This is a genomic window from Shewanella sp. SW32, assembly GCF_025653365.1.
In the GTDB taxonomy this organism is placed as follows: domain Bacteria; phylum Pseudomonadota; class Gammaproteobacteria; order Enterobacterales; family Shewanellaceae; genus Shewanella; species Shewanella oncorhynchi.
This window is the reverse complement of the sequence record NZ_JAKKSJ010000032.1, coordinates 1-57671: the sequence shown is the minus strand read 5'-3', so window position 1 is coordinate 57671 and position 57671 is coordinate 1. Positions and strand designations below refer to the sequence as shown.

General features: G+C 45.0%; 52 protein-coding genes, 1 other RNA gene, 1 pseudogene and 1 riboswitch. Of the genes and pseudogenes, 32 read left to right on the top strand and 22 right to left on the bottom strand.

What is annotated here, in order from left to right:
• Positions 1–85: 85 nt before the first annotated feature.
• A complete protein-coding gene (locus L5M28_RS18000; protein ID WP_263197642.1) occupies positions 86–1078 on the bottom strand; it encodes a class 1 fructose-bisphosphatase in 993 nt (330 codons plus the stop codon).
• A 266-nt stretch (positions 1079–1344) separates the two neighbouring features.
• Between L5M28_RS18000 and L5M28_RS17995 the strand changes: the two genes are divergently transcribed.
• Positions 1345–3657 (top strand): S9 family peptidase, encoded by a 2313-nt coding sequence (locus L5M28_RS17995; protein WP_263204110.1) that lies wholly within the window; start codon positions 1345–1347, stop codon positions 3655–3657.
• Positions 3658–3746: 89 nt separating this feature from the next.
• Here L5M28_RS17995 and arcA read toward each other — a convergent pair whose 3' ends face one another.
• Positions 3747–4463 (bottom strand): two-component system response regulator ArcA, encoded by a 717-nt coding sequence (arcA, locus tag L5M28_RS17990; protein ID WP_006080127.1) that lies wholly within the window; start codon positions 4461–4463, stop codon positions 3747–3749.
• 588 nt (positions 4464–5051) lie between these two features.
• Here arcA and L5M28_RS17985 point away from each other — a divergent pair.
• The 3 genes from L5M28_RS17985 to L5M28_RS17975 all read left to right on the top strand — a co-directional run bounded on the left by L5M28_RS17985 (position 5052) and on the right by L5M28_RS17975 (position 8390).
• A complete protein-coding gene (locus L5M28_RS17985; RefSeq protein ID WP_173247481.1) occupies positions 5052–5486 on the top strand; it encodes a DUF3293 domain-containing protein in 435 nt (144 codons plus the stop codon).
• A 100-nt stretch (positions 5487–5586) separates the two neighbouring features.
• A riboswitch (Lysine riboswitch) is annotated at positions 5587–5761 on the top strand.
• Positions 5762–5911: 150 nt separating this feature from the next.
• Positions 5912–7267: a lysine-sensitive aspartokinase 3 gene (lysC, locus tag L5M28_RS17980; protein ID WP_263204109.1), complete on the top strand. Its 1356-nt coding sequence runs from the start codon at positions 5912–5914 to the stop codon at positions 7265–7267.
• Position 7268: 1 nt separating this feature from the next.
• Complete coding sequence (locus L5M28_RS17975) at positions 7269–8390, top strand: succinylglutamate desuccinylase/aspartoacylase family protein (protein ID WP_263163588.1); 1122 nt, start codon at positions 7269–7271, stop codon at positions 8388–8390.
• Positions 8391–8492: 102 nt separating this feature from the next.
• Here L5M28_RS17975 and L5M28_RS17970 read toward each other — a convergent pair whose 3' ends face one another.
• The gene (locus tag L5M28_RS17970) at positions 8493–9458 is read right to left on the bottom strand and encodes a zinc transporter ZntB (protein WP_131525184.1); all 966 of its coding nucleotides are present in this window, start codon (positions 9456–9458) and stop codon (positions 8493–8495) included.
• 196 nt (positions 9459–9654) lie between these two features.
• Between L5M28_RS17970 and L5M28_RS17965 the strand changes: the two genes are divergently transcribed.
• The gene (locus tag L5M28_RS17965; protein WP_105250233.1) at positions 9655–10029 is read left to right on the top strand and encodes a YacL family protein; all 375 of its coding nucleotides are present in this window, start codon (positions 9655–9657) and stop codon (positions 10027–10029) included.
• A 91-nt stretch (positions 10030–10120) separates the two neighbouring features.
• Here the strand turns inward: L5M28_RS17965 and L5M28_RS17960 are convergent, their stop codons facing one another.
• Entirely contained in the window at positions 10121–10750 is a 630-nt protein-coding gene (locus L5M28_RS17960; protein ID WP_105250232.1) for a response regulator, read from the bottom strand.
• Entirely contained in the window at positions 10743–12578 is a 1836-nt protein-coding gene (gene narQ, locus L5M28_RS17955) for a nitrate/nitrite two-component system sensor histidine kinase NarQ (RefSeq protein ID WP_263204108.1), read from the bottom strand. Before narQ ends, L5M28_RS17960 begins: the two co-directional genes overlap by 8 nt.
• Positions 12579–12803: 225 nt before the next feature.
• On the opposite strand from narQ, the gene nrfA reads away from it, so the two are divergent.
• A complete protein-coding gene (gene nrfA, locus L5M28_RS17950) occupies positions 12804–14207 on the top strand; it encodes an ammonia-forming nitrite reductase cytochrome c552 subunit (protein WP_113939112.1) in 1404 nt (467 codons plus the stop codon).
• 155 nt (positions 14208–14362) lie between these two features.
• On the opposite strand, the gene L5M28_RS17945 is transcribed toward nrfA, so the two are convergent.
• A complete protein-coding gene (locus L5M28_RS17945) occupies positions 14363–14905 on the bottom strand; it encodes a hydrolase (RefSeq protein WP_168824640.1) in 543 nt (180 codons plus the stop codon).
• A 344-nt stretch (positions 14906–15249) separates the two neighbouring features.
• On the opposite strand from L5M28_RS17945, the gene L5M28_RS17940 reads away from it, so the two are divergent.
• The 5 genes from L5M28_RS17940 to aroG all read left to right on the top strand — a co-directional run bounded on the left by L5M28_RS17940 (position 15250) and on the right by aroG (position 20094).
• A complete protein-coding gene (locus tag L5M28_RS17940; protein WP_028761800.1) occupies positions 15250–15588 on the top strand; it encodes a P-II family nitrogen regulator in 339 nt (112 codons plus the stop codon).
• A 10-nt stretch (positions 15589–15598) separates the two neighbouring features.
• A complete protein-coding gene (locus L5M28_RS17935; RefSeq protein ID WP_263204107.1) occupies positions 15599–16849 on the top strand; it encodes an ammonium transporter in 1251 nt (416 codons plus the stop codon).
• A gap of 178 nt (positions 16850–17027) precedes the next feature.
• Positions 17028–17366: a hypothetical protein gene (locus L5M28_RS17930; protein ID WP_028761802.1), complete on the top strand. Its 339-nt coding sequence runs from the start codon at positions 17028–17030 to the stop codon at positions 17364–17366.
• Between the two features lie 127 nt (positions 17367–17493).
• Complete coding sequence (locus L5M28_RS17925) at positions 17494–18687, top strand: tetratricopeptide repeat protein (protein WP_263204106.1); 1194 nt, start codon at positions 17494–17496, stop codon at positions 18685–18687.
• 351 nt (positions 18688–19038) lie between these two features.
• Complete coding sequence (gene aroG / locus L5M28_RS17920; RefSeq protein ID WP_131525191.1) at positions 19039–20094, top strand: 3-deoxy-7-phosphoheptulonate synthase AroG; 1056 nt, start codon at positions 19039–19041, stop codon at positions 20092–20094.
• A 103-nt stretch (positions 20095–20197) separates the two neighbouring features.
• Here aroG and L5M28_RS17915 read toward each other — a convergent pair whose 3' ends face one another.
• Positions 20198–20374, bottom strand: a complete 177-nt coding sequence (locus tag L5M28_RS17915; protein WP_105250227.1) for a hypothetical protein — start codon at positions 20372–20374, stop codon at positions 20198–20200.
• Positions 20375–20846: 472 nt separating this feature from the next.
• Between L5M28_RS17915 and L5M28_RS17910 the strand changes: the two genes are divergently transcribed.
• Positions 20847–22643, top strand: a complete 1797-nt coding sequence (locus tag L5M28_RS17910) for an ABCB family ABC transporter ATP-binding protein/permease (protein ID WP_263184471.1) — start codon at positions 20847–20849, stop codon at positions 22641–22643.
• Between the two features lie 79 nt (positions 22644–22722).
• Entirely contained in the window at positions 22723–22980 is a 258-nt protein-coding gene (locus L5M28_RS17905; protein WP_105250225.1) for a hypothetical protein, read from the top strand.
• Positions 22981–23088: 108 nt separating this feature from the next.
• Here L5M28_RS17905 and L5M28_RS17900 read toward each other — a convergent pair whose 3' ends face one another.
• From L5M28_RS17900 to L5M28_RS17890, 3 genes are all read right to left on the bottom strand, one after another.
• Positions 23089–23298, bottom strand: a complete 210-nt coding sequence (locus L5M28_RS17900) for a hypothetical protein (protein ID WP_105250224.1) — start codon at positions 23296–23298, stop codon at positions 23089–23091.
• Positions 23299–23449: 151 nt separating this feature from the next.
• Positions 23450–24940: an FMN-binding glutamate synthase family protein gene (locus L5M28_RS17895; RefSeq protein WP_105250223.1), complete on the bottom strand. Its 1491-nt coding sequence runs from the start codon at positions 24938–24940 to the stop codon at positions 23450–23452.
• An 11-nt stretch (positions 24941–24951) separates the two neighbouring features.
• The gene (locus L5M28_RS17890) at positions 24952–25569 is read right to left on the bottom strand and encodes a SixA phosphatase family protein (protein ID WP_263167803.1); all 618 of its coding nucleotides are present in this window, start codon (positions 25567–25569) and stop codon (positions 24952–24954) included.
• Positions 25570–25795: 226 nt separating this feature from the next.
• On the opposite strand from L5M28_RS17890, the gene L5M28_RS17885 reads away from it, so the two are divergent.
• The 3 genes from L5M28_RS17885 (at position 25796) to L5M28_RS17875 (ending at position 27976) form a co-directional block, all read left to right on the top strand.
• Positions 25796–26413 (top strand): DUF5610 domain-containing protein, encoded by a 618-nt coding sequence (locus L5M28_RS17885; RefSeq protein ID WP_263204105.1) that lies wholly within the window; start codon positions 25796–25798, stop codon positions 26411–26413.
• Between the two features lie 124 nt (positions 26414–26537).
• Positions 26538–27287: a ferredoxin--NADP reductase gene (locus L5M28_RS17880; protein ID WP_105250220.1), complete on the top strand. Its 750-nt coding sequence runs from the start codon at positions 26538–26540 to the stop codon at positions 27285–27287.
• 92 nt (positions 27288–27379) lie between these two features.
• The gene (locus L5M28_RS17875) at positions 27380–27976 is read left to right on the top strand and encodes a glutathione S-transferase N-terminal domain-containing protein (protein WP_131525196.1); all 597 of its coding nucleotides are present in this window, start codon (positions 27380–27382) and stop codon (positions 27974–27976) included.
• A gap of 14 nt (positions 27977–27990) precedes the next feature.
• On the opposite strand, the gene L5M28_RS17870 is transcribed toward L5M28_RS17875, so the two are convergent.
• A complete protein-coding gene (locus L5M28_RS17870) occupies positions 27991–28392 on the bottom strand; it encodes a hypothetical protein (RefSeq protein WP_219253284.1) in 402 nt (133 codons plus the stop codon).
• Positions 28393–28612: 220 nt separating this feature from the next.
• Between L5M28_RS17870 and L5M28_RS17865 the strand changes: the two genes are divergently transcribed.
• From L5M28_RS17865 to L5M28_RS17845, 5 genes are all read left to right on the top strand, one after another.
• Positions 28613–29620, top strand: a complete 1008-nt coding sequence (locus tag L5M28_RS17865; protein ID WP_263204104.1) for a Fe(3+) ABC transporter substrate-binding protein — start codon at positions 28613–28615, stop codon at positions 29618–29620.
• A gap of 76 nt (positions 29621–29696) precedes the next feature.
• Entirely contained in the window at positions 29697–31328 is a 1632-nt protein-coding gene (locus L5M28_RS17860; protein ID WP_263204103.1) for an ABC transporter permease, read from the top strand.
• Positions 31328–32407, top strand: coding sequence for an ABC transporter ATP-binding protein (locus L5M28_RS17855; RefSeq protein WP_028759403.1), 1080 nt, complete (start codon positions 31328–31330; stop codon positions 32405–32407). The genes L5M28_RS17860 and L5M28_RS17855 overlap by 1 nt, the downstream gene beginning before the upstream one ends.
• 145 nt (positions 32408–32552) lie before the next feature.
• The gene (gene ggt / locus L5M28_RS17850) at positions 32553–34265 is read left to right on the top strand and encodes a gamma-glutamyltransferase (RefSeq protein ID WP_263145619.1); all 1713 of its coding nucleotides are present in this window, start codon (positions 32553–32555) and stop codon (positions 34263–34265) included.
• A 248-nt stretch (positions 34266–34513) separates the two neighbouring features.
• Positions 34514–35449 carry a Dyp-type peroxidase gene (locus tag L5M28_RS17845; protein ID WP_173496718.1) on the top strand — a complete coding sequence of 312 codons (936 nt, stop codon included), beginning with the start codon at positions 34514–34516 and terminating at the stop codon, positions 35447–35449.
• A gap of 72 nt (positions 35450–35521) precedes the next feature.
• Here L5M28_RS17845 and L5M28_RS17840 read toward each other — a convergent pair whose 3' ends face one another.
• A complete protein-coding gene (locus tag L5M28_RS17840) occupies positions 35522–36424 on the bottom strand; it encodes a LysR family transcriptional regulator (protein WP_113939097.1) in 903 nt (300 codons plus the stop codon).
• A 106-nt stretch (positions 36425–36530) separates the two neighbouring features.
• On the opposite strand from L5M28_RS17840, the gene L5M28_RS17835 reads away from it, so the two are divergent.
• The gene (locus tag L5M28_RS17835) at positions 36531–37163 is read left to right on the top strand and encodes an NAD(P)-dependent oxidoreductase (RefSeq protein WP_263204102.1); all 633 of its coding nucleotides are present in this window, start codon (positions 36531–36533) and stop codon (positions 37161–37163) included.
• Positions 37164–37305: 142 nt separating this feature from the next.
• Here the strand turns inward: L5M28_RS17835 and argR are convergent, their stop codons facing one another.
• The gene (argR, locus tag L5M28_RS17830; RefSeq protein ID WP_006080175.1) at positions 37306–37776 is read right to left on the bottom strand and encodes a transcriptional regulator ArgR; all 471 of its coding nucleotides are present in this window, start codon (positions 37774–37776) and stop codon (positions 37306–37308) included.
• A 294-nt stretch (positions 37777–38070) separates the two neighbouring features.
• Between argR and mdh the strand changes: the two genes are divergently transcribed.
• Positions 38071–39006 carry a malate dehydrogenase gene (gene mdh, locus L5M28_RS17825; RefSeq protein WP_105250210.1) on the top strand — a complete coding sequence of 312 codons (936 nt, stop codon included), beginning with the start codon at positions 38071–38073 and terminating at the stop codon, positions 39004–39006.
• 95 nt (positions 39007–39101) lie between these two features.
• Here the strand turns inward: mdh and L5M28_RS17820 are convergent, their stop codons facing one another.
• Positions 39102–39500, bottom strand: coding sequence for a thiol-disulfide oxidoreductase DCC family protein (locus L5M28_RS17820; RefSeq protein ID WP_212599683.1), 399 nt, complete (start codon positions 39498–39500; stop codon positions 39102–39104).
• Between the two features lie 265 nt (positions 39501–39765).
• Between L5M28_RS17820 and folM the strand changes: the two genes are divergently transcribed.
• A complete protein-coding gene (gene folM / locus L5M28_RS17815) occupies positions 39766–40512 on the top strand; it encodes a dihydromonapterin reductase (protein WP_263204101.1) in 747 nt (248 codons plus the stop codon).
• A gap of 201 nt (positions 40513–40713) precedes the next feature.
• Here folM and L5M28_RS17810 read toward each other — a convergent pair whose 3' ends face one another.
• The 3 genes from L5M28_RS17810 to L5M28_RS17800 all read right to left on the bottom strand — a co-directional run bounded on the left by L5M28_RS17810 (position 40714) and on the right by L5M28_RS17800 (position 42022).
• A complete protein-coding gene (locus tag L5M28_RS17810; protein WP_263204100.1) occupies positions 40714–41412 on the bottom strand; it encodes a 5-formyltetrahydrofolate cyclo-ligase in 699 nt (232 codons plus the stop codon).
• A 9-nt stretch (positions 41413–41421) separates the two neighbouring features.
• Positions 41422–41602: non-coding RNA, 6S RNA (ssrS, locus tag L5M28_RS17805), on the bottom strand.
• Between the two features lie 117 nt (positions 41603–41719).
• Positions 41720–42022: a cell division protein ZapA gene (locus tag L5M28_RS17800; RefSeq protein ID WP_105250206.1), complete on the bottom strand. Its 303-nt coding sequence runs from the start codon at positions 42020–42022 to the stop codon at positions 41720–41722.
• 235 nt (positions 42023–42257) lie between these two features.
• On the opposite strand from L5M28_RS17800, the gene L5M28_RS17795 reads away from it, so the two are divergent.
• The 6 genes from L5M28_RS17795 to gcvP all read left to right on the top strand — a co-directional run bounded on the left by L5M28_RS17795 (position 42258) and on the right by gcvP (position 50295).
• Positions 42258–42833 carry a UPF0149 family protein gene (locus L5M28_RS17795; RefSeq protein ID WP_105252998.1) on the top strand — a complete coding sequence of 192 codons (576 nt, stop codon included), beginning with the start codon at positions 42258–42260 and terminating at the stop codon, positions 42831–42833.
• A 180-nt stretch (positions 42834–43013) separates the two neighbouring features.
• Positions 43014–44255, top strand: a complete 1242-nt coding sequence (gene ubiH, locus L5M28_RS17790; protein ID WP_263204099.1) for a 2-octaprenyl-6-methoxyphenyl hydroxylase — start codon at positions 43014–43016, stop codon at positions 44253–44255.
• Between the two features lie 42 nt (positions 44256–44297).
• On the top strand, positions 44298–45521 hold the full coding sequence (locus L5M28_RS17785; RefSeq protein ID WP_263204098.1) for an FAD-dependent oxidoreductase: 1224 nt from the start codon (positions 44298–44300) through the stop codon (positions 45519–45521).
• Positions 45522–45774: 253 nt separating this feature from the next.
• Positions 45775–46869, top strand: coding sequence for a glycine cleavage system aminomethyltransferase GcvT (gcvT, locus tag L5M28_RS17780; RefSeq protein ID WP_263163559.1), 1095 nt, complete (start codon positions 45775–45777; stop codon positions 46867–46869).
• Positions 46870–46894: 25 nt separating this feature from the next.
• Positions 46895–47284 (top strand): glycine cleavage system protein GcvH, encoded by a 390-nt coding sequence (gene gcvH, locus L5M28_RS17775; RefSeq protein ID WP_011845766.1) that lies wholly within the window; start codon positions 46895–46897, stop codon positions 47282–47284.
• A 122-nt stretch (positions 47285–47406) separates the two neighbouring features.
• Entirely contained in the window at positions 47407–50295 is a 2889-nt protein-coding gene (gcvP, locus tag L5M28_RS17770) for an aminomethyl-transferring glycine dehydrogenase (protein ID WP_173496726.1), read from the top strand.
• Positions 50296–50695: 400 nt separating this feature from the next.
• On the opposite strand, the gene L5M28_RS17765 is transcribed toward gcvP, so the two are convergent.
• Positions 50696–51118, bottom strand: a complete 423-nt coding sequence (locus L5M28_RS17765) for an immunity 26/phosphotriesterase HocA family protein (protein ID WP_263204112.1) — start codon at positions 51116–51118, stop codon at positions 50696–50698.
• A 142-nt stretch (positions 51119–51260) separates the two neighbouring features.
• Between L5M28_RS17765 and L5M28_RS17760 the strand changes: the two are divergent.
• Positions 51261–51374: pseudogene (locus L5M28_RS17760) on the top strand (transposase); the annotation flags it as partial.
• A gap of 570 nt (positions 51375–51944) precedes the next feature.
• On the opposite strand, the gene L5M28_RS17755 reads toward L5M28_RS17760, so the two are convergent.
• From L5M28_RS17755 to L5M28_RS17745, 3 genes are all read right to left on the bottom strand, one after another.
• Complete coding sequence (locus L5M28_RS17755) at positions 51945–52943, bottom strand: hypothetical protein (protein WP_263204097.1); 999 nt, start codon at positions 52941–52943, stop codon at positions 51945–51947.
• A 16-nt stretch (positions 52944–52959) separates the two neighbouring features.
• A complete protein-coding gene (locus L5M28_RS17750) occupies positions 52960–54630 on the bottom strand; it encodes an AAA family ATPase (protein ID WP_263204096.1) in 1671 nt (556 codons plus the stop codon).
• A 300-nt stretch (positions 54631–54930) separates the two neighbouring features.
• Positions 54931–55845 carry a nuclease-related domain-containing protein gene (locus L5M28_RS17745; RefSeq protein WP_263204095.1) on the bottom strand — a complete coding sequence of 305 codons (915 nt, stop codon included), beginning with the start codon at positions 55843–55845 and terminating at the stop codon, positions 54931–54933.
• 628 nt (positions 55846–56473) lie between these two features.
• Between L5M28_RS17745 and L5M28_RS17740 the strand changes: the two genes are divergently transcribed.
• Positions 56474–57451 carry an SGNH/GDSL hydrolase family protein gene (locus L5M28_RS17740; protein ID WP_317630023.1) on the top strand — a complete coding sequence of 326 codons (978 nt, stop codon included), beginning with the start codon at positions 56474–56476 and terminating at the stop codon, positions 57449–57451.
• Here L5M28_RS17740 and L5M28_RS17735 read toward each other — a convergent pair.
• Positions 57444–57671 (bottom strand): transposase (locus L5M28_RS17735; protein WP_411569183.1); only part of this gene is annotated, 228 nt, incomplete at its 5' end. The two genes, L5M28_RS17740 and L5M28_RS17735, sit on opposite strands and share 8 nt — an antisense overlap.

Sequence of the window (57671 nt, the reverse complement as noted above, 5' to 3'; positions counted from 1 at the left end):
ACTCAATTGTCGCATTCCGCGACAACAAAAAAGCCACTGTGGTCAGTGGCTTTCATCTGAAAAATCAAAATCTAAGCGATTCGGCTTAGTCCAGATTGGGTTCTTCACTGTAATCGATACCATGGTAGCTTAGGCAAGCGTCCACTTCATTGGCGCTACCTAAAATCACTGCTACACGTTGGTGAATTTGTGTTGGTTGAATATCCAAAATGGTTTCATAACCGGTAGACGCCTTACCGCCAGCTTGCTCGACTAAGAGGGCCATTGGGTTGGCTTCGTACATTAAACGCAGCTTGTATGGCTTTTTCGGATCTTTATTGTCGGTTGGGTAAGTAAAAATACCACCGCGAGAAAGTACGCGGTGCACGTCACCCACCATGGCGGCAATCCAGCGCATGTTAAAGGATTTTTCGCGAGGGCCAATTTTACCGAGCAGTAAATCGGCAATATAGGTCTGCATTGGCGCTTCCCAAAAACGTTGGTTCGACATGTTAATGGCAAACTCTTGGGTATCTGGGCTAATGCTCATGGCGGCGTTAGTCAGTAAAAACTCATTGGTTTCTGGGTGCAAAGTAAAGAGTTGCACGCCTTGGCCTGTGGTTAATGCCAGCATGGTCGATGGACCATAAAGGACATAACCTGCGGCTAATTGCGCACGGCCAGATTGTAAAAAGCTAGTTTCAGTCAGCTCGCCAGCAGGCGCGGGCAGGACGGAGAAAATGGTGCCGACTAACGAGTTGATATCGATATTAGATGAGCCATCTAGCGGATCGAAACACACCAGGTATTGACCATTTTGGCTGACTTCAACCACATGATCTTCTTCTTCCGACGCCAAACCGCGCACTGTACCGTCAGCTTTTAATGCATCTTTGAGCATGTCGTTGGTGATGATATCCAGTTTTTTCTGGGTTTCACCTTGGACGTTTTCTTGCTCAGTCGCGCCTAACACGCCCGCAAGTGCACCGTGGCGAACGGCATGGCTAATGGCTTTTGAGGTGTCGGCTAAGGTTAAAATTAGGTGGGAGAGGGAGTCGTTCACTGCCTGTGAGGTCAGGTGCTGGGCCAGAGTCTGCATGTTATGTCCTTTAGAGGTTCAACAATGAGGTCAATTTCGTTATTTGCCGCGAATGATAACTCAGTTAGTCGACAATTTCAGCGATGTTGCTGATGCTTTTAGCGAATATTGGGGCTTTTTGGGATTATTTGGATTGAGCTTGGCGCAAGGGCCTAATTTGTATCGGCATATTGCATGCTCTTTCTATTTATAGGCGGCCTCTGGCACAATGTCGGCTTGTTTTTAATCGCTGACATCTTAGGCGATTATGCTCCCAAGGAATAATAATGATTAAAAATAGGTTAACTTGGTTCCCTGCGTGCTCACTTAAGGTGCGCGCCGTTCCCCTACTGATAGCGAGCCAAATGGCCATGATTTCGACAGCTATGTTTTCAATTACCCCAGCTTATGCAATGGAAGGCGGCAAACTGCCACTGACGATTGAGCGAATGAACGCCTCGCCCGCCTTAGCGGGCACCAGTCCTCGAGGTTTGAAATTGTCACCCGATGGTCAGCGTGTCACTTATCTTGCGGGCCGTAAAGACAATCAAAACTTTTATGATCTCTGGCAGATGGATGTAAAGACGGGTAAATCTAGCCTATTGCTCAATGCCGATAAGTTGGCAAGCAATGAATTATCCGATGAAGAAAAAGCCCGCCGCGAGCGCCAACGTATTTATGGCGAAGGCATTATGGAGTACTTCTGGGCCGATGATAGCCAAGCGCTATTAATTCCGGCTGCTGGTAATCTGTATTATTTTTCATTAGTGGATAACAGTGTCAGCCAACTTCCCATTGGCGAAGGGTTTGCCACAGATGCGCGCCTATCGCCCAAGGGACATTTTGTGTCTTTCGTGCGGGATCAAAATCTGTATGTGTTAGAGCTGGCGACCAAAAAATTCCAAGCTATGACGAGCGATGGCGGCGGGGCGATTAAAAATGCCATGGCCGAGTTTGTCGCTCAGGAGGAAATGGATCGCATGACAGGTTATTGGTGGGCGCCCGATGAATCGGCCATCGCCTTTACCCGTATTGATGAGTCCGGTGTCGAGCAAGTAACCCGTAACGAAATCTATGCTGATGGTATTAAACTTACTGAGCAGCGCTATCCCTATGCCGGCAAAAACAACGTCGATATCGCCCTCGGTGTGGTCACGTTAAAAGATAAGGCTATCAATTGGGTGACCCTGCGCGAAGAGAGCAACGAAGACAAGAGCAAAGATATTTACCTGCCGCGGGTCGATTGGTTGCCCGATAGCAAACATTTGTCGTTCCAGTGGCAGAGCCGCGATCAACATAAGCTAGATTTGCAACTGGTGGCGTTAGACTCGCTGACTAAGCCAAAAACCTTAGTGAAAGAACGCAGTAACGCTTGGGTGAACCTTAATAACGATCTGCACTTTTTAAAACAGCAATCGGCTTTTATTTGGGCATCTGAGCGTGACGGCTTTAATCATCTGTATCTTTTTGACTTAAAAGGCAAACTTAAAACCCAATTGACTCAGGGCGAGTGGGCTGTCGATGCGTTGGAATACATAGATGAAACCGCTGGTTGGGTATATTTCACTGGCCGCAAAGATACGCCAATCGAGAAACAACTTTATCGCGTGCCTTTAGCGGGTGGCAAGGTTGAGCGGGTAAGCAAGCAAGCGGGCATGCACGATCCTGTGTTTGCCGACAATCAAAGTGTGTATCTGGATTATTTCAATAGCTTATCTCAGCCACCGCAGATCAGTTTACACGGTGAGAAGGGCCAACAACTGGCTTGGGTTGAGCAAAATGAAGTCAAGCAAGGCCATCCTTTATATGACTATGCGGGTCTGTGGCAACTCCCTGAATTTGGTGAACTGAAAGCCGAAGATGGCCAAGTGTTGCAAACCCGTTTATTCAAACCTGTGCCGTTTGATGCGAGCAAGAAATACCCTGTCGTTGTAAGGGTTTACGGTGGGCCGCACGCACAGTTAGTGACCAACAGTTGGAGCGAGCAGGACTACTTTACCCAGTATCTTGTTCAACAAGGCTATGTGGTGTTCCAGTTGGATAACCGCGGCAGCGCCCACAGGGGCACAAAGTTTGAGCAAGTGATTTACCGTCACTTGGGTGAAGCTGAAGTCAAGGATCAAAAAGTGGGAGTGGACTATTTACGGAGTCTGCCATTTGTCGATGCCGATAATGTAGCAATTTACGGCCACAGCTACGGTGGTTACATGGCCTTGATGAGTCTATTTAAGGCGCCAGATTACTTTAAAGCCGCGATTTCGGGCGCGCCTGTAACCGACTGGCGCTTATATGACACCCATTATACTGAGCGTTACTTAGCCCATCCTGAGGGGAATGAAAAGGGTTATGAAGCCAGCAGCGTGTTTCCCTATGTGAAAAACTATCAATCGGGTCTGTTGATGTATCACGGTATGGCCGATGATAACGTCTTGTTTGAAAACAGCACTCGGGTTTATAAGGCGCTGCAGGATGAAGGGAAATTATTCCAGATGATCGATTATCCTGGATCTAAACATTCGATGCGTGGCGAGAAAGTGCGTAATCACTTATATCGCTCACTGGCCGATTTCCTAGATAGGCAGTTGAAAAACGCCAAATAGTAGGCATAAAAAAACCAGATCCTAGGATCTGGTTTTTTGTGAATCGATTCTTATCAAACCAATTAATGCGGATGTCGCTTAGCGGGTGATTAGCCTTCTAAGTTACCGCAAAAACGATAGCCTTCACCGTGAATAGTCGCGATGATTTCTGGCGTATCTGGCAAGCTTTCGAAATGCTTACGGATACGACGGATAGTCACGTCTACAGTACGATCGTGTGGCTTAAGTTCACGGCCGGTCATTTTCATCAGTAGATCGGCACGAGTCAAAATTTTGCCTGGGTTTTCAACAAAGTGCAGCATAGCGCGGAACTCGCTACGTGGCAGTTTGTAAGATTCACCCTGTGGGCTCACTAATGAACGGCTGTTGATCTCTAAGCTCCAATCATTGAAGCGGTAGTATTCTACTGAGCTCTTTTCTTCGACTTCAGCGCCAGCGCTGTTGACACGAGTCAGAAGGTTACGAGCACGAATCGTTAATTCACGTGGGTTGAACGGCTTGGTAATATAATCGTCCGCGCCAATTTCAAGTCCAAGAATTTTGTCGACTTCGTTGTCACGACCTGTCAGGAAGATAAGACCGATGTTGTTGATTTCACGTAGTTCACGTGCCAACAATAGACCATTCTTACCTGGCAAGTTAATGTCCATAACGACCAAGTTAATTTTGTTTTCCTGCATAGCCTTATGCATTTCTGCGCCATCATTGGCCTCAGTTACCACATACCCTTCTGCCTCGAAAATACTTCTCAGCGTGTTACGGGTAACGGCTTCATCTTCAACGATCAGAATGTGCGGATTTTGCATATTATTTACCTAAATTTTAATCAGTTTATACTAACCAATAAGAGCAACTTACTTCGGGCTCTTATATTCATAAAAGCGTTGATACTTCCTTGAACTGCTTTGTGCTCAAAAGGAAAATCTTTACGGTGACATCTATATCTGGATGTAGATTAAGTGCACGTTTAAGTGTAATACGAGAAAACGTAATCAGTACCAACTTCGATAAGCAATAGTTAGAATAAGTTCCTTAACTATTGTTTTTTTTAAATGTTTAAAAGACAAATCAAATGTAGAACAGATTTTAAACAGATGCCCGGTCAGTTCACGTTACTTTAAGCGATATATGTAACAAACTGTATTGAACGATAAGCATCTTGCTCAATCTGTTTCAACTCACCAGTACGTACATTGTACTCGTTTTAGTCATTTGTTAACAAATGAAATGTTAACAAATTTTAGGTGAGCAGGGGTTTTTACCATGATATTTACTTTAGCTATTGATTAGTATAACTAATGTATTTCTTATTCCTGTGAGCCAGTTCACGCCTCTTTGGATTTTACAATCACTCTGCTACACTAGCTTGGGTTCATTTTTCGACTAGACTACCAATGGACAATACGACTCAAAATTTGTGGCAATGTTACCAAGCGCCGTTGTTTTTGCTGACTCAAGCATTATCCTGTGATTTTTCCTTTGCTGTTATTACCGCTCATAATCCCGCTTCAAAGCTTCTCTCTCCTAGCCAAAACCGTTTACTCGATCGCCAACTTCTTCGTGAAATTGAATTACTCGGTAGCCCTTATCGTGCTTTAGTGGGCGCCGCACCGGATTTATCCCACATGGAAAAAAGTTGGGCCGTGTTTATCGATAGAACGATGGCATTGCAATTGGGTAAGAAATTTAATCAATATGCGATTTATGTTGTCGAACAAGGGGATGTGAGCTTAGTGCCTTGCACCTTGGATGGACATGATGAAGTGTGTTTAGGCAAATTTAGAGATTATGTGCAGCTGGTATACGAGCTACCCGATTTGAACATTTAGTTGTTTTCAAAAGATTTTATTTAAATTGTTCATTTGTTATGAAATTAGCATTGACTTCATTAGGGGTTTATTGCTACTTTTTTCGTCCCTTTCCTCGGAAAGGAACAGAAGAGGAGCGTTAACTAGGTAGTCGGTCAGAGGAGCACAAACTCCAGCGATGACTGATGAGGGAGATTAACGCCGAGGCATAGATATGGTTGCTGCATGTTTATGTCGGTCGCTCAGGCTGAATCCTGACGATTGTCACCTGTAATTGGTGGAGAGCTTCTGGTGACGATTGCTGTTTCCCTTCTTTTGGGGTGCGTTATCATTGAGCACCAGGCTCTTCGAACGAAGTCAGTTCGGAGTGTGATCATGTTAGTTAATCAATATCTTATTCAATTTGTGTTTATTTGTTGCCCTACGTGTTTCACGGAGGTGCGCTAATGACCCTCGTTGTTGCAAAATTTGGTGGCACCTCAGTCGCCGACTATAACGCTATGAATCGCTGTGCCGACATAGTGTTAGCTAATCCTCATTGTCGTTTAGTTGTGGTCAGCGCTTCGAGCGGCGTGACTAATCTGTTAGTGGAATTGACCCAAGAATCGATCAACGACGATGGCCGATTACAGCGATTAAAACAAATTGCCCAAATTCAATATGCGATTTTAGATAAGCTCGGTCGTCCTAACGATGTGGCCGCCGCATTAGATAAATTATTGAGTCGCATGTCGGTATTGAGTGAAGCGCTCGCATCACAACGCAGCAAAGCGACTATGGATGAGTTGTTGTCCCTCGGTGAGCAATGTTCTTCGGCGTTGTTTTCGGCGGTGATCCGCGAGAAAGGTGTCAACTCAAGTGCCTTCGATGTGCGCCGAGTATTACGTACTGACAGCCACTTTGGCCGCGCTGAACCTCAGGTTGAAAAGATTGCGACTTTAGCTCGTGATTATCTACAGCCACTGTTAGCGGAGCAAGTGATTGTGACACAAGGCTTTATCGGTGCCGATGAATCGGGTCAAACGACCACGTTAGGTCGCGGCGGTAGTGATTATTCTGCTGCACTGTTAGCTGAAGCGTTACGCGCCTCAGCGGTAGAGATTTGGACCGATGTCGCGGGGATTTATACAACGGATCCTCGTTTGGCGCCCAATGCCTTTCCGATTGCCGAGATCAGTTTCAATGAGGCTGCCGAGATGGCGACCTTTGGTGCCAAGGTATTGCATCCAGCGACTATTCTTCCTGCCGTTCGTCAGCAAATTCAAGTGTTTGTGGGTTCAAGTAAAGAGCCTGAAAAGGGCGGAACTTGGATCCGTCATCAAGTGGAAGATGCGCCCGTATTCCGCGCTGTGGCTTTGCGCCGCGATCAAACCCTATTAAATCTTCACAGCTTGCAAATGTTGCATGCGCAGGGCTTTTTAGCGGAAACCTTTGCGACATTAGCGCGACATAAGATCAGTGTGGATTTGATTACCACATCAGAAGTGAATGTGTCTCTAACCCTCGATAAAACCGGTTCAGATTCAAGTGGACAAGGTCTGTTGAGTGAGGCATTGCTGCAAGAATTATCACAGCATTGTCGTGTGCGAGTTGAAGATGGATTGGCCTTAGTGGCGATTATCGGTAATCGTATTGCGACGACACCGGGTATCTGTCGCCGTGTATTTGAAGTGTTAGAGCCACACAATGTGCGGATGATTTGCCAAGGTGCCAGCCCACATAATCTGTGTGTGTTAGTGGCCGAAGCGGAAGCGGCACAAGTGGTTAAATCGCTGCATCAAAATCTGTTCGAAGGCGTTTAGTATGTTGCCGACAACATCGTCTCTGCAAATCGGGGAGCTTGCCGCAGGGCAAGCACTCACTTTGCCTATCTACCATTTCAAGCCGAGTGACGATAAGGCGACTGGCCCCAAAGTGTATATTCAAGCCAATGTCCACGGTGCTGAAGTACAAGGGAATGCGGTGATTTATCAGTTGATGAAGCAGCTTGAACACTGTGACATCCGCGGCGAAATCACCTTAGTGCCATTGGCCAATCCACTCGGGATCAACCAAAAAAGTGGTGAGTTTACCCTTGGCCGATTTGATCCTATTACGGGCGCGAATTGGAATCGTGAGTATTTGAATCATGCTATCGATTTACCGACTTGGTATGGTGAACATACCAAGCTGAGTGATAGCGAGCTGCTCCAAGCCTATCGCAGTACTTTGGTTGAAGCCTGTCAGCAAAAATTGCGGCATGAATGGGGCATCACAACGGGTCATAGACTTGCGGTTAACCTGCAGATTATGGCCCATGGCGCGGATATAGTGCTCGATCTGCACACCGGTCCTAAGTCTTGTAAGCACTTGTATTGCCCTGAATATGACTTAGCTGCTGCGCAGTTTTTGTCGATCCCTTATACGCTCATTATCCCCAATGCCTTTGGTGGCGCCATGGATGAGGCTGCGTTTTGTCCTTGGTGGCAATTGAGTGATTTTGCAAAATCTCAAGGGCGCGATTTAGGGGTTGCAGTGTCAGCGTTAACCTTGGAATTGGCGAGCCAAGAGCGCGTCTGCCTTGAGGATGCACGGGTTGATGCACAAGGGATTTTGGCATATTTAAGCCACCGAGGCGTGATCGCTGAAACCGTTGCACCCGCTAAAATGACGCGTTTTGGTTGTTATCTAAAAGACTATAAAAAATATCACGCGCCAAGTGCTGGGTTAGTGGAATACCTCGCACCTGTGGGTGAGCCATTAGCTGCGGGGCAGCCCTTAGTGAATTTGCTGCGAATGGATTTATACGGTACGGCGGATGAGCTAAAAACGGTTAGTTTGCCGCAGGACTGCGTGCCGATTTTGCACTTTGCTTCGGCGTCAGTGCACCAAGGAACTGAGCTTTATAAAGTCATGACTCATGTGTTTGAGTTACCAACGACATAATCGCCCGCTTAGAGCATAAGCATTAGCCCATAACAATTAGTTTATGGGACTGAGAGAAAACAACGCCAATCCTAATCGATTGGCTTTGTTGTTTTAAGGTGGCTATAACCACTTAAATCGATAAAACAGCGCCATTTGCAGGGCGACGAGTGAGATTAATATGCCGCAGAAGGTGGCGAAGGCCCAAGTGTTGTCCGCGCCCGGTATCCCGCCAATATTGACCCCAAGTAAGCCTGTTAAAAAGCCCAACGGTAAGAAGATTGCTGACACTAAGGATAAGAAGTATAAGCGTTTGTTGAGTTGCTCCGACTGCTGACTGAGTAATTCTTCTTGAGTCACATTAGCCCTATCGCGCAGGGCATCGAGATCTTCAATGGTGCGGATAAGTTTATCGTTTGTTTCCCTCAGCTTGAGTCGCTCAGTATCTTTAAATAGGCTGAATTGCTCGGAAATCATTTTCGAGAATGCTTCGCGCTGTGGGGCTAAATAGCGGCGAATGGCCACAGTTTGACGGCGCAGTTCGGCGATATCGGTACGTAAGTCTTTCACATTGCCTGAGACGACTAGCTCTTCTAAATCAGAGAGCTGTTCTTCCAATTTATCAATAAACTCGACTTTACGATTGGTCAGTCGCTCGCAGATTGCGACGATAAAGTCCCCCGTAGTTGTAGGCCCATTTCCCTCAAGGATCAGCTCGGCGACATCTTTGACCGACTGTAACTCGCGATCGCAGGTGGAAATGATCCGCTGTTTATCGGCATAGATACGCACTGCCACCATGTCTTCTGGAGCAGAATTGGGGTTGAGGTTAACGCCGCGTAATGCGAGTAATATGCCTTCACCTGTTATCACTGCACGGGGACGAGTGTCTTGGGCGAGTAGGGCATCACTTTCGACCTTAGGCAGACCGCTATTGAGTATCCAGTGGCGTGCCTTTTTATTACGATAGCGAAGATGTAACCAGAGTAGGCCATCCTGAGGATCCCATTTTTCGATCTGTTCTAGGCTCAAGGTGGAACCCGCTTGGGCGCCGCTGAGCACTAAACTGTAGATAAACCCTTCGTGCATATCGCATTCCATTTAACTTTCAAAATCATCCAAACAAACTAACTGATTTTGTCATGAAAATGAAGTCAGTACTTATGCTTAACGACATGAGGTAAACGTTAATTGACATAAATTTGATGTGCTGAGTGATGCAAGCAACTTAGCCAAGGATAGGTTAAAATTAGCATTAGTAGGCTTAGATCAAAGAGACAATAAAATGGAATACGAATTTCGGCGTAACAGTTTAACTGGCACTTTTTTGGCTAGCTTTAGCATGGATCATGAAGTGCTTGGGCAATGGTTTACGGAAGAATTAGGGACTGAGTTAGCTAAAATTCAGCAAGTGTTGGGTGTGATAAAAGAAATTCAAGCTGATAAACGAGGTTCATGGCGTCTTGTTGGTAATGATTTTACCTTAGAGTTAGAGCGTGAACAGGCGCGAGTGTTTGCCAATACCTTAGGCTTTGAGCAAGAATATGAATTGGAAGAGGCTATGTCACTCTATGATGCTGAGTCAGAAGCTTATTGTGGCCTAGAGGATTTTGAGCAGGCGCTATTGAGTTGGCAGCAATTTATTGAGAAAGGTTTGTAATCATTTATTTAATCTCTATTTGATAAAAACATAAAGGCAATCATGGGATTGCCTTTATTGTTTGCGTGATACCAAGCTTATTTTCGTATCTTTAATTATTTAGGTAGCGCACCGCCATTTCGGTTCTCGATTTAGCATTGGCTTTACGCAGTAGGTTTTTCACGTGCACTTTAACTGTGCCTTCACTAATGTGTAAATGCTCTGAAATCATGCGATTACTTAAGCCTTCCGCCAGTTGCTGTAGAATTTGCAGCTCCCTTGGGGTCAGGCTTGAAATCCATTCTTGTTCATCGGTCGCATCTTTAAGTTCGTAAAGGTATTCCTCGACTTCATCGCTGATCACCCTGTGGCCAAGCATGGCATTCTTGAGCTTTTCGAGCAGCAAATCTGGCTCAGTATCTTTAAGCAAATAGCCGTCAGCTCCAGCGCGAAGTAAACGGATAACATCCTGTTTTGCATCGGAAACGGTGAGAATTACTATGCGTGAGGTAACACCTTCTTGGCGCATGGCGTTGAGGGTATCTAAGCCTGTCATGCCTTTCATATTCAGATCGAGCAATATGATGTCGGGTTCATCGGTGACCACTGCGGTTAATGCGTCTAAACCACTACCGGCTTCGCCAAATAGGCTGAAGTCAGGATCTGAAGCGATGAGCTGGCAGATGCCTTTGCGCAAGAGGGGATGGTCATCGACCACCAGTACGGAATAAGGTTTACCCATTTGAAGGCTCCTGTTGAGATGGGAAAATAAGCGTCACTCTAGTGCCACTTGACCCCTTGCTGTGCTGCATAAGGTTTAATGGGTTGTTAGGGTTGAGTGCGTCGTCTTGTGCATTGCATCCTTGCTCAGTCGTGGTTGCCATAGCAGGTTTAAATCTCTTTAAATCATTGTCGCTGAACACGACTTTACCTGAAAGCTTACTGGCTCGTTCATGCATTATACCTATGCCAAAATGTTGATCTCGTTCTTTTAAATGTCCAATACCTATGCCGTTATCACAAACATCAATATTGACCATACCCTCGTCATCCTTATAGCAATAGATGTTAATGAGGCTGGCCTCGGCGTGTTTGATGGCGTTTAACGTTGCTTCTCGCGTGATCTGCAGTATGTGGATGTGCTGCTTTGCCTCTAGCCATTGTGGCGCAAGTTTATAGTCTAAGGTTATCTTTATATTCGTCTTTGTCCTGAGTTGCTCAAGCATAGCCTCTAAAGCACTTTTTAGATCGGGTTCTTTAATTGTGAGCCTAAAGGTGGATAGTAACTCCCTGAGTTGCACGTAGGCAGTGCTTACACCTTCGTTGATTTCGGTTAACTGCGCCTCAACGATCGGGCTGCGGCAACTGCAATCTAAGTTTTTGCGTAATAAGCTAATTTGGATTTTCAGGAAAGATAGCACTTGACCCAAAGAGTCGTGCAGCTCCCGGGCAATTACGCCACGTTCCTCCATTAGCGCCAGTTGTTGTCTTTGCTCTGTGGCATTGTGGATCACGATTGAGCGCGTCAGCATAATTGCGAAATTGTTAAACAAGGCGATATTGGGTGTTTGGTCGGCAATTAACTCTAAATAGCCTAAATTAGCCTGCTCAAATTGCAGTGGGAAACGGGTGCTCTCTTGAGTCATATCTGGCCAGCCGCCATCGGCCTCAATCACTTCTAACTCTTGCTCGGGATACTGGATAATGAGTCTTAGGTAGTCGAGTGATTCATAGCCTTTTAACTGATTCAGCGCCGCTTTAAGCGCTTTGTAATCGAGTTTATTCGCGTTTAATGTCAGCAGGTTATCATATAAGAATGCCAGCTCGTTGTTGGCCCTTGTCAGCGCTAAGGTTTTTTCTGCTACCTGCGATTCTAAGTTGCCATAAAGCGTCGCGAGTTCCTTCGCCGTTTTTTGTAGGGCATGGGTCAGCGCTGTAAGTTCAATGTATTCGGTCTCGGGCATTTCAATTTCAAAATTACCTTTAGAAATGGTATTCGCCGACTCCATCAGTTTTTGCAGTGGGATCACCACTTTCTTCTTTGTAAAACGCACGGCCACAAAAGCGATAATGAGCATGACGCCTAAGCCTAATATTTGGCTGGCGGCAAGGAGCCTGAGTTTAAAGGCGGCGTAGTGCTCCATCTCAAGCACCAGTAAATCTATGGTATCAACAAAGTCCTTCAGTGAGGCGACATAATCGCGGGAGTTTTCTTGTTCTATGTAGTGCTTCATCACCAGCCATTTATCAATGACAAGCTGATATTGAGCGGCAATTTCTGGCGGACTAAACCAACTTTCCGAGGGCTTTAATGTGTCGGAATAGAGCGTATTTTCGAATTCGGTGATTTTATCCTGCGCAGCATCACTGCCTGAGTTGGCGTAAAACATTAACCGATAGCTTTGCATCCTCAGCGACCCTGAGGCATTAATCGCCTTGGCGTCGCCTAAGCTGTAGGACAAATTGATGATAGCAAAAGTCGATAAACTACTAGAGAGCAGAATAAGTACTAACATTAATCCTAAGATTTTTGAGGTGAGACTACCTCGTTTCATTAATCCGCTGTTCATTTTGATGGCCGCTGTTATGGCACTTTGCAGTGGTTTTTACATTAGAAAATAATGTAATACATTAACAAAAGTATAGAAATGTGAACAACAACACCTTTACATTTTGATCTAGCGCAAACTTCAACCTAGATACCCCCTAAGAGGTATATTTTTAGCAGGGTTAAATCACTAAGTTTGACCATGGAGATGTCGTGATTTACAACAATAATGCAACACGGAGATGAGATGATGAAGAAGATGACAGGTAAGTCCTTTGCACTGAGTGCACTGGTTGCCGCCAGCTTCATGGCAGCGGGCGCAATGGCGAGTGATAAAACAGAGCCTCGCAACGAAGTTTATAAAGATAAATTTAAGAATCAATATAATAGCTGGCATGATACCGCAAAGAGTGAAGAACTTGTCGATGCGATTGGGCAGGATCCTAATATGGTGATCCTGTGGGCTGGCTATGCATTCGCAAAAGATTACAACGCTCCTCGCGGCCATATGTATGCCGTGACCGACGTGCGTAATACCCTACGTACTGGTGCGCCGAAAAATGCGGAAGATGGTCCATTGCCTATGGCATGTTGGAGCTGTAAGAGCCCTGATGTACCTCGCTTAATTGAAGAGCAAGGTGAAGATGGCTACTTCAAAGGTAAATGGGCTAAGGGTGGCCCTGAAGTCACTAACACCATTGGCTGTGGTGATTGTCATGAAAAAGGCTCACCAAAACTGCGGATCTCTCGTCCTTATGTAGACCGTGCAATGGATGCTATCGGTACGCCATTTGATAAAGCTTCGAAGAAAGACAAGCAATCTATGGTGTGCGGTCAGTGCCACGTTGAATACTATTTTGAGAAAAAAGAAGACAAAAAAGGTTTCGTCAAATTCCCTTGGGATATGGGCATAACTGTTGACCAGATGGAAGTTTACTACGACGGTATCGAGTTCTCCGATTGGACTCATGCGCTGTCTAAAACACCTATGTTAAAAGCGCAACATCCAGAGTATGAAACGTGGAAACTGGGTATTCATGGTAAAAATAATGTCAGTTGTGTTGACTGCCATATGCCAAAAGTGACTAGCCCTGAAGGTAAGAAATTTACCGATCATAAAGTGGGTAATCCATTTGACCGTTTCGAAGAAACCTGTGCAACTTGCCATAGCCAAACGAAAGAATTCTTAGTTGGCGTCACTAATGAACGTAAAGCTAAAGTTAAAGAAATGAAACTGAAAGCGGAAGAGCAATTAGTGAAAGCGCACTTCGAAGCTGCTAAAGCGTGGGAATTGGGTGCAACTGAAGCTGAAATGAAGCCTATCTTGACCGATATCCGTCATGCTCAATGGCGCTGGGACTTAGCGATTGCTTCCCATGGTGTTGCTGCTCATGCTCCTGAAGAAGCCCTACGTGTTTTAGGTACTTCAGTGAATAAAGCGGCCGATGCCCGAGTTAAGTTAGCACAGTTATTAGCGAAAAAAGGCATCACAGATCCAATCGCTATTCCTGATATCTCTACCAAAGCTAAGGCACAAGCAGCCTTAGGTATGGATATGGATAAGATGAATGCAGAGAAAGAAGCATTCAAGAAAGACATGTTACCTAAGTGGGATGAAGAAGCGAAAAAACGCGAAGCCACTTATAAGTAGGTTTTAATCAATCGCGGTTGAGTTTTCAATATGAGCTAACCCCTCATGTAAATAAAAGCCCTCGCTGACTCAGCGGGGGCTTTTTTATGGAAAAAAATATCGAGTAATGTCAGGCGTTGGTCATGCTGGCTGAAGAAATACCACGGGCTAAGTCGCTATTTGATCAGTTTTAATAATGCCCTAAAGCGCTCGCCTTGGGCTTGATGTTGTAATTCAAATAATAGCGATTCCACGTTAGTTAATAAGGCGCCTCTGGCCGTCATCATCTGAATACCCAGTTTTTTATTATCGGCACTGCGTGACGAGACGCCATCTGCGACGAGATGCACCGAATATTGCTGTTCGATAAGGTCACAACAGGTTTGGTAAACACACACATGGGTTTCAATACCCGCGAGTATGACGTGTTTGCGATTCGTCTTAGTTAATGCCTTTGCAAACGCGTCACAGTGCCAGCCGCTAAAATGCTGCTTGGCAATGGGTGAGCTGGTTTTCGCAAGTAAAGTTTGCAGCTCAGGGCTAGTTGCTCCGAGTTTATCGGGTAGCTGTTCTAACCACAGTATTGGAATTTCAAATAATTGTGCGCCTTGGATTAAGGTCTGTAGTTGTTGATGCAGCTTGTCACTGTTATCCATGATTTGTGCAAGTTTTCCTTGCACATCGACGATAACGAGAACACATTCTTCTGGTTTTAACATCGGGCCTTCCTTCTGCGCTTGATGATTGTCTTAGTGATGATCTTCGCTTTTGTTTAAGAGCTTGTGTTGTGATGCTCAGATTTCATCTCGATTTACGCTTCCCCCAGTAGACCCTAATTTAACCTTGTTACCAATAGGCCTAAGGTCGAATAGCTGTCGCACTTAAACTGCTCACTAAAAGAGTGCATCGCACCAGTTAGTGCTCGATTATGGTGCATTTTTAACCTTAAAAAATAGTGTTAAACAATTTAAATCAATAATAATCAATGGATTAAATTGTTGGCCTAATGATTGAATTACCTTTGATACAAGTTAATAACAATCGCGTTTTTTTGGAGGTCAGGATGAAACTAGTCAGCGCTATCATCAAGCCGTTTAAGTTGGATGATGTCCGTGAAGCTATCGCCGGAATTGGTATTGAGGGCATGACGGTGACCGAAGTGAAAGGTTTTGGCCGTCAGAAAGGGCATACAGAGTTGTATCGCGGTGCCGAGTATCAGGTGGATTTTTTGCCAAAAGTAAAACTAGAAATTGCCACTAAGGCTGAAAATCTCGACATGCTGATTGAGGCCATTACCACTGCGGCCCATACAGGGAAAATTGGTGACGGTAAGATCTTCGTCGTTGATTTAGAACATGCTATCCGTATCCGTACGGGTGAACTTGATACTGAAGCGCTATAAGGGGCTGACAATGGAAGAATTAACGAAATTAGGCGGCACAGTCACTGAACTACGCTTTGCACTCGATACCTTTTACTTTTTGATTTCTGGCGCTTTAGTCATGTGGATGGCGGCGGGATTCGCTATGTTAGAAGCGGGTTTAGTTCGCTCTAAAAATACCACTGAAATTTTAACTAAGAACGTTGTGCTGTACGCAATTGCCTGTGTGATGTATCTGTTGGTTGGCTATAACATCATGTATGTGGATAACACTGAAGGTGGCTGGTTACCGTCAATTGGCACCTTAATTGGTTCGCAATCAGCAGATGCGAGCCATGCATTAGAATCTGACTTCTTCTTCCAAGTTGTATTTGTGGCAACGGCGATGTCAATTGTCTCTGGTGCTGTGGCGGAACGGATGAAGTTGTGGGCTTTCTTGTTCTTCTCTGTGGTGATGACAGCGGTTATCTATCCAGTAGAAGGTTATTGGACTTGGGGCCAAGGTTTTATCGCTAAACTGGGCTTTGTAGACTTTGCTGGTAGCGGTATTGTGCATATGACGGGGGCGACCGCGGCGATTGCTGGCGTGATATTGCTCGGTGCGCGTAAGGGTAAATACGGGCCTAATGGCCAAGTGAATCCTATTCCAGGCTCTAACTTGCCAATGGCAACCTTAGGTATGTTTATTCTGTGGATGGGCTGGTTTGGCTTTAACGGCGGATCGCAATTAATGGTGTCGGATGCGGCGAATGCAAGCTCAGTGGCGAAAGTGTTTGTGAATACCAATACTGCAGCGGCTTTTGGTGCTATCTCTGCGCTTATAGTGTGTAAGATGATTTGGGGTAAAGCGGATTTGACCATGATCCTTAACGGTATTTTGGCTGGATTAGTGGCGATTACGGCCGATCCTCTCTCGCCTTCATTGTTAATGGCGGGTGTGATTGGTTTAGTGGCGGGCGGCGTGGTGGTGTTCTCGATTGTGGGCTTAGATCGCATTAAGATCGACGATCCCGTTGGTGCGATTTCAGTACACGGTGTGGCTGGTTTCCTTGGTTTAATGTGTGTGCCATTATCCAATGCCAATGCAACTCTTACCGGACAGTTGACGGGGGCAGCGATCATTTTCACTTGGGTATTCTGCTCATCATTTGCAGTCTGGTATGTGATTAAGATAACAATGGGGATCCGTGTTACTGAGGAAGAAGAATACAACGGTATGGATGCTTCTGACTGCGGTATTGATGCCTATCCTGAGTTTGTTACGGTCAAAAATGCGGGCTGATTAAACTTGCACATTAACACGTGATTCACCTTGATGCTTAGCTTGGATCGAGGGATAGTGAAGCAGAGCCTAGGCTCTGCTTTTTTATGGGTAATCAATGTGATTGAAGTTTAAGCACAGGGTCATAAGCTTAATTACTGAGCAATTCTGTTTTCTTGTATAAATTAAGGAGTGTTCTATGAGCTTGAATATAAAAACAATAGGTCAATTTTCGCGACTAAGTCTTATCGTCATTTCTGGCTGGATATCGGTTTCAGCCTTTGCAGGAGAAGTGATCGTTAATCGCTCAAGTGAGCCTGTCGATGCCTTTGCCGTGCGTGATCAAGTGCTCAAGGATTTTGAATGGCAGGAGTCGCTTCGTCGCCAGCAGCAAATCCAAATTCTGCAGGCTTTACCCTCAGGTTGCGTTACGGTCATGAAACCCTATCGACATTTTACCTGTGGAGAGCATAACTATCGGCCGTATCATTATCAGCAGCGTGAGTTATATATAGAAGTTGACCGACCTTCACAATAGTTAATTCATTAAATTATTTGCGATTATTTTCAATCGATCGCGATTATCATTTTTTGTAACCATTTTATGTCGTCTTTTTCGCCATTTGTAATAAGCTCAAATAGGAGCTAATGGTGTGGGAGGGCGTATGTCGAAACTATTCCGAGCCGTATACTTGAGTACGATCTTGAGCGTTGTATTCAGTCAATTGTTTGCTTGTAGCTCGACGACCATTGAGCCTAATCCGTCGGATCTTGAGTCGTTACTTGCCGATTCACTGTTTACCCCTGTGGCCGATATTCCTTCTGTTGCGGATATCTTTTATCTGCCACCCGAGGTCGTGACAGATGTACAACGTCGCTATGGGATATACACTTTGTCACACAATAACAACATGTTAGCCAATGAATGGTTAGCTAGTTATATCAATGCGAGTCAAACCAATAGCGCTAACATTGATTTTCGATATCAAGATAATCTGACCCAAATTGCCCGTGAAACCTATGCCCAAAGGGCAGGTAATTGCATGTCTTTAGTGGTCATGACTTCTGCGTTAGCGGACATATTGAATGTGAGTGCTGAGTATCAAGATATTGCGATAGAACCCGTATGGGATAAGCAAGGTGATTTCTATTTAATCAATGGGCATGTGAATTTACGCTTACTTCCACCTGAAAACGCACATTCAGTTTATGTGTCATCTACCGCAGTTTTAGTGGACTTTATGCCAGAGCGAGCTCTACGGGGATACGGTAAAACCCAAGTGGATCGGCAGACCTTAATCAGCATGTTTTACAACAATATGGCGGCAGAGTCTTTGGTGAACGGTGATTTAGACAGGGCCTATGCCTTGATTAAAGTGGGTTTAAAAGTCGGCCAGTTTGTTCCTTCACTCAACACGCTCGCCATTATTTACCGGCATAAAGGTGATGAAAAGCGGGCCGAACAGGTTTATCGCTATGCACTCAAGTTTGATGCGAAAAATCTGACAACGCTTTATAACTTAGCCTTGATTTTAGGGGAGCAGGGGCGGCTTGATGAATGGGCCGAAATTAATAAAGTGCTTGAATTAGCGCGAATACGTAATCCCTATTATTACTATGACATGGGGCAGCAAGCTTATGATGAGCATCAATACGACGAGGCCTTGGCTTGGTATCAAAGGGCGTTGGCAAAAGCGGATTATCGTCATGAGTTCTTCTTCGGTTTATCTAAAACCTACTGGGCGCTGGGGGACGAAAAGCGTGCCAAACTGAATATGGATAAAGCCTTGGCTTTGAGCCGAGATGAGTCAGAGCGTCAACGCTATCAGAGCAAGTTACAAGTCATGTTACAGCATTAGCATTTGCCCGCTCTTTTCTATAGAGAGCTGGCCATCAATTAAGCTTATTACGGGTAAACATCTTTGCTTGCTAACATAGGGCGCCTAAATACACTTGCAGCAAATATGTTTATTCCTTTTTATCCGCCATATTCGATTTTGTTCATCAAGGCTGTGAGTTAGCTGGCATATTTGAATTTTGATTTTTTTTAAATATATTAAAACAATAAGTTATATTTGATTTTTTGAAATGGAGACAACTTGGTTGCATTGGCGCCTGAGACTCGATAAATTGAACTCAGTATTGCAGTTGAGATCCCTTATCGCAGCGATAGAAATAGCCTAAAACACCAGCGTTGGAGCAGTAAAATTATGTATTACCAAAATGATGATGTTCGCATTAAAGAAGTAAAAGAGTTACTTCCACCTATCGCGATTCTTGAACGATTTCCTGCTTCCGAAAAAGCCTCTGCGACTGTGTTTAATGCGCGTAATAGTATCCATAATATTCTGGCTAAGTCTGATGATCGTCTATTAGTGGTGATTGGGCCTTGTTCTATCCACGATCCCAAAGCTGCGTTGGAATATGGACAGCGTTTGGTCTCACTGCGTGAACGTTATAAAGATCAACTCGAAATTGTGATGCGAGTGTATTTTGAAAAACCAAGAACCACAGTGGGTTGGAAGGGGCTGATTAACGATCCTTACATGGATAACAGCTTTAAACTCAATGATGGTTTACGCACCGCCCGTAAATTATTAGTGGATTTGAACGACAGCGGTATGCCAACTGCGGGTGAGTTTCTTGACATGATCACCCCACAATATATGGCTGATTTAATGTGCTGGGGAGCCATTGGTGCCCGTACGACAGAATCTCAAGTACACAGAGAGTTAGCCTCGGGTCTTTCTTGTCCGGTCGGTTTTAAAAATGGTACTGATGGCACGATTAAAGTTGCTATTGATGCGATAGGTGCTGCCAATGCACCACACCATTTTTTATCTGTGACTAAGTTGGGCCATTCGGCGATCGTTTCGACTAAGGGCAATCCTGATTGCCACATTATTTTACGGGGTGGCCGCGAGCCCAATTATAGCGCGCCGCATGTCACTGAGATTAGCCAGCAATTGTTAAAAGCAAAGCTTGCCGACAACATCATGATCGACTTTAGCCATGCTAATAGTAGTAAAGAGTATCAACGTCAGTTAGTGGTTGCTGAAGATGTAGCTGGTCAAGTGGCGGCGGGAAATACTGCTATTTTTGGTGTTATGGTAGAAAGCCATTTAGTGGAAGGTCGTCAAGATCTTATTGAAGGTCAAGAGTTATGCTATGGGCAGAGTATTACCGATGCGTGTATTGGTTGGGATGATACCGAGCGTCTGTTAGCCATTTTGAACCAAAGCATTATCGAACGCCGTCAGGTTTAATTATCTGCTCGAGCGAACATAAACCGCAACTATACCTGAGTTAGCCGTTAACGATTGCGGGTTAAGTAAAAACAAAGGCGCTATCCCGGCGCCTTTGTTTTATCTATTTATTGCTTATTTCAACAATGTATTCATTTGCTTTGGCTAAGCTACCAAAGGCGGCAATAAGGTTGTTTCTACCTTTATCTTGTATCTCTGGATTGCCTGATTCGATCATCATCCACACCCAAGTTTGGATCAGTGGTAATGGCGGGTATTGAACTTTAGCGGAATCCAACATAAAGCTTCCTTTGATCTTAATTTAATTTGTTTGTCTTAATGTTCTCGCTAGAACTTGGGCGTATGAATCGCAAAATCTAGCGCGTAGAGGTTAACAAATTCTATTGATTTGTATAACCGCCTCCATGGCATTTTGGGCAAAACTGCAAAAATAATCAACAGCAGCAACTCTGTGCCAAGTCTTCTTCCATTGCACTCTTATCCTCCTACATACGGCTCTGAGGTTAAGTAAAACGGTACATGCCTGAACACAAATCAGTATAAATTCATTTATTGTGAATACGCCAGTGTAATGCGTAAGTATGATGTTTTGACTTTAAATGCAATCAAAATAGCAGCTGAGTATGTCGTGAATAAGTCTATTTGTCTGTCAGGAAAATCTGATTGATTTTATTCAGACTTTGCTAGTTTCGCTTAGCTTATGTTCGGTGTGAACTGTTACAATTGGCATAACTCATTCAAGGTTATGTCTTATGCGCCCAACGTTATATTTTGAAGGTCCAGTCGATAAATTAAACTGGCACGTCATGAAACTGCTTTGGCCTTACTTATTGGAATACAAAGGCCGTATTGCGCTGGCGATGTCATGCCTCATCATCGCTAAGCTGACCAGCGTGGCTCTACCTTTTATTCTGAAGCATTTGGTCGACACCTTAGATGCCGATAAAACCGCGCAAGCCCTCAGTGTGCCCGTAGGATTAGTGTTGGCCTATGGTGCGGTACGTTTACTAACGGCGATTACGGGGGAGATCCGCGATACCTTGTTTGGCCGCGTAACCGAGCGGGCGATCCGCCGTTTAGGCTTAGCAGTATTCGACCATTTACACCGACTTGACCTCGATTTTCATCTAGAGCGCAAAACCGGCGGCCTCTCCCGTGATATTGAACGCGGCACCAGCGGCGTGAGTTTCCTCATGCGTTTTATGGTGTTCAACATAGTGCCGACCTTGCTCGAAATTGTCATGGTGATTGGCATTTTCTTCTATAACTACGGCATTGCGTTTGCGGCAATCACTTTTGTTGCTGTGCTGGCTTATATTATTTTTTCTGTGGTCGCGACCGAATGGCGTACTGAGTATGTACGTGATGCGGCCAAGGCTGACTCGTTATCGAATACCCGCGCCATCGACAGCTTGCTGAACTATGAAACGGTAAAGTATTTTAATAATGAGAAGTATGAGTCGCAGCGCTACGATCAAGCGCTCGAACAGTGGGAAGTCGCTAAGCGTAAAAACCGTTTATCTTTGTTTGCGCTCAATGGCGGACAAGCTGTGATTATTGCTCTGGCGATGACAGCTATGATGGCGCTGGCGGCGTACCGAGTCACCTATGGCGATATGACCTTAGGTGATTTTGTATTGATTAATGCGTTCATGATGCAGCTCTTTTTACCCCTTAACTTTTTAGGTTTTGTATATCGCGAAATTCGCGGCGCGTTAGCCAATATTGAGCGCATGTTTAGCCTGCTCGATAAACATCCTATGATAGTCGACTTACCCCAAGCACTCGATTTTCAACCCACTAAGGGTGAGTTGATATTTGAAAATGTTAATTTCAGCTACGATGAGCGGCAAATTCTGCGGGACGTGAGCTTTAAGGTTGAAGCCGGTAAAAAGGTGGCTGTTGTAGGTGATAGTGGCGCAGGTAAATCGACCCTGATTAAACTGCTATTTCGATTTTACGATGTGGACCAAGGTGCGATTAAAATCGATGGACAAGATATCCGCCATCTCACGCAAGATGCGCTGCGGCGTGCCATCGCTATCGTGCCGCAGGATACTGTGCTGTTTAACGATTCATTAGTCGAAAACATACGTTATGGTCGCCCAAGCGCGACGGATGAAGAAGTGCGTAATGCTATTAAATTAGCGCACTTAGAGCAATTTATTGCATCACTTGCCCTTGGTTGGGACACAAAGGTGGGTGAGCGCGGCTTAAAGCTATCTGGCGGAGAAAAACAGCGGGTCGCGATAGCAAGGGCCATTTTGAAGGGCTCGCCCGTGCTGGTGTTTGATGAGGCAACATCTTCACTCGATAGTCGCTCCGAGCAAGCTATTTTGTCGGCACTGCGGGAAGTCGCTAAGGGGCACACTAGCCTAGTGGTAGCTCATAGGCTATCGACCATAGTCGATGCCGATCAAATTGTGGTATTAAGCCAAGGAGAAATAGTTGAGCAAGGTAATCATCAGACTTTGCTGTTGGCAAATGGTCTCTATGCCAAATTATGGCGGATACAAAATGAGCAACAACATACTCATCTGAGCAGTTAATAGCGTAATACAGTTCAGTCTTTATTCAGCTTCGGCTCTCTATACTCAATGCCAACACATCAATCGGAAGAGATCTGGCATGGAAAATATTACACTGAGAGCTAATATTGAAGGCAAAGAAGAAAAAGTCGCCACTGATTGGTATGCCATCATGGCGACATTGAAAAAACGTGGTGTTGATTATGATTCATTGCAACGTATTCATGCTGAATTGAATGCGGGCCTGTTGGTTACAACTCGGCGACTTACCTTGGCTAAAGTCAATCCAGAAATGGTGCTGGCAGGTGTGATCCGCGATATGAACGCGCCGACAAGTGACTTTATGGGTATGCGTTAGGTGTGTTCGCTAGTGCTTTAGTACAGTTTAGGTGAGAACGTACGAGAATAGAGGTGAGCCTCTATTCTTGATGCTCTAGAGAGACTCCAGAGATAAAATATGACTGAATTAAGCTACGCCGTTCAGCTTCCCCGCTTTCCAACCTTCACATAAAAGATTCAATTTAGGTACTGACTCATCTATCAAAGTGAGTCGAATGATCTGCCCTTCGCGAAAACACACCAGTTCACCTTCGATCTCGGTCAGGCGATTACAGCTCTTACAGCTAGTGCTTACAGTTTTACTGGCGGGCAGTTGGCTTACGAAGCTAGATTTCAAAGTGTTTCCTTAAGTTCAATTGTGGGTAAGACATTTGAATAATGTCTCACGTCACGGATCTTACCTCTTTTGTGATACGCATTCAAATATACCTTATGTAAACCCTATATAAACGAAAGTTGTATTCGCCATTAACCGCGAGGGTTCGCGGCTACTTATCCATATGTGCATAGTATTTATCGAGTGAAATGGATAAACCGCTATCGAGTACAATTCGGACATGTGAGGGTTTGAGTTGTCTTGGTTCTGTCACTCCGCAAGAGTGCGCAATTAAGGCTAAGTCATGGTGTAAATTATGATTATAGTTAGCAACACGAGCCGATTTATCCCTAGGATCGAGTCCTTGTTGTAGCTTGGGATTGTGCGTTGTGATGCCCGTTGGGCAGGTATCTCTATTGCACTGTAAGGCTTGAATACAACCTAGGGCGAACATATTGCCGCGGGCCGATGCGATGAAGTCTGCACCTAATGCTAAAGCCCAAGCGACTCTTGATGGCACTATGAGTTTACCCGAAGCGATGACTTTGATGCGTTTACGCAAGCCTCGTTGGATCAAGACATTAACTAGGATTGGTAAGCTTTCCTTCAGTGGTAATCCGACATAATCCATTAAAGGTTGTGGTGCAGCGCCTGTGCCGCCATCGGCACTGTCTAAAGTAAAGAAGTCGGGGGCAGAGTCTTCGCCACGACGTTCGATTTCATCACATAAATCTTCGAGCCACTGTACGTCACCGAGTACGGCCTTAATGCCCGTTGGTTTACCGGTAACTTCACGTACTCGTTCAACCATATCCAAAATATCGTTCACGGATTTGAATTCAATATGACCATTAGGGCTAATAGAGTCATAACCCTGAGGAATACCGCGGATATGGGCAATTTCAGCTGTGACTTTGATCCCTGGTAAAATGCCACCTTTACCCGGTTTAGCCCCTTGACTCATTTTAATTTCAAACATTTTGACTTCGGGATGAATGGCTATCGACTTGAGCTTTTCATCGTCTAAATGTCCGTGCTCATTACGTACACCGTATTTGGCTGTTCCAATTTGAAAGACGATATCGCAGCCACCTTTTAGATGATAAGGGCTCAAGCCGCCTTCACCTGTGTTAAGCCAGCAACCCGCCTGCGCTGCACCGTGGGAAAGGGCGGTAATTGCTGGGCGCGATAGAGCCCCAAAGCTCATGGCTGAAATATGACAAATAGCTTGAGTCGTATAGGGTTGGCGGCAATTGGTGCCAATTGTCAGTGGATGAATGGGTGTGATCTCTTCATCTTGGGTTGGGAAGGCGGTATTCATAAACATAATGGTACCAGCATTATCTAAGGGGCGAGTTGAACCAAAGGCGATAGTTCTATCGACATTTTTAGCCGCGCGGTAAACCCAACTGCGTTCTGCACGGTTGAATGGCAGTTCTTCTCTGTCTTGGGCGAAAAAGTATTGTCTAAAGAACTCGCCTTGTTTCTCGAACAGATACCGAAAGCGACCAATTACTGGGTAGTTATGTCTTACCGCTTGTTTGGTCTGCATTTTATCTGCGATATACATGTAAATAACCGCGAGTACAGCGAGTCCTATTACAATCAAAAACAGCCCTGAAAATAGATCGAGTCCCCACATAAACCAATTGAGTTCACTCATGTTATTTATCCTTATTCTTGTCCGTAACGGGTGGCGATCAAGCTCGCAGGTTGGTCATCATTAAGAGAGAGTAAAAACAGCTGGCTATAGTCATCTTCGCTGATCGCTTGGATCTCTGGTCCGCCAAGGGCTTTAATGATCAGTGGGACAGTGTTTGAATGCCCAACGATGAGTGTATTGCCCTTTACAGCATGCACTTGTTCGACAATGTGTTGAATATGTCCTTCGATAGGTTTGGCTGCTTCTACTATCGTCACAGGTAAGTGGCGAGCCTCGGCGATGGGCGCGAGTGTTTGTTGGGTTCTTAGGTATTGAGTCGCAATAAGTTGCGACAGCGGCGTGCGGCTCAAGGCAGTGATCAGTGATGCTGCGCGTATTTCTCCCTTGGGTGATAACTGCGGGTTATTGGCTGGCGTGTCGGCTTTTTCGGCATGTCTGACTAAAATAATTAGTCTGCTCTCCGCATGAGCTTGGCTAATGGGAGTAAAGCCGAGGCAAGTGAATATGACGAGGCTTGTTAGCAGGCTAAAGCGTTTTATATTGATACCCAGATTATGCTTAAAATAGTGCTTAAGGATTAGTGTAAACTCGTGAAAGCGGAAATGACTCAAACTGCGGCCTGCTGCCATGGTGTAACATCCTTTTCTATTGGCTTATGTCTAAGCTCAGCGATAGTAATGATCTGCATTGCGGTGGGTTGGCGCTTTATGCACCTTATTAAAGAATGAACCCACTTAATTTATGTGGGCCTTATCATGGCCTTGTGGTCAGATGGTACTTCAATTCTAAAAATTACTAAAGCTGGTTAAATTTTGGTCGATAATTAAGTCGACCCGAATTGAATGGATAGTCATCATGGAAATCAATAAACCCCCTCAAGTGCAAAGTACTCCTTTGCCACAGAAAAAATATGCTGAAAACACGGCGTCTAAGGGCACCGAAGTGAGTGATTCGAAGGACGCGAAAGCCACATCGAGGCAAACGGCATACCAGACAAGTAAGTTATTAATGAATCAAGCGATTTTATCGGCGCAGCAAGAGGTAAACATTAAGTCAGGCGATCAGTCTATGACCTTGCTCTATCGTGCTGCTATTGATGCCATAAACAAAGAGCTAGCGCCTACTATGGGCGAAAACGCGACTCAAACCGCTTATGATAATGGCGTTGATATGTCTCCAGAGGCCACAGCTGATCGCATTGTGAATTTTGCGACTAAATTCTTTGGGATTCATCAGCAGCAACATTCAGGTATGAGCTTAGATGAACAACTCGATAGCTTTATGGGGATTATTGGCGGTGCCATCGACAATGGCTTTAAAGAGGCTAAAGATATTCTGTCCGGCCTTAAAGTATTACAGGGTGATATTGCCGATGGTGTCGATAAAACCTACAGCTTAGTGCAAGAGGGGCTGCAAGCCTTTAGAGATAGCTTTAACAAGAAGACTGATGAGACAGCATCGAGTCCGAGTTAATACCTCAGTATTTTCAGTTCTATATTCAGCGTTATAGTCATAAGCCCCTTATATAAGGGGTTTTTGTTGTGCAGAAAAAAGTCTATGCTGGAAGCCTATTTAACGTTTCGCTTGAGGGCAAGTTATGTGGATTAGGGGACAAGTGATAGAACGTATTGATTGGAGTGATAAGTTATTCTCATTGCGCATTGCTGCCGAGTTAGCTCCATTTATTCCTGGTCAGTTTATCAAGTTAAGTCAAATGCAAGATGATAAGCGTGTGGCTAGAGCCTACTCCTTAGTCAATTCTCCCGATAAACCCTATGCCGAGGTGCTCGCCGTTGCGGTAGAGGATGGCCTGTTATCGCCTCAATTACACAACCTTGCAATAGGCGATGAAATTGAAATTACCTCAACCGCGACCGGTTTTATGACCTTAGCTGAAATTCCTAAGGGTGAACTCCAAGGGAAGCATTTGTGGTTTTTAGCCACAGGAACAGCAGTAGGGCCATTTTTGTCTATGCTCGACACCGATGAACCTTGGGAGCGTTTTGAAAAAGTCGTGCTTGTGTATGGCGTGCGCGAGGCACAGGATTTGGCATATCTTGATAAGCTGCGTAATTTAGAACGCAAATACCCTGAACAATTTACATTAGTCTTGAGTGTGACCCGTAAACCCTTTGCCGATGCTTTGCAGTGCCGCATTCCCGAGGGAATAGTCTCGGGTGAAATCGAAAAAAAGGCAGGATTAACCTTAAACGCAGCTGACTCTCAAGTTATGATCTGCGGCAATCCGGGTATGATTAATGGTGCGCAAGCCGCTTTACTCGATAAAGGGTTAGTGAAGAATTTACGCCGTGCTCCTGGGCAAATTACCGTTGAAAAATACTGGTAATCTCAATTTTACATAGAAGGCGAGAGTAAACTTGTTTCCGTTCTTGCCCCTAAAAAGCCATAGCGTTTAATGCAAACAAAAGGAAATTTTTGATGAAGTTGTTAAGTTCTCAAGCTTCGCCCTATGCCCGTTGTGTAAGAGCCTTAATCCAGTATCTAGGGATTAACAATATTGAAGAGCAGTTAGTTAATCCCTTTGAAAACAGCGCAGAATTACTCGATGCTAACCCGTTAGGACAGATCCCATGTCTTATTACCAACGATGGTGTAGCACTATTCGATAGTGAAGTGATCATGCGTTACCTAGATGCAGAGCTTGGTGATCGTAAGATGTTTGGGATCTCAAATAATAACTGGGTGCTGGAGTGTCAGTATTCTTTAGTCAAAGGCTTAATCGATAGCGCGGTGAAATTACGCCAAGAGCAAATGCGTGAAGAAGAAGGCGTGAGATCAGTATTTTGGACTGCACGTTTTGAACAAGCACTGCTGCGCGGCCTTATGCAGATTGAGCTTCAAACTGTGATCACCCAAACCACGATTCAAGCACCGCAATTAGCTTTGATTTGCTTACTCGATTATGTGGATTTTAGACATCCAGAGCTAGATTGGCGTAAGGTTGCACCTGCGACAGCACTTTGGTTCAGTGAAATGCGTGATTTACCTGCATTTATTCAAACTCGTCCCCAATAATCCGCAGAGGATGCTCAACCGTCGGTTGCGCGTCTTCCTTTTGGCCTATCACGGCGATTTTGTTCACCAAAAGCGCCGAATAACTCACGAGTAACCCCATATTCTACTCTGCGATCATTGCCTAGTTGGCGCCTGTCTTCATGGTGTTGATAGCGGCATTGGCAGTTTGCCATAGTGCATTCTTCCATCGGAATTTCGGGCGCATCTTTCGATAAAAATCGTTTTCCAGAAAGCGCTTCAATTTGCTCACAGCAACTGCCGTTATTCACAATGCTCACACTGTGAAAACTGTGAGTCTTATTAATGCTGGGATCAGCAGCTTGAGAAGAGTGTTTATGTCTTTTGGGACGACTATTGAGTTTGAATAAGCAAAATAGCGCAATTGCGGCTACGCCTAGCAGCAAAACAGTTAACATAACGCCTCCTGAAAGCATTTTAATCGAATTAAGGTTCAGTTTAGTTTGATTTGAGATAATCTCAAATTTTCAGATTAATGCCATTAAAAACATAAAGTTAATTAGCTGCTTGCTCTCGAGTTCCGTATCTATTACTCTTGCGAAACTGATAAGCATTATCATTAATGCGTTAGTGTTCTAATTTTGCTGAACACGTCATCACTTTGGGGAGAATTCGGTAATGAAATGGGTAACTTGCGCGGCTATTGTTGGGTTAATGTCGGTTGGGCATTCAGCGAATGCAGATGATAAATTAACCGTTTATTCTTATCGCCAAGCTTTCTTGGTGGAGCCTATCCTGACGCGTTTCACCGAAGAAACTGGCATAGGTGTGAATTTGGTATTTGCTAAAGACGGTATTGCCGAGCGTCTCGTCCGTGAAGGCCGTTTATCCCCAGCAGATCTTGTGCTGACGTCTGATTTTTCACGTTTAGTTGAATTAGTGGATAAAGATCTAACCTCTCCAGTCAAAAATCCCCTCCTAGAGAGCAATATTCCTGCGCAGTATCGCGATCCCGATGGCCAGTGGTATGCCCTGACTATGCGGGTGCGAAATCTCTATACAGCCAAGGATCGTTTAGGCCAGCAGCAATTGACCTATGAAGAATTAGCCGAACCCAAATATAAAGGAAAGATTTGTACTCGCAGTGGTAAGCATCCATACAACATAGCGTTAGTCGCATCTATGATTGCTCATCACGGTGAAGCTGAGGCAAAAACTTGGTTACAAGGCGTGAAAACTAATTTAGCCCGCAAACCTCAGGGGAACGACAGGGGGCAAATTGCCGCAGTAAAAGAAGGTGTGTGTGAGATCGCCATTGGTAATAGCTACTATTACGGCAATATGTTGCAGGATCCTGAGCAAAAGGCGATTGCCGAAGTTGTGACGCTCAACTTCCCGAACCAAGCTGACCGCGGTGCCCATGTGAATGTGTCTGGTATGGTACTCACTCGCCATGCGCCTAATAAAGCCAATGCGATCAAATTGATGGAGTTCTTATCCGCCGATGTTGCTCAGAAGGCCTATGCCGATGTGAATATGGAATATCCAGTGAAAGCCGATGTGGCACCTTCATCTTTAGTGGCTTCATGGGGTAAGTTTAAGTCAGATCAATTGCCCATTTTTAAGTTGGCAGAATATCACCAAGCGGCGGTTAAGCTATTAGATGAAGTGCAGTTTGATCTCTAGCTCCAGTGCTAGCGACAAAATGCAGATTTAGGTTATCAGCGCCAGTGATTGGCGCTGTGACGTTTTAAGGATTGACATGATTTTAGGATTAGCCAGAAGCTGGTCGCTTGCTGGTTATGCCGTGGCCGCCTTGCTGGTATTGCCACTATTTGCGTTGATATTTCAAGCTTTTCAGCCTGACGAAGCCGTGTTTGGGCACTTGATGGCAACGGTTCTGCCGACATATATCATTAACAGTTTATTGCTGATTTTCTGGGTGAGTCTGGGGGCGTTATTACTCGCGTTACCTTGCGCTTGGTTGATGGCTCGTTGTGACTTTGTCGGCAGGCGATATTTGCAATGGGCGCTATTATTGCCCCTCGCTATGCCTGCGTATATTGTTGCCTACGTCTATACCGATTTACTCGATTATGCGGGGCCAGTGCAGCGCGGTCTTCGTTCGATATTTGGCTGGGACTCACCGCAGGATTATTTCTTCCCCGATATTCGTACCTTAGGCGGCGCGGCGTGTATGTTGTCGCTGGTATTGTTTCCCTATATTTATCTCTTGACGCGTACCGCTTTTATGGAGCAATCCTTAAGTTTGGCCCATGCTTCGCGCATTATGGGCTGTTCACCGTGGCAAAGTTTTTGGCGTTTATCTTTGCCTATGGCAAGGCCTGCGCTCGCCGTTGGGGTGGCTTTAGTGGCGATGGAGACGGCCGCTGATTTTGCAACGGTTAACTATTTTGCCGTGCCTACCTTAACGACAGCCGTGTACGACACTTGGTTGGGTTATGGCAATTTGACCGCCGCCGCTAAGTTATCGGCGATTATCTTGCTGGTGGTATTTAGTCTGATTGGATTTGAGCGTTTTGCCCGTCGTAAACAGCAGTTATTCCAAAAACAATCACGTATACAAGTCACTGACTTGTATCGACTCTCGATGACTCAAACCTTGGTAGCACTCAGCTTTTGCGGCATGCTATTGCTATTAGCCTTTCTGTTACCTTTCGGGATTTTATTATCCTATGCCATTGGTTACTTTGAACAAAGCTGGGATAAGAGTTTTTGGCAATTGAGTCTTAACAGCCTCAGTCTTGCGCTGATCACCAGTTTACTCTGTTGCTTAATCGCCTTACTGCTTATGTTCGTTCGCCGGATAAGCCCAAGACAGAGTGATGCTTTGCCCTCACGGTTAGCTTCGACGGGCTACGCCTTACCAGGCACTGTGCTGGCTATTGGGGTATTAGTGCCTTTAACTATGCTAGATTTTGCGATTAACGATCTGGCGGATCTTGTCGGCATAGCAGGTCCTGGTCTTATCCTTACAGGCAGTGTGATTGCATTGATTTTTGCTTTTTGTGTACGTTTCGTGGCAATTGCGATTGGCAGTGTTGAAAGCAGTTATAAACGCATCTCGCCATCGCTAGACATGGTGAGCCTGACCATGGGGCAAACTCCTCGGCAACTTTTGCGGCGGGTGCATTTGCCTTTACTTGCTAAGGGATTGTTTGCGGGCGCTTTATTGGTGTTTATCGAAAGCATGAAGGAACTGCCCGCTGCGTTATTGCTGCGGCCTATCGGCTTTGAGAATCTTGCAACTTATGTATTCCAGTTTGCGTCCGATGAAAAACTCGAGCACGGCGCATTAGCTGCTATTGTGATTGTACTAGTGGGTTTAGTGCCGCTTATTTATTTAAACCGTTCATTGGAGCATCACAGCTGATGACAAGTACGCTCAAGCTTAAGCAAATTCATAGCGATTATCAGGGCCAGCAAGTACTTAAAGGTTTGAGTTTAACGCTCGCCCAAGGGGAAATCCTGGCGTTGTTAGGCCCAAGCGGTTGTGGCAAGACGACCTTATTACGTGCGGTTGCTGGATTACAGGCCATAAGCCAAGGTGAAATCCAGATTAATGGCCGCATAGTGAGTGGCGATAGCCAGTTTGTACCTAGCGAGCAGCGCGGCATCGGCATGATTTTTCAAGACTATGCGCTTTTCCCTCATTTGACTGTGGCGGAAAATATCCTCTTTGGGGTGGCTAGATTGTCGGGCGCAGAACGTCAGGCACGTTTGGATGAAATGCTAGCCTTGGTCAAACTTGAAGGGTTGGCACAGCGTTATCCCCATGAATTATCTGGCGGTCAGCAGCAGCGAGTTTCGATTGCGCGGGCACTTGCCTATGAGCCGCAGTTATTGCTGCTCGATGAGCCTTTTTCCAATATTGATGCCCAAGTGCGCTACGAGATGATGGCGGAAATTCGCAGCATCTTAAAACAGCGTAATGTCAGCGCGGTGTTTGTTACTCATAGCAAGGATGAAGCCTTTGTATTTGCAGATACTTTAGCCATCTTTAATCAAGGCATCATAGTGCAGCATGGTAGTGCCGAAGCTTTATATGCTGCCCCAAACAGCCGCTATGTGGCGGACTTTTTAGGTAGCGGTAATTACTTACCTGCAGCAGTGTTTGATGGGCACAGTGTTGTCACTCCCATAGGTCATTTAACCAGCCTCACGCCATTAAATTTGCCGAGCGAGTTCAGCGGAACAGTATTCTTGCGACCACAGCAATTGACGCTCAGCGCCGATGAACAGGGCGTAGGTACTATCACTGAGCGACGTTTCTTAGGCGCCTTTTGTCATTATTGGGTCAAAATTGAGGCCGCTTCCCATGCTTATTATGTGGAGGTGCGTAGCCAAATGATGCAGCTAAGTATCGGTCAAAAGGTTGGGGTAACGACTGAGCCGCATTCGCTTGTGCTGTTTGAATCTTCAGCATATTCAAACTGTGGGGACCCAATCTAAGCGATGAGTATTTATTCAATGCTGATATAGCATAGCCAACTAAAGTACGACATTTTTGCTTACGTTAAACTTGGGTCTATGCGGTATTGGTTGGTGATATTTTCGACCATCCTTGCTACTTTTATCCTCCGGTTTTGGAGGAATTATGATAAAAACAATAAATTCAATTTGCACCCTCGTTATTGTAGCAACGGCAATATCGTCTTCAGGAGTGATGGCCATGGATAGGATCACAGGTAAAGCCTTCGCAACGCGATCAGAAGTGTATGCAACCCAAGGGATGGCGGCGACCAGTCAGCCTTTAGCCACGCAAGTCGCTATTGATATACTCAAACAGGGCGGCAGTGCGGTCGATGCAGCGATTGCCGCTAACGCCATGTTAGGGTTAGTCGAGCCAACGGGCTCGGGTGTCGGCGGGGACTTATTTGCTATCGTCTGGAGCGCAAAAGATAAACGCCTCTATGGTCTTAATGCATCGGGGCGCAGTCCCAAATCCTTAAGTTTAGAAAAGCTTAAATCCCTCGGATTAGACTATTTACCGCCGCTTGGACCTTTGCCTGTTTCTGTACCGGGCACTGTGGACGGTTGGTATGAGCTGCATAATAAGTTTGGTAAATTAGCTATGGCTGATAACCTCGCGCCTGCCATTCATTACGCCCGTGATGGTTTCCCTGTGTCAGAGTTGATTGCCTATTACCTTGATGGCAGTGGTAAAAAACTGGCTAAATTCCCCGGTTTTAAAGAAACCTATATGCCTAATGGTAAGATGCCTACCGTAGGGGAAATCTTTAAAAATCCCGCGCTTGCTAACACCTATGAGAAAATTGCCAAGGGCGGCCGCGATGCTTTCTATAAAGGTGATATTGCCAAAAGTATTGATAAGTACATGAAATCCCAAGGTGGTTATTTAAGTTATGATGACTTAGCGAGCCATACTAGCGACTGGATAGATCCCGTTTCGGTGAACTACCGTGGTTACGATGTGTGGGAACTGCCACCTAATGGTCAAGGCATTGCGGCGCTACAAATCTTAAAAACCATGGAACCCTTTAATGTGGCTGCCATGGGCTTTAATAGTCCTGAATATGTTCATTTATTTGTCGAAGCAAAGAAACTCGCCTTTGCCGACAGAGCTAAGTTTTATGCCGACATGGCCTTTAATAAAGTGCCCGTTACTGAGCTTATCTCACAGAAATATAACTATGATCGCGCTAAGTTGATTGACCCTACAAAAGCCGCCAAGAGTGTCGATGCGGGTAATCCAGCGTTGCAACATGGCGATACTGTGTACCTGACTACCGCTGACAAAGATGGCAACATGGTGTCACTCATTCAGAGTAATTACCGTGGTATGGGGTCAGGGATGACACCGCCGGATCTCGGCTTTGTGCTGCAAGACCGCGGGCAAATGTTTGATTTAACGGAAGGGCGTTTTAATACCTACGCACCGGGCAAGCGTCCATTCCATACCATTATTCCGGCTTTTGTGACCAAAGACGGTAAACCTTGGCTGAGCTTTGGGGTGATGGGCGGCGCGACTCAGCCACAAATGCACGCGCAGATTGTAATGAATCTGATTGATTTTAAAATGAACTTGCAAGAAGCGGGCGATGCCCCCAGAATTTTGCATATGGGTTCAACCGAGCCCACAGGCGAAGTGATGAATGATGGTGGCTACGTCAGTCTAGAATCAGGTTTTCCGGTAGAAACCCGTCGTGAGTTGATTAAGAAAGGCCATGTGCTGCGTGATGGACTTGGGGAGTTTGGTGGCTATCAAGCCATTGGATTTAATGCCGAAACCGGCGTATATCGTGCGGCCTCTGAGAGTCGCAAGGATGGTCACGCCGCAGGCTATTAACACTAAGATAAATGCTAAGGTAAGCTCAACACTGAGTGAACCTGATGTCATTGATTCGATTTAACAGATTGGCGAGACTTTAATGGTCTCGTCAATTTTTATGTTTAAGGGTCTGGGGTGGGATAATGCTCCGCTATTGGCATTATCATAAACAGATCAGAGCAAACTGTGCGTTAGTTAATGTCATTTTTAGGTAAAGTTGCGGATAATATTGCCGAGAATGAATTTAGAAAAAGGGTGATAACCAAATGGATATTCAAAATATGCCGCGTGAACAGTTGGGTGTGTGTGCAGAGGGGAACTTACACAGTGTCTATTTGATGTTTAATGCCAATGACAATGTCGAGTCGCAATTACGTCCCTGTCTTGCCAACGTTGCGCAGTATATTTATGAGCTGACAGATCAATATTCCGACAGTGCATTCAATGGTTTTGTTGGTATTGGTGCTAATTATTGGGATAGCCTCTATCCTACTGCTCGCCCAGAACTGCTCAAACCTTTCCCTGCGATGCAAGTGGGCAGTCGTGAAGCGCCTGCAATTGAATATGATTTATTCGTGCATATTCGCAGTGATCGTTACGACATTCTGCATCTAGTGGCTAATGAAATCAGCCAAATGTTTGAAGACTTAGTGGAGTTAGTTGAAGAAGAGCGTGGCTTTAGATTTATGGATAGCCGCGATTTGACTGGTTTTGTCGATGGCACCGAAAACCCTAAGGGGCGCCACCGCCAGGAAGTGGCACTTGTGGGTGATGAGGATCCTGAGTTTAAGGGTGGCAGCTATATCCATGTGCAAAAATATGCCCATAACTTGAGTAAGTGGCATAGATTACCAGTTAAAAAACAAGAGGATATTATCGGCCGTACTAAGCAAGATAATATCGAGTATGAATCTGAAGATAAGCCACTGACCAGCCATATCAAGCGCGTTAATCTTAAAGATGCCGATGGTAAATCAATGGAGATCCTGCGTCAGAGTATGCCCTATGGTTCGCTGAAGGAGCAGGGATTAATGTTTATCTCTAACTGCCGCACGCCAGAACATTTTGAAAAGATGCTGCATAGCATGATGTTTGGTGATGGCGCAGGCAATCATGATCACTTGATGCATTTTACTAAGGCGATGACAGGTTCATCTTTCTTTGCCCCCGCACTGGATTTTATGCTGCAGTTCGACGAATAAGCTTTCTATAATCAAGCCGGATTAGCATCAATCGAGACGCACTTAAGCTAACGCCTAAGTGCGTTTTTTATGCTAATGCGCGGGAACCCATTTTTTGATATCGAGCTGCCATTGCAGGGCGGTGAAATCGATAAAAGCGCGCACTAGATTTTGCTGATAACTGCGGGACAAATATACCGCCCACAAGGTTTGGCCTGGTGTCGTAAATTCGGGTAGGACTTCTTTGAGTTGACCACTGGCAAGGTACTGGTTAGCTAAGTCACAGGGTAAACGCACTATGCCATGTCCACGTAGCGCCGCACTGACCAACACTCCCATATCGTTAGCCCTAAGATTCCCTGTAACTTTGACGTGCTCGGCTTGCAGTTCTTTTAGAAAAGGCCAGTTTTGTTGCGCTGAGTGTATGAGGCAGTTGTGGGCCAGTAGATCAATGGGTTCGAGGAGTGGCGTTGCGCTATCAAGATAGCTCGGCGCCGCGCAAAGTACCGCATCTATGGTCATCAAACGCCGAGCTATGAGATTCTCATCGGGCTGCTCAGTATAACGTAGCGCCACGTCGACTCTTTCATCTACCAATTGCGCAAAACTGTCCGACATCACCAGTTGAATGTTGACCTTAGGATGAATTTTAATAAAGCGATCGACGACATCAAATAGACTGTGCTGCCCAAGACCAATAGGCGTAGCGATACGAATACTGCCTACCAGTTCACTGTTATGGCTGTGGGCACGGCTCTCCATGGCTGCAACTTCACTTAAGATCCGCTGGCAAAATTGTAGCGCTTCCTCACCCTGCAAAGTCAAGCTGGCGCTGCGCGTGGTGCGGTGTAATAAGCGTAAACTCAACCACTGCTCCACTTCTTGAATATGACGGGAAACCTGCAGGCGGCTGAGGTCTAAATGTTCGGCAGCTTTGGTAAAGCTGCCACAGTTTGCGACTTCGACGAAACTGCGTATAGCGGCAATTTTATCCACATTAGTATCCTATATTGAAACAATCATGCTCAATTATTGATGTTTATTAGGTGAAAAACTGCAAGTAAACTGGATCCAATGTAAATCATCTGAGTGAGACAATGAAATGAAAATCGCAATTTTAGGTGCAACGGGTTGGATCGGTGGTGCAATTTTAAAAGAAGCACAGAGTCGCGGGCATCAAGTGATAGCGTTAGTGCGTGACCCAAGCAAGTTATCCGTGGCTGACGTGGCAATACGTGCCGTGGATTTAGAGCAGCCATTGGTCGCCGATACCTTTGCTGGCGTAGATGTCGTGATTGCCGCCGTTGGTGGCCGCGCCCAACAAAATCATGGTCTAGTGGCGAGTACGGTTCAGCATTTACTGGATGTGCTGCCTAACGCTAACGTGCCACGTTTATTGTGGGTCGGTGGTGCTGGGAGTTTAGAAGTGGCGCCGGGTGTGACGCTGGTCTCTAGCCCAGATTTCCCCGCAGTATATAAAGATGAGGCGTTAGCTCAGGGTGAAGCCTTGAAGGTATTCCGTGCGGCGCAAACGGCAATCAATTGGACCTTTGTGAGCCCAGCGGCTGAGATTTATCCCGGTGAGAGTGAAGGCCCGTACCGTCTTGGTGGCGATAGCTTCTTTACCGATGCTAATGGTCAAAGCCGTATCTCTGTAACTGATTACGCAAAAGCCATGGTAGATGAAGCCGAAAAGGGCGCTCACCCAAACCAGCGCATCAGTGTGGCTTACTGATATCGTTATAGTTGAGTTAGATATTGTGAGTTAGATATTGTGCTTGAATGTGTAACGTAATCGGGACAATGGCCAAATAACCAGCGCTATATTGCACTTCAAAATGTACAGATAGAACAGGTCAGCTCACTGACCTGTTTTTTTATTCTGCATAATTGAATAAAGATTTGATGGTTTCTAAGGTATCGGCGATATCTTGGATGCTCGATGGGCAAATAAAGATAGTGTCATCACCGGCAATCGTACCCAAAATGCCTTCTGGTTTACCGATAGAATCCAACAAGCGGGCAATCAGCTGCGCGGCACCTGGGCTAGTTCGCACGACGATCATAGCTTGGTTGTGATCGACGTCGAGTACCAAATTCTTCAGTGGGCTACCCGCGGTGGGTACGCCTAATTCGGCTGGTAAGCAATACACCATCTCTTGCTTAGCGTTGCGAGTCCGCACTGCGCCGAACTTGCTGAGCATGCGTGACACTTTCGATTGGTTAATATTACCAAAGCCTTCAGCTTGCAAGGCGGTGACGATTTCACTCTGAGAGCCAAAGCGCTCTTCTTTTAAAATCGACTTAAAAATTCTAACAAGGTCATCCTGATTCTTGGTCGTTTGCATAATATTATTATTCGTTATTCAAAAAAACAGGCCCATTTTGAATATTTTTAGAAAAATTGTCAACAAATAACCAGATTGGTTGAATAAAAATTCACTAAGCCCCAGTGGTTAAGTGTTTGCTGGGGGCATAAAAATCCCAAATTGAGTAATTGTTCTACATTGCTTCTACGTTATTCCGGAATTCTTTTGTCCCACGACTAAGGGATAATTGAAATTGTTGTGACATTCCAGTAATGTGACGCCAACGCAAATTAGATCCATGTCACACATATCCGAGAAATAACGGAGATAACTATGAAAGTTGCTGTACTTGGTGCTGCTGGTGGTATCGGCCAGGCTCTTGCCCTACTGTTAAAAACTCAATTGCCTGCGGGTTCACAATTGTCTCTATATGATATCGCACCGGTAACTCCGGGTGTTGCGGTTGACTTGAGCCACATTCCAACTGCTGTTGAAATCAAAGGTTTTGCTGGTGAAGATCCAACGCCTGCCCTAGTGGGTGCTGACGTTGTTCTAATTTCTGCTGGTGTTGCACGTAAGCCTGGTATGGATCGTTCAGATCTGTTCAATATCAATGCGGGTATCGTTCGCAACCTGATCGAAAAAGTAGCGGCAACTTGCCCTACGGCTTTGGTTGGCATTATCACTAACCCAGTCAACACGACCGTAGCTATCGCTGCAGAAGTGATGAAAAAAGCGGGTGTTTACGATAAGAACCGTCTGTTCGGTATCACGACTCTAGACGTGATCCGCTCTGAAACTTTCATCGCCGAATTAAAAGGCCTGAACGTTGCTGACGTTAAAGTGAATGTGATCGGCGGCCACAGCGGCGTGACTATTCTGCCATTACTGTCTCAAGTTGAAGGCGCGACTTTCACTGACGAAGAAGTGGCAAGTCTGACGACTCGCATCCAAAACGCGGGTACCGAAGTGGTTGAAGCTAAAGCCGGTGGCGGAAGCGCGACTCTGTCTATGGGTCAAGCGGCTTGCCGTTTCGGTCTGTCTTTGGTTCGTGGTCTGCAAGGCGAAGCTAACATCGTTGAATGCGCCTATGTTGACGGCGGCAGCGAGCATGCTGAATTCTTCGCACAACCTGTGCTGTTAGGCAAAAACGGTATTGAAAAAGTACTGCCTTACGGTGAAGTGAGTGCATTCGAAGCTAACGCTCGTGATTCTATGTTAGATACGCTGAAAGGCGATATCAAACTAGGCGTTGATTTCGTTAAATAATCTTTCGGATAATCTTTTTAGATTATGACGAATTAAAAACGGAGCCATTGAGCTCCGTTTTTTTATGCCTGCGTTTTACTCTTTCTAAAGCTCATTCAGCGGCGCTTAGTGGGAATTTGGCAGTTATCATCGCAGCGGGCTTTGCCCGTCAGTAAATAAGAGATGCGATATCTGTGTTTTGCGAATCTGAGATAGCACCAATCGGCGACAGTTTTAATCACGGGCAGGCGTAATAGTTGGATCCAAGCGCGCGTCCCTGTCAGTGCCCACGCTTTGCAAGTGACATCTAACCCGAGTAACACTTCGCCCGTTGCGGTTTCGCCATGGAGAATCGTATTAGCGTAGTCTCTATCGATATGGCTGAAGCGCTTACTAAAGTCTGGCGCATTTAAATCCTCAAGCGCAATCAAGTTCTTCGGATCGCGCGCTTTCAGTTGGCGCATCTCGGCGCTACATAATGGACAATTTCCATCGTAAAAAATCCGCAGTTCCATCGGTATTACCTCTGATGACTTGATCACAATACTTGGTCTAAGCTCTTGGCTTGAGTACTTAAGCTTGGTTTTCTTCTACCCTATACGCAGAAGAAAGGGTTTTAGATCGAGGTGATTGTAGAACGGATCAGACCTCATTTGGCTTTTTGTTAGGTTAAATTCAAATGAGTGCAGTAACATCTTGGTTATTCATCAGTTTAACTTGATTGCTGATTTTTAAGCGAACAAGGTAAAACCTGACCAATAACGACTCAAAAGGATAGGTATGACATCTCCCATCATAATCACAGGCGTGGGTAAACGCATAGGTTACGCCTTAGCTAAACATTTTCTCGCCCAAGGTCAGCGTGTGATTGGTACTTATCGCAGCCATTACGCTAGCATTGATGAGCTGAACGCTTTAGGTGCGACTCTGTATCCCTGTGATTTTTATGACGATGCCCAAGTGCAATCCTTAATTGCTGAGTTAGCTAAATTGCCGCAAATTCGCGCCATTATTCACAATGCCTCTGACTGGCTGCCGGATCCTGTGCTTACAAAGAATGAGTCTTTAAAGAGTACCACTTTTGCGCCGAGCGAAGTGCTGCAGCGGATGATGCAAGTGCATGTGAGCGTACCCTATCAGTTGAACTTGGCCTTAGAGGCGCAGCTACGTGCGGGTGCTGGCGATGAAATCGGCGGCAGTGATGTGATTCATATTACTGACTATGTGGCAGAGAAGGGCAGTCAGAAGCATATTGCCTATGCCGCCAGTAAAGCTGCGCTGCACAATATGACGCTATCCTTTGCCGCCAAGTTTGCGCCCGAGGTCAAAGTGAATTCGATTGCGCCAGCGATGATCCTATTTAATGTGGGTGATGATGCTGCCTATCAGCAAAAAACTTTAGCCAAAGCGCTGTTGCCGAAAGAGGCGGGGAATGAGGAAATTATCGACTTAGTGGAATATCTGCTGGATAGCCGCTACGTCACCGGTCGTTGCCATAATGTCGATGGTGGCCGGCATTTAAGGTAGAGAAGGCTCTAGAATCTAGATTCTAGAAGGAGCGAACGACTGCATGATCTATTTTTTTTCATACCAAATATGACATTTTCACCCTCCATAGTGGTCAGATGTAGGAGTTCGAACTCTTTTATAGAAAGAGTGCAGGAGCAGTTATGGAGCGACGCTCTGCTTTTTCTAGCAGCGCCGCGCCCTAGCTTCTAGGTCCTTCTTTCAAAATGTCAGTACCCGACTTGGGGTGATGATGAACGGTAAAGGCACATCCCAATACTCGCAGGGTAAACTCGTCACTTGCTGACAGTCGTGGGCGTAACCCATAGGCAAAGGTTTACCTTTAAGCTGCCAGTTTGCCAGCGTCCTATCGTAATAGCCGCCGCCCATGCCCATGCGATTCCCCATTAAATCAAAAGCCACTAAGGGCGTGATAACCACATCTAACTCTGTCACTGGGATAATGGCGCGCACATCTAATTTAGGTTCTAAGATGCCGAATTGATTGGGTTGCATGGGGGTATCTGCGGTGTAATGCAGGAATAATAATTGTCCGGCATTGAAGGGATGTAACCTAGGCAGATAGGTGTTTATGCCCATTTGCCACAGCGCAGCGATCAGCGGTGGCGTGGCGAGTTCGCCATCATGGGTGAGATATAACGCCACATGTTGCGCTTTGTTGGCCTGCAATGCATCGAGCATTCGCTGGCAGGCGTTTAAACTTGCTTGGGTTTGTTCTATTTCGGAGAGAGATTTACGGGCGGTGCGAATGGCTTTGCGTAACAGATTGCGGCTTTCTTTTGTATGGAGTGCGATATTTGCCGCATAGCTTGCGACATCTACGGCATCAGCGACTTCTACGGCAAGTTGCGCCGTGTCGCTTTGGGGATTCAAATGAGAAAGTATGGAAGATGTAGACATAGAATTAAGATGCTCCCCAGAATGCCGCTACCGGTGTAGCCCTTGAACCGTAGGTTCAAGGCGGGTAAATGATTACCTCCTAAGGCTTCTCGGTACAAGCCGAGCATGCACAATGTCAGTAAAGCATTCACCCTGAGATAAAAATTATCGGCACAGGGACATTACCAGTTGGCATGCATCCCAGGGAGCAAAACGGTATTGAATCGCTAAAGCATTGGTTTATGTTGATAATCCAGTTTAGCCATTCACTGTGCGTCAGTTGGTTTAACTCAATGAGTGTTAAATCACTAAGGTGCACAGTTTAAATCTATTTAGTTGAACGCTCAACTAAGGCACTTTCGAGGGTCGACTGCAGCAAGCTGATCCTGTCGTCCATCTGTTGCATGTAGTGCTTATTTTTTTGCTTTTCTTGGAACAACTCGTGTCCAATATTCAGCGCCGCCATGATCGCAATTTCTTCACGGCTTAGGCTATTGGTTCGGGTTTTTAACGCACTGAGTTGTTGTTCAACTCCCAACGCTACCGTACGTAAGGCATCCTCTTGACCTTTCGGGCAAGCGATAGAGTAGGTGCGCCCAAGTAGGGTAATTTCAACAGCACTGTTACTCATGTCGCGGGTGATCCTTTCGTTAGCCTCTTAGGGCGGACTATATAGGGCTGATCTTAAAAGTGCAAGGTAAGCCGCAAATGGATTGGTCTTTGACGGTTTTGTTTGCTGTTTGTGTGAGCAGTTGGATAGTTTTTTATCAGGGCGTGGCCGATTTCGCCATTATTGGGATTCAGTATTGGTTCAAGTCTTTATCTCTGCTAGCATTGCTGCTGGAAAAATCTTATTGGGATCTGATATGGCAACTCCTCCTTCGTTACGTATCGACAGCTTAAAACTCGCCTTAGATGCGGCTGAAATCGGCCAGCATCCGGTAGAAGTTCACGGTGCTTTAGTCGGTTTAATCTGCGGTGGTGTAGAGCAAACTGGCGACACTTGGATCAAGCCTTTATTCGACCTGATGAACGATGGTCAACCTTTGCCAGCGCAGTTGCATCAATTAGTGTGTGATTTATTTAACGATTCAGTGACGCGTTTAGTGGATTTTGAATTTGGTTTCATGCCGCTGTTGCCCGAAGAAGAAGAGCCGCTCAGCCAACGTGTTGAAGCCTTGTCTCTGTGGACCCAGAGTTTTTTGACTGGCATGGCGATTATTCAGCCGAAACTGAATCAAGCCTCGGCAGAAGTACGTGAAGTGATCAAAGACTTGGCGGAAATTGCCCAAGTGGAATTTGATGTTGCCGACGATGAAGAGTCTGAAGCCGCTTACACTGAATTACTCGAGTTTGTGCGTATTGCCGCCATTATGTGTTATTCGGAGTTTGGTCCTGAGCTTCCCCATGGCGAGGCTGACGATACTGCGGTGGTGCATTAATTTACCGCGGTTGTTTAATGTTCAATAAGTTAACGCAGTAGTGGCTTCAATTAGATGTCAAAGGTGGGCAAACCTGCCTTTGAGTCTATAGCACTGGTGTTTTTGAGTGCATAGCATTGATGTTTACATCTTTTATGTTTACATGCCTTAGTGTTATGCCAAAGCTTGAATGAGATCCCCATGACGGCCACAAATCACATGGATACTTCAGTTCAACACGTCGACATCGCGATTGTAGGCGGTGCGATGGCGGGGGCGACCCTAGCGTTAGCTCTCGCGCGTCTTTCTTTATCCGCACCTCGGCCACTTTCTATCGCCTTAATCGAAGCGCACCTTCCCGATAAGCAACACCCCGGGTTCGATGCCCGCTCTATTGCTATCGCCCACGGTTCTATTTTCGAATTATCCCGTTTAGGTTTATGGCAAAAGCTCGCCCATTTGGGCACGGCGATTGAAAATATCCATGTGTCGGATCGCGGTCACTTTGGCATGACAGAACTCAATGCGGCGCAGTTTCATTTAGATGCCCTAGGCCAAGTGGTTGAGCTTGAACGAGTTGGTCAAGTGCTGTTTAACGAGTTGAATAAGAGTAATGTCAAACTCTATTGCCCCGCCAAGCTTGCCCAAGTAGAAGCCGCCGTTGAAGGTCACACCTTAGTGCTCGATACGGGTGAGCGAATTAAAGCCAAACTTGTGGTCGCCGCCGATGGTTTGCAATCCAAAGTGCGCAGCAGTTTTAATTTGCCCGTGACCCAGGTGGCCTTCGAACAAACGGCCATTATTGCCAATATTCAAACCGCCGATTTGCCAACCAATAGGCCTCACAAACATTGGGCCTATGAGCGCTTTACCCAAACGGGTCCCTTAGCGTTATTGCCTATGGCCGATATTCAAGGTCAACCTCGCTTTTCTCTCGTGTGGGCGCTCGATGATGTACGGGCTAAACAGATGCAAACCGCGCCTAAGGCCGAGTTTTTAGCGGCGCTTCAACAGGCCTTTGGTTATCGTGCGGGCACGTTTATTGATGTCAGCGCGCGCCATGCATATCCGCTTAATTTGTCCTATATGCCAAGGCCAATTCATCACAGATGTGTGTTTATCGGCAATGCGGCGCAGACACTGCATCCGATTGCGGGGCAAGGATTTAACTTAGGGTTGAGGGATGTGGTGAGTTTGCTCGAGGTGATCCAAACGGCGCTAGCACAGTGCGAAGATATCGGCTCCGCCGCTGTGACCCATGCGTACCTTAATGCCCGCGAGCACGACAGAAACAGCACTATCCGAAATATCGAATTTTTAGTTCGTGGCTTTTCAAACCAATATTGGCCGATGGCGCTGGGGCGTAACTTAGGATTGCGGCTCTTGTCTTGGTTTCCGCCACTGAAAACCCCCGTCGCTCAAAAGGCAATGGGCTGGAAATAACTCAGTAATTTACTGGTATCGCAACGCGAAAAGGATGTACCCATGTTAAGTTCACAAGCCTATGACATCGCCATTGTGGGTGGCGGCATGGTGGGACTCGCCACCGCGATTGGATTGGCGCAGGCCGATCTGAATGTCGTCGTTATCGATGCGGGCCAAACCGAGGCCGTGAGCGGCGAGCCGCGTTTACGGGTGAGCGCCATCAATAAGGCGAGCCAGCGCTTGTTAGAAAACTTAGGGGCATGGAGTTATTTAGACACTTCCCGCGCCACGCCTTATCAAAAAATGGCGGTGTGGGATAAAGACGGTTTCGGTAAAATTGCCTTTGATGCCAACAGCATCAGCGAAACCAGTCTCGGCGCGATTATCGAAAACGATGCCATTAGCTTTGCCCTCGCCAAACGCGCCAGTGAGTTTGACAATATCACCCATATTCAAAACCAACGCTTAGAGCGCATTGCTTTTGGTGAGCGCGAAGCTTGGTTGACCCTTGCCAATGGCGTCGATTCTGAAATAGAAAGTGTCAGTGCTGCACTTGTGATAGCCGCCGATGGCGCCAACTCTTGGGTGCGCGAGCAATGCAAGATCCCGCTGACATTCTGGGATTACGGCCACCACGCAATCGTCGCAACTATTCGTACCGAAATGCCACACCTTGCCACCGCCCGCCAAGTGTTTTTGCAGGACGGCTCGCTAGCATTTTTACCTCTGTATGAAGACAATCTCTGCTCTATCGTCTGGTCGGTGCCGCCCGAGCGCGCCACTGAATTATTGGCAATGGATAAAGTGCAATTCGAGCGCAACTTAACCGCGGCTTTCGACGGTCGTTTAGGGATTTGCAAGCTGGAAAGCGAGCGCCAAGCCTTTCCATTACGGATGCGCTACGCCCGCCATTTTGCCCGCCACCGTTTAGTGTTAGCAGGTGATGCAGCCCATACTATTCATCCGCTGGCTGGCCAAGGGGTGAACCTCGGCTTTTTAGATGCGGCCAGCATTATCGAAGTGATCAGCGAATTACAGCAAGCGGGTAAAGATATCGGCGATTATGCGCAGCTGCGTGCACTTGAACGTTGGCGCAAAGCCGATGCAATGGAGATGATCGCGGCGATGGAGGGCTTTAAACGCCTATTCGAAGGTTCAAACCCAGTCAAAAAGGCAATTCGCGATCTGGGATTAAATCTGGTTGATAATGTCGCTGGGCTGAAAACAGTGTTCATACAACAGGCCATGGGCAATAAGTCGGCACTGCCTAAGTTATGTCGTTAGCCTAGGTTGCGCTAATGTGATCAGAATTGCTGACAATATCAGCAATTTGACTGCAAGCTGCGCAAATCTGGCCTTCGCATGTAAAAAAATTACATGTTGAAGATGAGAAAATCTAATGACAATGACTTCGGATTAGAAAAATCTCCTGTATACAAATTTGTGACGCAAGGTATAATTTCGCCGCATTTTAGACCCTAGTATCTACACCCTACACTAGGCAGAGACCTGAAAAAGGCCGCAAAAAGGGATAACAATGGCTAACAAAACTATTCTGTTTAACAAGCACTTAGAATCAAACGCTAAGATGGTCGACTTCCACGGTTGGGATATGCCCCTCAACTATGGTTCACAAATCGAAGAACACAACGCTGTGCGTCAAGACGCGGGTATGTTCGACGTATCCCACATGACTGTGGTTGATGTGATAGGTAGCGACGCTGGTGCATTTCTACGTAAGTTGCTGGCGAACGATGTGGCTAGACTTAAAGTGCCAGGTAAAGCCTTATACAGCGGCATGTTAGATGACAATGCCGGTATCATCGACGACCTCATCACTTATTACCTCACTGACACAAACTACCGCGTGGTAGTGAACTCAGCGACCCGCGAAAAAGATCTCGCTTGGATCGCCAAGCAATCCCAAGGTTTTGATGTCACTGTGACTGAGCGTCCTGAGCTGGCGATGATTGCCGTTCAAGGTCCTAACGCAAAAGCGAAAGCCGCTGCCGTGTTCAGTGCCGAGCAAAACGCCGCCATCGAAGGCATGAAACCTTTCTTCGGTAAGCAAGCAGGCTCACTGTTTATTGCGACTACGGGTTACACAGGCGAAGCGGGCTACGAAATTATCGTCCCAGAAGATGAAGCCCAAGCCTTGTGGCAAGCATTGTTAGATCAAGGGGTTAAACCTTGTGGTCTCGGTGCCCGTGACACGCTGCGTCTCGAAGCTGGTATGAACCTTTACGGTTTAGACATGGACGAAACCATCAACCCATTGGCCGCCAACATGGGCTGGACTATTGCATGGGAACCAAACGACCGTGACTTCATCGGCCGTAAAGCCCTAGAAACACTTCGCGATGCCGGAACCAGCAAACTTGTTGGTCTAGTGATGGAAGAAAAGGGCGTGTTACGCCATGATATGCCAGTATTTTTCACCGACGCTGCCGGTGTAGAGCAACAAGGCGTGATCACCAGCGGGACTTTCTCGCCAACATTGGGCTATTCTATTGCGATGGCACGTGTTCCTAGCTCGATTGGGGATACTGCGGAAGTCGAAATGCGTAAAAAACGTGTGGCTGTTAGAGTAGTGGCGCCAAACTTTGTGCGCAACGGTAAACAAGCATTTTAAAAAAACGGAACAAGGAACAAGAACAATGAGCAATATTCCGACAGAACTGAAATACGCCTCTTCACACGAATGGATCCGCAAGGAAGAAGACGGTAGCTACACAGTAGGTATCACTGAGCACGCCCAAGAGCTGTTAGGTGACATGGTTTTCGTTGAACTCCCAGAAGTTGGCGACACTGTGACTGCGGGTGAAGACTGTGCTGTAGCTGAATCAGTAAAAGCGGCGTCTGACATTTATGCCCCCATTTCTGGCGAAGTGATTGCCGTGAACGAAGCTCTGGAAGATTCGCCAGAACTCGTTAACAGCAGTGCTTACGGCGAAGGCTGGTTCTTCCGCGTAATGCCTTCTGACGAATCAGAAGTCGACGCTCTGCTGGATGCTGAAGGCTACCAAGCTGTCATCGACGAAGAATAATCGTCGACGCTAACGAAGCCCTAAGGGGCTTCGTTTGTTTTAGCGCAAGATTGACATAACAACAGTCCGTTAATCAGTACCCTACAGTTCTGAATTTCGGCAAATCTGGAACAAGGTTTATCATGACCAAGCAAACCCTCACTCAGTTAGAACAGCACGATTTATTCCTACGTCGTCATATCGGCCCAGATAGCAGCCAACAGCAAGCCATGCTGAACTATGTTGGTGCTGAGTCTCTGGACGATCTGACCGCGCAAATTGTGCCTGAGTCGATCCGTTTAAGCCAAGATCTGAGCATTGGTGATTCCTGCGGCGAAGCCGAAGGCATTGCTTACATTCGTGGTTTAGCGAAACAAAACCAAGTATTTAAGAGCTATATCGGCATGGGTTACTACGGCACTCAAGTGCCAAACGTGATCCTGCGTAACGTATTTGAAAACCCAGGTTGGTACACGGCTTATACGCCATATCAGCCAGAAATCGCCCAAGGCCGTTTAGAAGCCATTCTAAATTTCCAACAAGTGTCGATGGACTTAACGGGTTTAGATTTGGCTTCTGCTTCTTTGTTAGATGAAGCAACTGCTGCTGCCGAAGCGATGGCGCTGGCAAAGCGCGTTTCTAAAGCGAAAAAAGCCAATATCTTCTTCGTTGCCGATGATGTGTTCCCGCAAACCTTAGACGTAGTGAAAACCCGCGCTGAGTGTTTTGGTTTTGAAGTGGTGGTTGGCCCTGCATCTGAGGCCGTTAACCATGAGCTGTTTGGTGCTTTGTTCCAATATACTAACCGTTTTGGTCAAATCACTGACTTCAGCGAATTATTCGCAACTCTGCGTGCGAAGAATGTGGTTGTGACTGTCGCCGCCGACATTATGTCCTTGGTATTACTGAAATCACCGGGCGCTATGGGCGCCGATGTGGTATTCGGTAGTGCCCAGCGTTTTGGCGTGCCAATGGGTTTTGGTGGTCCACACGCGGCCTTCTTCGTTGCCCGTGACGAACACAAACGTTCTATGCCTGGCCGTATCATTGGTGTGTCAAAAGACGCCCGTGGTAACCGCGCACTGCGTATGGCAATGCAAACTCGTGAGCAACATATCCGCCGCGAAAAAGCCAACTCAAACATTTGTACTGCACAAATTCTGTTAGCGAATATGGCGTCTTTCTACGCCGTATTCCACGGCCCAGATGGCCTGAAAACTATCGCATCACGCATTCACCGTTTCGCCGATATTTTAGCGGCAGGCTTAAAAGCGAAGGGCGTTAACTTAGTCAACAACACTTGGTTTGATACTGTTAGCATCAAAGGCTTAGATGTTGCTGCCGTCAATGCACGCGCACTGGCTGCTGAAATGAATCTACGTTTCGATGCCGATGGTATTGTGGGCGTGAGCTTAGACGAAACCACATTACGCACAGATATCGAAGCCCTGTTCGATGTGATCTTAGGTGCCGGCCATGGTTTAGATGTTGCTGCGTTAGACGCGCAAATCGTGAGCCAAGGTAGCCAATCGATTCCGGCGGCACTCGTGCGCCAAGATGCGATTTTAAGCCACCCAACCTTCAATCGCTATCAAAGCGAAACCGAGATGATGCGTTATATCAAACGTCTTGAAAGCAAAGACTTAGCACTTAACTACTCGATGATTTCACTGGGCTCTTGCACCATGAAGTTAAACGCAGCGGTTGAAATGCTCCCAGTGAGCTGGCCAGAATTTGCCAACATGCACCCATTCAGCCCACTGGATCAAGCCAAAGGCTTTACTCAGTTGATTGAAGAGTTGTCGACTTGGTTAGTGAACATTACAGGCTATGACGCTGTGTGTATCCAACCTAACTCTGGCGCTCAAGGTGAATACGCTGGCTTGTTGGCCATCAAGAAATACCATGAGTCACGTGGCGATGCGCACAGAAACATCTGTTTGATCCCGCAATCTGCCCACGGTACTAACCCTGCATCGGCACAATTAGCCGGTATGCAAGTGGTGGTGACGGCGTGTGATAAGCAAGGTAACGTCGATTTAGAAGATCTGAAGACTAAAGCTGCCGAAGTGGCTGAAAACCTGTCTTGCATCATGATCACTTACCCATCGACCCACGGTGTGTATGAAGAATCTATCCGCGAAATCTGCAACATAGTGCATCAGCACGGCGGTCAAGTGTACTTAGACGGCGCTAACATGAACGCTCAGGTCGGTTTAACGTCTCCTGGCTTTATCGGTGCCGACGTATCACACCTTAACTTGCATAAAACCTTCGCTATTCCACACGGCGGCGGTGGTCCAGGTATGGGCCCAATCGGCGTGAAATCACACTTAGCCCCATTCGTTGCGGGTCACGTTGTGGTTAAACCGGGCCGAGTGAGCGACAACAATGGCGCCGTATCAGCCGCACCTTACGGTAGCGCTGGCATTCTGCCGATCAGCTGGATGTACATTAAGCTGCTTGGTTCAAAAGGCCTGAAAAAGTCGACCCAAACTGCGCTGTTAAACGCTAACTACGTGATGAAGAAGCTGTCTGAACACTACCCAGTATTGTTCCGTGGCCGTAATGATCGCGTCGCGCATGAATGTATTATCGACCTACGTCCACTGAAAGAAGCCTCAGGCGTGACCGAAATGGATATCGCTAAGCGTTTGAATGACTACGGTTTCCACGCACCAACCATGAGCTTCCCTGTTGCGGGAACTCTGATGATTGAGCCGACGGAATCTGAATCTAAGGTGGAACTCGATCGTTTCATCGACGCTATGGTGTCAATCCGCGCTGAAATCGCCAAAGTGGAATCGGGCGAATGGCCAGCGGACAACAACCCGCTGCACAACGCACCGCACACTATGGCCGATATCATGGACCCAGAGTTCGATACGCGTCCATACAGCCGCGAAGTGGCCGTGTTCCCAAGTGCAGCAGTACGCACCAACAAGTTCTGGCCAACTGTGAATCGTATTGATGATGTTTACGGCGACCGTAACTTGATGTGTTCGTGTGCACCATTATCAGACTACGAGTAATAATTGCTGCTTAGGCTAGCTACTGCGGCGTTGAATCTCAGCTTTCGTGCTCATTGACAGGAGTCAACTCCGCGCGAAAGCTTTCAATCCGCCTTGCATTAGCTTCGCCAGCAACGCAATTATGGTGTAGTTGGCTTCAGCGAATTTGAAGCATCAAAAAGCGACCGAAAGGTCGCTTTTTTGTTGCCTGCCGCAGGATTCTGCATGCTCTTGACGCTCTTGTATGAGCTACACCTGTGACATGCCGCCTAAGATTTAAATATTAGCGTCCTTGTAGGCTCCCATGTGTTAGAAAGGTCACTGGTGCAACAATGCCTGTTCTGGTGTAACGGTTTAGTACAGAGTTATGCTTGTTCTGACATTTCCCAAATACAAGACGCTGGCTGATAAAACGGAGGTGTTACAGGCTTGCCAATAAGCGATTAACAAGCTCGAAACCATACACCTCCATTAAGGTATAGTTATTATACTCAGAGACAGGGATTCGTTTAATTTCTTCCTCTCCCTTATATAGTCCTCCTGCGTAATTAAAGATCCTTAACTCGTCTTTATCTTCGGTCAGGTCTGTATGTCCAATTATCTCCCAAGAACCATTTTTTACATTTTGATTCCCAGTAAATATAACTTTCATTTCTTTCCCCATATCCATGATAGGAAGAGGGCGAAGTACGTCATCACTTTTAAAAACTTTATTATCCTGTACAAATAGGACGCAGAAACCTATGGCTTGCTTAAACTTCCCTTTTGGGGCAAAAACAATTTGGCAGATGGCAAATTTACCCTCTGTAGGAATAATAAAAATATCACCTTCTTGATATCTCATTTTCACAATATTTTACCTCTTAGAATAGAAAGAGCATCACCCAGTATCTTATCACCCCAATCACAACTTTCTACTTTAGTTAAATTGTCCACCCATCATAAATCCCAATAGTGGTGTGGAATCATGCCACCCACTTTAAATCGAGTTATTTCATGGCCCAGTGGGAACGCTGCAAGAACTGACCGATTACTGCGAGCACTTAGAAAAGAGACGACGGCATTTTGCGACAAGCTGCCAGCACTTCAGCATTAACTGATTGCTACTTGATATCACTCCAATAGAAATCACCTTCCAAGCTCAATGGGATGATTTTCCATGTCTGAAATACGCCATTTTTGAACGAATTAGCTCAATTTATTATCTCAGATGCACTCCTTGCCACGTTTGATGGTTCTCGTTTAAGCAATTTTTGCCTGTACAGACGTAGGCAAGCCAAAAGTAGGTTATGTTATTGATTTATTATGGATGGCTATTTATTTTGGCTATTTATTTTAAAGGTTCTATGACCTAGTCCCAATGATTAAGCACTTACATTCCAGTGACACGCCATTAACTCATCCCTGAGGGCTCGACGGCGGCATCCATGCCGCCAACGGTCACTTACATGCAAGTGCTTAATTTAGCTCGCCCTTGAGTCTATCAGCACTAAAATTGGCCTGTTGGTGCTTGGCAAGATAGCTCTCTGTTTAGAGGGCCACTGGTGCAACAATGCCTGTTTAGGTGTAACGGTTGAGTACAGAGTTATGCCTGTCCTGACATTCTCCGATTTATTTAGCTATAAAATTCGAGGCGTTACCTCAATATTTGTCTAAAATCACCTAAAATTTTAGTTAGATAGGTCAATTGCTATATGTAAGCATGAAAAAAACGCCCCACTTATCGTACCTGTTTGCAAAAAACTTTTTTGTGAACGATAAATAGTAGATTGTTCGACGATTGGATTTAAAACTGTTCTATCACCACTAGCTAAATTTTTAGGGTCGAGTTGTGTAATATAATTACTATATCGACTCCACCAAGCTGAAAAATCTTTACCTTTATAGAATGTAACTAGAAAAGTATGAGGAATCCCAGTTGGATTATAGTTGTGTAGTAGTTTATTGTAATGGGTTATAATGTATTCAGTGTTAAGAGATGTTAGAATCATAGTTTCTATAATGGAAACTAAACTTCCACCTTCCTCAATTATAATATCTAAAGAACCTTTATCTTTTCCAGTGGAGGATATGCCTTCTCTTGCTTGATCCCTTATTTCATAATCTTTTGCAGATAAAAGATCTCTAATGTAATCGTTGCATTCATTTTCTGACTTTTTAAGCTTGTTTCTTACTAATCGAGAAAGACACCAGTTGATGTCAGAAATTGCTTTATTAAAGCAAAATTCTTTCATTGCAGTCTCTGTTTTTAAACTTTTGAAGTTATTTTTATTGAGTAATTTGATTCTTTGATTCTTTATTCTTGATATGAATTGTCTCATTGAATTGTTATCGTTTACAACTATATATTTCATGTTTGTTGTTATGGCTTTTTCGGCAGACTCATACAAACACTCCTCATTTATAATGTTAGGTTTTACATGAGATACTAGTAATTTACCTTCATTTTTATTTGATTTAAGTTGGTGTTCCCAAACTTTGAAGAGCTGGAATGAGTTACAGTCATCTTTGACTGAGTTTAGATATTCATTCCATAGGTGTCCATTTGAATCAATAACAATTTGATCTTTTGTGTTAATAAAGCAACCAATGAAAATATCTGTAAAGGAATCAGGTTCTACTATGTTCTTTCCCACGAATGATGGACATAAACAGTAAGCTATACTCATATCTCCCTCCTCCTTATTATTTTAAAGATTTTAAACTAGCTTTATAAGCTTGTATTTTTATTGTGTCTTCTATTTCTATATCCATAAATCCTTTTGGCCACTCGATGTCTCCATACTCAGTTAGAGCAACTTCATTGATTGTTGTTGTACATGTATGCGAGTTTCTTTCAAGGTGGTATATTTTTAAATGTTGAAGCTCGAGATTTGACTTTGTATCAACAAGTCTAAGTCGTAATCGCCTAATTATAGATTCACTATGAGTCTCAATAATGAATTTTTTATTCTCATTAATAGCAATTTTTACTAATGCATCTGTAAGCCAGGCCTGCATTTTTGGGTGTAAATGAATTTCAGGTTGTTCGATAATTGTTGTAGATTCTGGAGGGCATAAGTATGCTTGAACAATAATTGGAATAACTTGAGATATACCAAAACCTACATCTGTAAGCTCCAAGTTAACAGCACCCTGTGTGACTGTTATTTTATGTATAATGTCATTAACTTTTTCAACATCAATTGCTAAGTCAAATACTGCCAAATGAAGATTTATTTTATTTTTTATATCTTCTCTTTTTTTAAGTATTTCAGCTAAATCAGTCCCCTCTAGAGCATTCAGAAAAGTATGTTGGGCTGATTTTTCGAGTAGGTAATAACGTCTCGGAAATGCTCTTAATGGACTTACATGGTTGATTTTCGTTTCTTTTAACTCTCTAATTAGTACATTTGTGACTTTGTTTATAACATTTATAACTCCTTCAGCATAAGGGTTTTCTTTTAATGTTTTTTGGTTGGCATCTATTAGTGAAAGTGATTTAAAATTTAAGTTTTTTCTTATTAATGGTTCTGATATTGCGAGAGTCTTCTCATTGAAAATATCTGACTTTATCTCTAACTGTTTAAAACCGTCTTTTTTTATCACGTGAATTATTGTTTTTTCATTTAAGTTTTTTATTTTAAATGAAGATATTTCTAGTTCACCTATAGCATCAATATATTTGAACTTGTAACATATTTCTTTAGGATTTAATTCCTCATGCTTTAGTTTTTCAAGCTCTAACAACCACTCCTTTAATCTGACGTAAGATACATTTTTTAAAAAATAATCAGATTCACTGAATCTATCTATGAAACTATCTTTCTGGTCTTCAATGCTAAGGTTCGTTGATATTTTTCTATATTTTTTTATGGAATCACTCAGGGATGAGTATAATTCGTTATAGTATTTTTCATTGTTTCCATCTGCGATTTTGAACATGTATTTATCAATGTTGGATAAGTATTCATTGTTAAATTCATTATTATTTTTTATTGTTCTCTGGCGCCTAAAAATATGCTCTGCCGTTCTAAATAAATAATAATACCTCTCGATAATACTTTCAGTTGTTAAGCCTTGTGTTGTATCGAATTCAGTTTTATTAGAAAACTCAAATCCTATATCAATAGACGTTTTCTCGTTTTTTCCTCTAATTAAATTTAGAGCCTCGCCCATTCCGACTTTATTTCCATTAAGTCTAAGTGCAGAGTCGGAATTGTTAATGTTGTCAGCCGTTTGAGAAAGCATTAAAAGTAAGTTTATGAGTGCGCTTTTACCACAACTATTTGCACCTAGAAGAACCGTGATCGGTGCTAGGTCAAATTCAAAACTTTCGAATGCTTTATAATTATTTCCAAATATTTTACTTATCACATTTTTCCCCTAACGAGTAGTAATCTTGATTTTATCTGTTTAAATTGGACGTTGTATAGGCTTTGTTTCCTAATAGTGAAATCCAATGTTTTTCGGGTTTAAATCAAAATAATATTCTGATTACAGATAAACGACTGACGATGAAACAAGGGTTTTAAGCGCCATGCTGGCGCTCAGGAAGCACTCTGTAGTTATTTGTGCTTTTAGGAAACAAAGCCCGTTGTATAACTCGTATGTAATTTTTTGAGGTAATTATTTTGGTGCATAATTATTTATGCAGTGTATACCTTCTCCTTATCATCATTTCCCTGCTTCACTATTACTCAAACATCTTTGTGCTACTTGATAAATAATCTGTTCGACTTGTTGTTGGCTGAGTGCTTGGGTTTTGAGTGTTGGGATAGTGCCGACTAATTGTTTGTGGTTAACGATCGGGAACGGTGGTTTGGTCTGGCTGGTGACATACCAGCCGGGGAATACGAGTACTGGGGTTGATGATACTGGTGTCCCTGTAGCTTTAGTTAACCATTGGCTGACCCATTTGCTTTGCCGTTCTGCCTGTTCTATGGGTTTGGTTTCTGTCCACGAGGGGAAGTTTAAGCGCCCGTCTTTATAAAATACTTGATAGCCTTTTTTACCAGAGCCTGGACCAGTTCCATTGGTTTGGAGTAGGTCTTTGTTCCGTTTATGGCGGCCTTTGGTTTCAATGGCGAATACGCCATTTTTGCCTACCACAAGATGGTCGATGTTAAAGCCGTCGGCTTGGACATCGTGAAACACTTGATAACCCAAGGCTTGTAAGCCTATAAGCTCATTGGCTGTGGCAATTTCAGCGGTATGACCGAGGCGTAATTTGATGAGCTTGGAAAAGAGTTTCCAGGTTTTAATGCCGAAGTAAATTACTCCTATTAAACCTGTTAAGGCGAACAACCAAGGGAATTTTCCGGCTGTGATATGCGCTTGGATGCTGCTGGCAGCAAATGGAAGGCAAACAATCAATAGTCCCATCATCATGCAGCCGATTAAATCTAATTGCAGATCATGGATTTGCTCTTGTAAGCCATAGGCGGGGATACGGGTCAGTTGCTCACGATCAACGGGCAGCTTGACGGTTGCATCGCGATGTTTGAGCAACACATACATCACACCCACTGTGACAAGAAGGCCAGACAGAAGTATCCCGTAGGATAAAAGAATGCTGCTGAAATCGGTCATTTACGTCCCTGAAGTAATGCGAGTCAATAGTTAACCCGATGACAAAACCGCTAATAAAATTTACTTATCATTTTGGAAAGTGGTGGCAGACTTGTCTGCTTAGAGTTTGGGCGCATATTGCTGATTTGCTTCTTCTTCCCTAAATGGCGTGCTCGATGATTGAGTTCGAGTTTGCCCTGCATTTTCCTGAGTGCTCACACTTTAACCCGCTCTATACGGTTTAATCAATGCGCTTTATCACAAAAACATATTTTAAATAACAACTTGTATACAAATTACTCCGGTGAAAAGATCTGATAGGCATCATTTGAAGCACCGCGTTTTTAGATCCTGATCTTTTTCCTTACTAAACTTGTAGAACTACACAAGTGTTAAACAAGATTAAGCACTTCATATAAATAAATAACCGTAGTAAGGATATTTTATATCGCCTCATCGGACCAGTTTAAGGTGTCAACATACTAATTATAATATTTTTTTGAGTTTTTTATCATTATTCTCCCATACTTAATATTTATTCTGATATTGGCTGTGACAAAACTTATTAGTCTGTTGAATTACTAGGTTTCTCAATTTTAATTTTATGGCCAATTTATGTGTGTTGATTTTATTTTTGTTAAGGAAATGTATGAATAAGGCTTTATTATTTTTTTCATTAACCCTACCTTTTTCAGCTGCTTGGGCTGCTAATGAAACGTTTAGGGATGATATGGAGAGCCAAACTAGCATATTGGAAACGCTTAGATCTGCAGATATCGATGAGATAGATGATATAGATGAGACAGATGGTCCAGATAACCATTTGGAAGCTGGTCACAGTCATACTTATATTCGTTGTTGGTATCGATTAGATCAAACGCATAATAATCCTGCAACTGAACATAGGTGGGCAAAGCAAAAGGACAGTGATGAATATTATTCTATTCAAGGCGCTTGGAGACATAAGCTTTCGGGTAAAAATATGTTTTATACAGAGACGTCACAAGATGAAATCATGCAACGGTGTGTCGATACATTAGGGGTTTCAAGCAACGAAGTCGCAGACATTACCTTCTTTGCTGCTAATGAAAAATTGTCATTTAATCAGACTATCTGGACGCAAGATAAGGCGGAACAAGGGAATAAAATTAACAAAATTATCGCATTTGGTGATAGTTTGTCTGATACGGGAAATCTATTTAATGGTTCTGAGTGGCGATTTCCAAATCCTAACTCTTGGTTTTTAGGTCATTTTTCTAATGGATTTGTATGGCCGGAATATTTGGCTAAATCACAGAATATTCCTCTGTATAATTGGTCTGTTGGCGGGGCTGCAGGTATTGATGAATATAAGATTATTCCAGGTTTAGGTCATCAAATACAATCCTATTTTCATTATTTAAAAAAGGCTGAAAATTACCAGCCTGCAAATACGTTATTTACACTTGAAATTGGCCTTAATGATTTTATGAATTATGATCGTGAGGTTAAAGATGTGAGTCAGAATTTAAGTGATGGGTTAAAACGTTTAGTTGATGAAGGCGGAGCTCAGCATATTATTTTATTCACGTTGCCCGATGCTACGCGCGCACCACAGTTCAGGGTGAGATTACGAGTGGTCATTTAATAACCACACTCATGCCGGCTTCAAGCACCGCATCCAAATAAGCCTCATTCATCAATGCCTGACGCTGCTTTCTTCTGATACTCATTTTTCGCTTCTCAGCGCGTAACATATTCAAACCAAAGTGTCGCATCGTGGCAAGATTAGTCGCTGCATTACCACGGTATATCTGGCACGCATCCTCACCTAAACTCACATCCAGCACCCAGTGCAACTGGTTTTC

Excerpts from the sequence above, each read along its gene's own strand:
- L5M28_RS18000 (WP_263197642.1), bottom strand. The coding sequence starts at position 1,078 with ATGCAGACTCTGGCCCAGCACCTGACCTCACAGGCAGTGAACGACTCC.
- L5M28_RS17995 (WP_263204110.1), top strand. The coding sequence starts at position 1,345 with ATGATTAAAAATAGGTTAACTTGGTTCCCTGCGTGCTCACTTAAGGTG.
- arcA (WP_006080127.1), bottom strand. The coding sequence starts at position 4,463 with ATGCAAAATCCGCACATTCTGATCGTTGAAGATGAAGCCGTTACCCGT.
- L5M28_RS17985 (WP_173247481.1), top strand. The coding sequence starts at position 5,052 with ATGGACAATACGACTCAAAATTTGTGGCAATGTTACCAAGCGCCGTTG.
- lysC (WP_263204109.1), top strand. The coding sequence starts at position 5,912 with ATGACCCTCGTTGTTGCAAAATTTGGTGGCACCTCAGTCGCCGACTAT.
- L5M28_RS17975 (WP_263163588.1), top strand. The coding sequence starts at position 7,269 with ATGTTGCCGACAACATCGTCTCTGCAAATCGGGGAGCTTGCCGCAGGG.
- L5M28_RS17970 (WP_131525184.1), bottom strand. The coding sequence starts at position 9,458 with ATGCACGAAGGGTTTATCTACAGTTTAGTGCTCAGCGGCGCCCAAGCG.
- L5M28_RS17965 (WP_105250233.1), top strand. The coding sequence starts at position 9,655 with ATGGAATACGAATTTCGGCGTAACAGTTTAACTGGCACTTTTTTGGCT.
- L5M28_RS17960 (WP_105250232.1), bottom strand. The coding sequence starts at position 10,750 with ATGGGTAAACCTTATTCCGTACTGGTGGTCGATGACCATCCCCTCTTG.
- narQ (WP_263204108.1), bottom strand. The coding sequence starts at position 12,578 with ATGAACAGCGGATTAATGAAACGAGGTAGTCTCACCTCAAAAATCTTA.
- nrfA (WP_113939112.1), top strand. The coding sequence starts at position 12,804 with ATGATGAAGAAGATGACAGGTAAGTCCTTTGCACTGAGTGCACTGGTT.
- L5M28_RS17945 (WP_168824640.1), bottom strand. The coding sequence starts at position 14,905 with ATGTTAAAACCAGAAGAATGTGTTCTCGTTATCGTCGATGTGCAAGGA.
- L5M28_RS17940 (WP_028761800.1), top strand. The coding sequence starts at position 15,250 with ATGAAACTAGTCAGCGCTATCATCAAGCCGTTTAAGTTGGATGATGTC.
- L5M28_RS17935 (WP_263204107.1), top strand. The coding sequence starts at position 15,599 with ATGGAAGAATTAACGAAATTAGGCGGCACAGTCACTGAACTACGCTTT.
- L5M28_RS17930 (WP_028761802.1), top strand. The coding sequence starts at position 17,028 with ATGAGCTTGAATATAAAAACAATAGGTCAATTTTCGCGACTAAGTCTT.
- L5M28_RS17925 (WP_263204106.1), top strand. The coding sequence starts at position 17,494 with ATGTCGAAACTATTCCGAGCCGTATACTTGAGTACGATCTTGAGCGTT.
- aroG (WP_131525191.1), top strand. The coding sequence starts at position 19,039 with ATGTATTACCAAAATGATGATGTTCGCATTAAAGAAGTAAAAGAGTTA.
- L5M28_RS17915 (WP_105250227.1), bottom strand. The coding sequence starts at position 20,374 with ATGTTGGATTCCGCTAAAGTTCAATACCCGCCATTACCACTGATCCAA.
- L5M28_RS17910 (WP_263184471.1), top strand. The coding sequence starts at position 20,847 with ATGCGCCCAACGTTATATTTTGAAGGTCCAGTCGATAAATTAAACTGG.
- L5M28_RS17905 (WP_105250225.1), top strand. The coding sequence starts at position 22,723 with ATGGAAAATATTACACTGAGAGCTAATATTGAAGGCAAAGAAGAAAAA.
- L5M28_RS17895 (WP_105250223.1), bottom strand. The coding sequence starts at position 24,940 with ATGAGTGAACTCAATTGGTTTATGTGGGGACTCGATCTATTTTCAGGG.
- L5M28_RS17890 (WP_263167803.1), bottom strand. The coding sequence starts at position 25,569 with ATGGCAGCAGGCCGCAGTTTGAGTCATTTCCGCTTTCACGAGTTTACA.
- L5M28_RS17885 (WP_263204105.1), top strand. The coding sequence starts at position 25,796 with ATGGAAATCAATAAACCCCCTCAAGTGCAAAGTACTCCTTTGCCACAG.
- L5M28_RS17880 (WP_105250220.1), top strand. The coding sequence starts at position 26,538 with ATGTGGATTAGGGGACAAGTGATAGAACGTATTGATTGGAGTGATAAG.
- L5M28_RS17875 (WP_131525196.1), top strand. The coding sequence starts at position 27,380 with ATGAAGTTGTTAAGTTCTCAAGCTTCGCCCTATGCCCGTTGTGTAAGA.
- L5M28_RS17870 (WP_219253284.1), bottom strand. The coding sequence starts at position 28,392 with ATGTTAACTGTTTTGCTGCTAGGCGTAGCCGCAATTGCGCTATTTTGC.
- L5M28_RS17865 (WP_263204104.1), top strand. The coding sequence starts at position 28,613 with ATGAAATGGGTAACTTGCGCGGCTATTGTTGGGTTAATGTCGGTTGGG.
- L5M28_RS17860 (WP_263204103.1), top strand. The coding sequence starts at position 29,697 with ATGATTTTAGGATTAGCCAGAAGCTGGTCGCTTGCTGGTTATGCCGTG.
- L5M28_RS17855 (WP_028759403.1), top strand. The coding sequence starts at position 31,328 with ATGACAAGTACGCTCAAGCTTAAGCAAATTCATAGCGATTATCAGGGC.
- ggt (WP_263145619.1), top strand. The coding sequence starts at position 32,553 with ATGATAAAAACAATAAATTCAATTTGCACCCTCGTTATTGTAGCAACG.
- L5M28_RS17845 (WP_173496718.1), top strand. The coding sequence starts at position 34,514 with ATGGATATTCAAAATATGCCGCGTGAACAGTTGGGTGTGTGTGCAGAG.
- L5M28_RS17835 (WP_263204102.1), top strand. The coding sequence starts at position 36,531 with ATGAAAATCGCAATTTTAGGTGCAACGGGTTGGATCGGTGGTGCAATT.
- argR (WP_006080175.1), bottom strand. The coding sequence starts at position 37,776 with ATGCAAACGACCAAGAATCAGGATGACCTTGTTAGAATTTTTAAGTCG.
- mdh (WP_105250210.1), top strand. The coding sequence starts at position 38,071 with ATGAAAGTTGCTGTACTTGGTGCTGCTGGTGGTATCGGCCAGGCTCTT.
- L5M28_RS17820 (WP_212599683.1), bottom strand. The coding sequence starts at position 39,500 with ATGGAACTGCGGATTTTTTACGATGGAAATTGTCCATTATGTAGCGCC.
- folM (WP_263204101.1), top strand. The coding sequence starts at position 39,766 with ATGACATCTCCCATCATAATCACAGGCGTGGGTAAACGCATAGGTTAC.
- L5M28_RS17810 (WP_263204100.1), bottom strand. The coding sequence starts at position 41,412 with ATGTCTACATCTTCCATACTTTCTCATTTGAATCCCCAAAGCGACACG.
- L5M28_RS17800 (WP_105250206.1), bottom strand. The coding sequence starts at position 42,022 with ATGAGTAACAGTGCTGTTGAAATTACCCTACTTGGGCGCACCTACTCT.
- L5M28_RS17795 (WP_105252998.1), top strand. The coding sequence starts at position 42,258 with ATGGCAACTCCTCCTTCGTTACGTATCGACAGCTTAAAACTCGCCTTA.
- ubiH (WP_263204099.1), top strand. The coding sequence starts at position 43,014 with ATGACGGCCACAAATCACATGGATACTTCAGTTCAACACGTCGACATC.
- L5M28_RS17785 (WP_263204098.1), top strand. The coding sequence starts at position 44,298 with ATGTTAAGTTCACAAGCCTATGACATCGCCATTGTGGGTGGCGGCATG.
- gcvT (WP_263163559.1), top strand. The coding sequence starts at position 45,775 with ATGGCTAACAAAACTATTCTGTTTAACAAGCACTTAGAATCAAACGCT.
- gcvH (WP_011845766.1), top strand. The coding sequence starts at position 46,895 with ATGAGCAATATTCCGACAGAACTGAAATACGCCTCTTCACACGAATGG.
- gcvP (WP_173496726.1), top strand. The coding sequence starts at position 47,407 with ATGACCAAGCAAACCCTCACTCAGTTAGAACAGCACGATTTATTCCTA.
- L5M28_RS17765 (WP_263204112.1), bottom strand. The coding sequence starts at position 51,118 with ATGAGATATCAAGAAGGTGATATTTTTATTATTCCTACAGAGGGTAAA.
- L5M28_RS17755 (WP_263204097.1), bottom strand. The coding sequence starts at position 52,943 with ATGAGTATAGCTTACTGTTTATGTCCATCATTCGTGGGAAAGAACATA.
- L5M28_RS17745 (WP_263204095.1), bottom strand. The coding sequence starts at position 55,845 with ATGACCGATTTCAGCAGCATTCTTTTATCCTACGGGATACTTCTGTCT.
- L5M28_RS17740 (WP_317630023.1), top strand. The coding sequence starts at position 56,474 with ATGAATAAGGCTTTATTATTTTTTTCATTAACCCTACCTTTTTCAGCT.